The sequence below is a fragment of the Streptomyces sp. NPDC003016 genome (assembly GCF_053591455.1).
The window spans coordinates 1-56,831 of the sequence record NZ_JBSFTV010000016.1 but is presented as its reverse complement, the minus strand read 5'-3'; the positions used below and the strand labels follow the sequence as shown (position 1 = coordinate 56,831).

Genomic DNA, 56,831 nt, shown 5'->3' with positions numbered 1-56,831 from the left:
CCACCGGCCAGGCCGCCAACACGCCGGAGGCGAACGGCACCGGCGCCGCGCAGCCGGTCACCGCTGCCGGCGAGAACCTGGCCGAGACCGGTGGCGACGGCACCACCCCGTACATCGCGATCGGCGGCGCCGCCGCGCTCGCCGTCGGTGCCGCGGTGATGTTCGGCGCCGTCCGCCGCAAGACCACCCGCCGCTGACCCGGCCCCGGCTCCGGCCCCCGCCCCGGCTCCGGCTCGGCCGGCCTCTATGACTGCTGCCGCCCCCGCCTCGTTTCCCGGGCGGGGGCGGCAGCCCTGTGGCAGCCGTCGGCCGGCAGCGCCGTAGTTTCAGCCGATCGGCCCAGCCCCGCCTGCGCGAACGCCGGGTGCCCCCGAGCGTGGGGGCATGACTTTCGTCGACGAGGTGAAGACCGCCGTCACGCCACGGGCCGCACTGCTCGTCATAGGCGTGCTCGCCCTGCAACTGCTCTTCATCACGTCCTACGTGGGAGCACTGCACAGCCCGAAGCCCCGGAACGTTCCCTTCGGCGTCGTCGCACCCGAGCAGTCGGCCGCGCGCCTCGTCGACCGGCTCCAGGGCCTGCCCGGCGACCCCCTGGACCCGCGCACGGTCGCGGACGAGGCCACCGCCCGACGGCAGATCTTGAACCGTGAGATCGACGGCGCCCTGATCGTCTCCCCCGCCTCGAAGACCGACACCCTGCTGGTCGCCTCCGGCGGAGGCACCGTGCTCTCCTCGGCCCTGACCGCGCTCGCCACCCAGGTCGAGGCGTCCCAGCAGCGCACCGTGGAAACCGTGGACGTGGCCCCGGCCTCGGACCGGGACTTCGACGGCCTCTCCGCCTTCTACCTGGTCGTGGGGTGGTGCGTCGGGGGCTACCTCTGCGCCTCGATCCTGGCGATCAGCGCGGGCTCCCGGCCCGCCAACAGAGAGCGCGCGGTGATCAGACTCGGCGTCATGGCGCTCTACTCGATCGCGGGCGGGCTCGGCGGCGCGATCATCGTCGGCCCGGTTCTCGACGCTCTGCCCGGCAGCATCATGGCCCTGTGGGGTCTCGGTTCCCTGGTCGTCTTCTCCGTCGGCGCGATCACGCTCGCCCTCCAGGCGCTCACCGGCGTCGTGGGGATCGGTCTGGCCGTCCTGCTCGTCGTGATCGCGGGCAATCCGAGCGCGGGCGGGGCGTTCCCGCTGCCGATGCTGCCGCCCTTCTGGGAGACGATCGGCCCCGCCCTGCCGCCGGGTGCGGGCACCTGGGCGGCGCGCTCGATCGCGTACTTCCAGGGCAACGCGGTCTCCGGACCGCTTCAGGTCCTCAGCATCTGGGCGATCGCGGGCAGCGTCATCACCCTGATCATGGCCTCGCTGCGCAGACCGGACACGGTCGACTCCCCGCCGCCCGGCACTTGAGGACCACCGGATCCGGGGCGGCGCCCCGTCCGGTACGCAAGCGCACCGGACGGGGCTCCGGCCGGCCGGGCCAGTACCGGAACCAGGACCCGGGGTTCAGCCGATCTCCGCCTCCAGCGCCTTCAGCGCCGCCGGCACCGGCTGGAAGAACGTCTCGCCGCCCGCCGTGCAGTTGCCGCTGCCGCCCGAGGTGAGGCCGATCGCCGTGTCGCCCGTGAAGAGCGAGCCGCCGCTGTCGCCGGGCTCGGCGCAGACCGTGGTCTGGATCAGCCCGTTGACGACGTCTCCGTTGCCGTAGTTCACGGTGGCGTCCAGCGCGGTGACCTTGCCGTCGTGCACCTCGGTGGTGGAGCCGCTGCGCTGCACCGCCATGCCGACGATCGCCTCGCCCGCCCGGGTGATCGGCTGCGTACTGCCGTTGTAGAGGTTGACCTCGCTCGGGTGCTCCACCCCGTCGCCGTACTTGACGAGCGCGAAGTCGTTGCCGGGGAAGGTCGAGACGGCCATCGTGCCGAGCGCGCCGCCCTTGGAGTCCGCCCACTGGCTGCCGGCCTTGCCGCAGTGGCCCGCCGTGATGAAGTGGGGCGCGCCGCCCTTGACCACGTTGAAGCCGAGCGAACAGCGTGCGCTGCCGCTGAGGATCGCGTCGCCGCCCGCGATGAGCGGCTTGAACTCTCCGGCGGACTTCTTCAGCAGGGCCTTCTGGCCGAACGCGCGGACGGCCTTCTCCAGCTTCGCCCACGCGTCGCCCTCGACCGTACGGTCGGCCGTCACCACCACCTTGTTGGTGACCGGGTCGGTGGTCCAGGCGGTGCCGGGGACGGTGGCCTTGCCGGTGAGCGCGGACCGTACGGCGCTCAGCTCGGCCAGGGTGTTCTTGACGATTCTGGGCTTGCCGCCCGCTTTCCGTACGCTCTGGGCCGCCGTCTCGTTCATGACGTTGACCACGAGTTCCTCGGACTCGCTGTCGTAGTACGCCCCGGCCGCGTTGTCGCCCAGGGTCGACTGGAGGTCGGAGGCGAGCTTTTCGGCCCCCGTCGCGGTCAGCTTCTTGACGGTGTGTCGAGGGGTTTCGTCACTGGCGTTCGCAGTCTGGAAGGTGACTCCGGCTGTCATCAGCGCCGCGACTCCGGCTCCCGCCATCGCCACGCGCCGCTTGAATGTGCGTCGGTGCTTCACGTAATGACCTCCTGTGGGGGGTTCGGCCCTGCGAGGTGGGGGGCAGGGCCGTGGTGCGCCCACCATTCCGAGGCTGATCGGTGGCACACAGAACCGACTTCAGGACGCGCACACGACGACCTCCGCGCGCCCGCCATGTCTTTACTCTCCGAGTTCTGCCCAGTCGGTCGCGTTCGCGAACACTGGATGCGACCATCTGGGCGGCAACGCGTGAGAAGCGCCCCTGTCCGGTATTCGTCCACTCGACGGCGAGTCCCCGCCCGGTCGGCCGGGCGGGGACTCGTCTGCTGCCGGTCGCGGCCGGCCTTCCGGAGTGATTTCTTCTCAGTAGACGCTGACGCCGTACGCGTTCAGGGCTTCGGTGACCGGCTGGAAGAAGGTCGTACCGCCGGAGGAGCAGTTGCCGCTGCCGCCCGAGGTCAGACCGATGGCACGGGTGCCGGAGTAGAGCGGGCCGCCGCTGTCGCCGGGCTCGGCGCAGACGTTGGTGCGGATCATGCCGTAGACGATGTCGCCGCCGCCGTAGTTCACCGTGGCGTTGAGGCCGGTGACGGTACCGCTGTGGGTGCCGGTGGTGGAACCGCGGCGGGTGACGGACATGCCGACGGTGGCGTTGGCCGCGCTGGTGATGTCCTGGTTGCCGACGGTGCCGGGGTGCGGGACCGAGGTGTTGGCGTACCGCACGAGGCCGTAGTCGTTGCCGGGGAAGCTGGAGCCGGCCGTCGGGCCGATGCTCGTGGTGCGGGCGGAGTCGGTGTACCAGGGCGGGTTGCCGTCGGTGCAGTGACCGGCGGTCACGAAGAAGTAGGTGCCCGCGGTGTTGCGGACGTTGAAGCCGGCGGAGCAGCGCCAGCTGGTGGCGTAGATCGCGTCGCCGCCGGAGATGAGCTTGGAGAACTTGCCGGGGGTCCGCTCGACGCGGAGGGCACCCGCGTTCGTCCCGGCTTCCCGCTTGATCTCGGCGATCTCGGCGCCGGAGACGGTGCTGTCGGCCGTGACGACCAGGGTGTCGGTCGCCTTGTCGATGTGCCAGGCGGTGCCGGCGACATCGGCCTCCAGGACCGCCTCACTCGCGGAGGAGAGCTGGTCGGCGCTGTACGTACGGGCCGTGTCGGCGCTGGCGTTCGGTACGGCGAGCGCGGCGGTGGCGACGAGTCCTGCGGCGATGGCGGTCAGGCGGGATCGTCTCGCCACGCCGTTGCGGGGGGTGGTGCGCCTGTTCCTCACTTTTCGTCCTCCCGAGGGAAGTAGGGGGCCCGCCCGTGAAGTGATACGGGCCCGTGAGGCGCAGTCAGTGAACCCGTCATTCGGATTCCGGACAAGGTGTGCCCCTGACAAGCGCTGTTCGGGAGTATTCGGGGCGCCAACCTGCCCGCGCAAGGGCGCCTTTCGGCCGACCGGAGACCACGACAGGCGGCCCCGGCAGCGCTGGGGCCGACGGGGCTGCGCGGTGTCCGGCGCGGCGTTCCGCGTGATGCCGCGCCGGGCGACGCCGTTCCGTGCGATGTCGTTCCGTGCGGCGCCGCTCCGTACGCGCCGCTCCGGTCCTGGGACGGGTCAGCGGTCGATCCGGTTCCTCTCCCCCGCCGGGACCGGCACCGGCAAGGTGTTGCCCGGCGGCGGGAACGGGCAGATGAAGTGGTCGGCGAACGCGCACGGCGGCAGCAGCGCCCGGTTGAAGTCGACGGTCACCGTGGAGTCGGCCGCGGGCGCCGGCGGCCGCAGGAAGCGGAAGCGGTACGTACTGTCCCCGCTGGTCGCGTCGGCGAAGACCGCCCAGAGCGAGCCGTCGTCCTCGACCGCGATCTGGAGCGTGTACTCGACGCCGTCGATCGCGAAGGCGATCTCCCCGGCGAGACCCAGCCCGCGCTCGCGCCCGTCCGCGTTCTCGACCTGGAGGGTGGTACGCCCTTCCCCGTACGGACGGAAGCGGCCCTGAAGCACCCACTTCGCGTCGTACGGCGTCACTTCCAGGCCCGCGAAGGCGCGCCGCGCCGGCGACCGGGGATCGAAGACACGGACCGCCCACAGCCCTTCGCGGCGCAGCACGACCAGCCGCCGCCCGCCGGCCGCGACGCGGGACTCCGGGATCGGCCCGGTGTCCGCGGTCAGCCTGGCCCCACCGGTGAGCGGCTGTCCGTCGACGGTGATCCCGTCCTCGGGCGCGGCGGTCAGGACCACCTCGTCGCCGTCGGCCGTCCACCTCCCCGGTACGGCCGAAATCCGACCTTCCGGGTAGTCGGAGAGCCAGTGGGTGCCGGTGAGCGAGAGCGGACCGTACGGCCCGGAGACCGTCTCGACGCGCTGCTCGTGCCAGTGCTGCCAGTCCTGCCAGTCCTGCTGGGGGTCTGTGCTCATGCGCCCGACTTTTCCACACGGGCGCCGCGGGCACGGGGAGCCCGGGACGCCGCCGACGTCATCAGTCGCAGCAGTCGCAGTTGCAGTGGCAGGTCCAGTTCTCGCACTCGCACGTGTGGCAGCAGCCCTCACGCTTCTTCCTGGACCAGGGCCCTTCGTACTCCGAAGCGCAACACCACTTGCAGGTGCAGCACAGCCCGACCGCGACCGCGCAGCCGGCCCAGAAGCCCCGCCTGCCGGGCCTGCGCGGCTCACCCGTGAAACCGGGCGGCATTCCGCCGGGGCCACCAGGACCGCCGTGGCCCCCAGGACCACCGGGGCCGCCGCCGGGCATCCCGGGACCGCCGCCGTAGGGATTGTTCGAGCCGTACGGTCCCCCGCCGCCGTTCCCGGACATGGGCGGCGGCGTTCCGTACGCCTGTGCCTGTCCCTGATGGCCGCAGGCCGTCGTCCCGAAAACCCGGTCCACCGACCGCTCCAGCTCGTGCGCCAGCAGGACGTGCGCCAGCTCGGCGTCCGTGAACTGCGTGTCGCGCAGCGCCAGCCGTACGCCGTGCACCGCGTCGTCGCACAGCCGGCGCGCCTCGGCGAGCCCGGTGCCGGTCGCGGTGAGCGGGTTCCACGCACCCGACGCAGCGTCAGCCCGCTGGTCCTCCACGGCGTCCAGCAGATGCGCGAGCCGCCCGAAGAGGCGCCCCGCCTCCGCGAGCGGCGCCGCGTTCTGCGGTTTCCCGGCGAGTACGGCGGTGTGCGCGAAGGCCGCCGCGGTCGCCGTCTCGGCCGGTTCGGTGACCGCGAGGACGGAGGTGCCGGGGCCCGCCAGCGCCTCGATGCCGGCCTGGCGGTCGACCGCGTCGACGAGCAACGCGGTGTCGAAGCCCAGTGAGGCGCCCGTACGCGCGCCCGCCCGGTCCCAGCCGGCGGCGACCCGGCGCGCGGCCGCGGCCACCGGCCTGCGCGCCAACACCCCGTCCCGGTCGGCGACGTGGTCCCGTACCTTCGCGGAAGCCAGGACCAGCGAGACGGCCGCCGCGAGCCTGGCCCCTTCGCCCCGGGCGACGGGCGCGGTCCGCATCGCGCGCAGCGGGCAGGGGCCGGCGGTGCGCCGCCACCCCGTGATGCGTTCGGACTGAGCCTCCGTCAGGACCGAGACAATGAGCCCGTCGTAGTTGGTGACGACCCTGGCGAGCTGCCCGTGGTCACCGCGAAGTGCCAGGCAGAGCCCGCAGAGATGGGCCATCCACTCGGTCCTGAGTCCCGCCGGGAGCCGGTGGCTGCAGGGCCTGACGATTCCGAACACGGCGTTTCCCCAGGTGTCGTTCGACGGTGCGCCCCGCATCGTATCGAGGTGGTTCGAGGGCGCCGGAGCGGGCATCTGTTCACCCGTCCGTCCCCCTCGTCACCCATGTGGCCCGACGGTCCTATTTTTCACCCTGTCAGCAGCCTTACGCAGTGGGAACCTTGACGAATCGCCACAAGTTCTGCACCAGTACCGTCACGAATCACCTGCGCGGCGACTATCCACTTGGCGCGTAATCCGCATGATGGACGACCATAGGGGGAGCGGAACACAGACACGACCGCGGTGAAAGGAGGCGTCCCATGGGATCGGTGCGCAAGGCCAGTGCCTGGCTCGGACTCGTCGAGGACAGCGACGATGACCGCTACTACGACGACGAGTACGCCGAGGGAAACAACGAGACAGCCGAGCCCTGGGTCACGGACCCGCGGGTCCGGGCGGCCTCCGAACCGGCCGGGGACAAGGGCCCCAGGATCGCCACGGTCACCCCGGACGGCTTCCGGGACGCGCGTGCCATCGGCGAGCTCTTCCGGGACGGCGTCCCGGTCATCATGAACCTCACGTCCATGGAGCCCTCCGACGCCAAGCGCATCGTGGACTTCGCCGCCGGTCTCACCTTCGGTCTGCGCGGTTCGATCGAGCGCGTCGCGACCCGGGTCTTCCTGCTGAGCCCCGCCGACACCGAGGTCGTCAGCGGCGAGGCGGCGGGCCGCGACACGCACGGTTTCTTCAACCAGAGCTAATGGGCGGGGCCGCTCACCGGAAGGCGTCCAGGCCGGTGAGCGCCTTGCCCAGTACGAGCTGATGCATCTCGACGGTGCCCTCATAGGTGAGCACCGATTCGAGGTTCGTCGCGTGCCGCATCACCGGGTACTCCAGCGAGATGCCGTTGGCCCCGAGGATCGTCCTGCTCGTACGGCAGATCTCGATCGCTTCGCGCACGTTGTTGAGCTTGCCGAAGCTGACCTGTTCGGGCCGCAGGCGCCCCGCGTCCATGCGCCGCCCCAGGTGGTGGGCGAGCAGGATGCCCTTGTGGAGTTCGACCGCCATGTCGGCGAGCTTGGCCTGGGTGAGCTGGAACCCGCCGATCGGCTTTCCGAACTGCTCGCGGGTCTTCGCGTAGTCGAGCGCGGCCTCGAAGCTGGCGCGGGCCGCTCCCATCGCGCCCCACACGATTCCGTACCGCGCGTGGCTCAGACAGCTCAGCGGCCCCTTGAGACCGGTGACGCCCGGGAGTACGGCGTCGGCGGGCAGCCGCACCTCGTCCAGGACCAGCTCGCTGGTGACCGAGGCGCGCAGGGACCACTTGTGCGTGATCTCGGGCGCCGAGAAGCCGGGAGCGTCGGTCGGCACGACGAAGCCGCGCATGCCGCCGTCGGTCTGCGCCCAGACGACGGCGACGCCCGCCACCGACCCGTTCGTGATCCACATCTTGCGGCCCGTCAGGACCCAGTCGCCGCCGTCCTTCTTGGCGTACGCCCGCATCCCCGCCGGGTCGGAACCGTGGTCGGGCTCGGTCAGCCCGAAGCAGCCGATGATCTCGCCCGAGGCCATGCCGGGCAGCCAGCGCTGCTTCTGCTCCTCGGAGCCGAAGCGGTGGATCGCGTACATGGCGAGCGAGCCCTGTACGGAGACCAGCGAGCGGATGCCGGAGTCGGCGGCCTCCAGCTCCAGGCAGGCCAGGCCGTACTGGACGGCGGACGCGCCCGCGCAGCCGTAACCCTCCAGGGACATGCCGAGGGCTCCGATCGAGCCGAGCTCGCGGGCCAGTTCGCGGATGCCGGGGAGCTCGCCGCGCTCGTACCAGTCGGCGATGTGCGGCAGGACGCGGTCGGCGGCCCAGGACCGTACGGTCTCGCGGATCGCGAGGTCCTCGGGTGCCAGCAGATCGTCGATGCCGATCGGGTCGGTGGGGTCGAACGACGGAAGCTGCTGAAGCTTCGAAGTGACGGACATTCCTGGCCCTCCGGCGGCTGCTCGGCTCACGGTGCTGCGTAAAACTAGCAGTGTTAGTTACTGTTCGCCGCCGACGTTACGGGGTCAGCGCGCGGCCCGTCCAGACCCGGCCCGTTCCCGGGGCTCCCGGCGCGCCGGGACCTTCACCCGGGGTCCGGCTTCCTGGTGAGCGGACTGCCGGTGGCCGGGGTGCTGCGGGCCGGGCACCCGGGCGTCCGGCGCCGGGCGGTCCGTCCCCTTCTCCGGTCCGCACGCCCCGCAGTCCATCAGCCGCGGCAGTCTCAGCGCGGCCAGCGCCCCGAGCAGCAGCAGGCCCGCGCTGACGAAGAGCGTCACGTGCAGACCGTGGACGAAGGCGTGCCGCGCCGTGGAACGCACCGCGTCACCGGCGGCTCCGCCGAGCCGGGACGCGACCGTGTACGCCTCGCCGAGCGAGTTCGCCGCGCCCGCGCTGTCCGCCGGGGAGACCCCGGGGATCGCGGTGACCCCGGGCGCGTAGGCGGCGTTCATGACGCTGCCGAGCAGCGCGATGCCCATGCCGGCGCCGAGCTGGTAGGAGGTCTCGCCGATGGCGGCGGCGCCGCCCGCGTGCTCGGCCGGGGCCTCGCTGAGCATCGACTCGTACGCGCCGAAGAGCGTGGTCTGGAGCCCGAAGCCGAGCAGCACGAAGCCGGCGGCCAGGAGTGCGGGCCGGTCGTGCTGTCCCATCGGGGTCAGCACGAGAACGGCCGCGGCGGTCAGCGCGAAGCCGAACGACACCATGGCGCGCGGGCCGAGCCGCCGGAGGGTGTACGAACCGGTGACGCCGGCCGCCATCGCGGCGAAGGTCAGCGGCAGCAGCCGCAGCCCGGTCTCCAGCGGACTCAGTCCGAGCACCAGCTGGAGGTACTGGACGGCTATCAGCTCCAGGCCGACCAGCGCCAGCATCGCCAGGACGATGCATCCGACGGAGGTGGAGAAGGCGGGCCTGGCGAACATCGTCACGTCGATGAGCGGATGCGCCCGCGTCTTCTGCCGCCGTACGAAGAGGACGAGCAGTACGGAGCCGACGAGCAGCGGCAGCAGCGTCCCGGCGTCGGCGATCCCCTCGCCGCCGCCCGCCCGCTTCACGCCGAGGACCATGCCCAGCACACCGGCCGCCGCCATCAGCGCGCCGAGCACGTCCCAGGCCCCCTGGCCGCTCCCCCGGGATTCGGGCAGCAGCCAGCGGCCGGCCGGCAGGATCAGCGCCATCAGCGGGATGTTGACGAGGAAGACCGAACCCCACCAGAAGTGCTGGATGAGGAAGCCGCCGAGCACCGGTCCGGTGGCGGCGCCGATGGCCGCGACCGCGGTCCAGATGCCGATGGCGGCGGCGCGTTCGCGCCGGTCGGGGAAGGTGTGACGGAGTATCGAGAGCGTGGCGGGCATGATCATCGCGCCGCCGACGCCGAGCAGGGCGCGGGCCGCGACGAGGACGTGCGGGGTGTCGGCGGAGGCGGCGAGCGCGGACGCGGCGCCGAAGAGTCCGTAACCCAGCAGCAGGACGCGACGACGGCCGACGCGGTCGCCGAGCGTGCCGAAGAGGATCAACAGCGAGGCGCAGACCAGCGGATAGGCGTCGACGATCCAGAGCAGTTCCATCGCGCCGGGGCGCAGGTCCTCGGAGACGGCCGGGACGGCGATGTGCAGGATCGTCGCGTCGAGGGCGACCAGCAGGAGACTGGCGCACAGGACGACCAGTACGGCCCAGCGGTTGCCGGCGACGGCTGTCAGGTCCGGCCGATGCCGGGGGGCGTCCGCAGACCGCTGTGCTCCGGCCGTGGTCGTCCCTGACATGTACGTACCTCCCAGTGGAATCCCTCGCGCTCGGCGGACCGGCGGGGACGGCGTGTCCAACGCCTCCGCGGGGCCCGGCATCGACGGGCGAGCGAGCCGTCAGAGTACGCGAGTTCACCCATGTGCCACGTGGTGCACCTCTCATCGGGGCGGCGGACGCGGTGTGGTGTGCGCCACGCGGCAGGGCCTGTTTTTGATCTTGATTCCTTCATGAGCGGGCGGCAAATTCCGCGTTGAGTTCCGGTGAACCGAATTCGTCGGCGCACATTCACTCTTACGCGCGACCCTCCGAATCAATAGGACACAAGGCCGCTCCGCTTTCCTGGGACGGCCGGGATAAACTCCCCGATGAGACGCACCCCACATCACATCGTCATCACAAAGATGCCGGATGGGCCGGGCTTGTCACTCACCCGCTGTAACGTCGATTCAGTGCGTACCGACCGAATCTTTGCCCGGCTGGACCGGGAACCGGAGCCGCCGAAGATAGAGATCCCCGGGATGAGCCGTACCCGTACGGTCCTCTTCGGTTCGACGCTGGCGTTCTACATCGCCATCGTCTGGGCCGTGCTGATCACGTCCTGGCTCGTGGCCCTCGACTGGAAGGTGATGCTGTTCCGGCCGTACGAGCAGTGGCCGGAACTCCATCCCTTCCTCGACTACTTCGTGGTGCTCGGCCAGCGCGGGCCCACCGCCGTGATGGTGGCCGCCTGGCTCGGCTGGCGCTCCTGGCGCCAGCACACGCTGCGCCCGCTGCTGGCCCTGGGAGCCGCGCTCCTCCTGCTGAACGTCACGGTGGGCGCCGTCAAGCTGGGCCTCGGCCGCCTCGGACCGCACTACGCGACGGAGATCGGCTCGGCCGAGATGTTCGCGGGCGGCGATATATTTCCTTCCGGCCACACCGCGAACGCCGTGGTGACCTGGGGCATCCTGGCCTACCTGGCCACCACCCCGCGGGCCCGGCGCCATCTGTCGGTGCTCTCCGCCGTGGTCGCGCTGGGCGTCGGCGCGACCACCGTCTACCTGGGCACCCACTGGCTGAGCGATGTGCTCCTCGGCTGGGCCGCGGGGCTGCTGATCCTGCTGAGCCTGCCCTGGTTCGAGCCGCTGATCGGCCGCACCGAGGCCTGGATCTTCGCGGTGCGCGCGGCCTGGCGCGGACGTCGCAGGCTCGGCGCCGCACAACCCGCTCCGGCCGGCGGCCGCCTGGCGCCGGCGCCCTTCGCGGACCGCCATCCCGCCGCCCCGGACGAGAAGCCGGCCCGCGAGCCGGTGGGGGCGGGCAGCGGGAGCGGCAACCGCGCCACGGGCGCCAGGACCACCGGTCACCTCACGCCGCGGCCGCACACGGCCCGTTCGGAGCGGACCCCGGTCACACCGGCCGGCAGCCGCCGCCCGCCGCACGCCGACCGTGCGGGCGCGGCCCGCCCCGGGACGTCGCCCCGGCCGGTGGCCGGCGGCTGACCCACCGCAGGACCCGCGGGGACGGTACGCACAGCCTCCCCCGCGCGTGAAGGCCCCGGCCGGCTCCTCTGGAGCCGGCCGGGGCCTTCACCGTGTCCGGGCCTTCACCGTGCCCGGTGCCTTCGCGTGTCCGGGTCTTCGCGTGTCTGCGGTCAGCCCTGCCAGCAGCGGATGACGGCGCCCTTCTCGACCTCGAAGTTGAGGCGCCCCGTCACGTACTCCATGGTGATGATCGAGCCGGGCGGCAACGCCCGGACGGTGCTCCAGCCCCGGTCTCGGGCCAGCCGCTCCGCGTCGGCCGCGTCGAGGCCGACGTAGGACTCGGGAGCGTCGTCGGGCTGTGCGGAAGGGGTCGGTACGGATGCCATGGGACTCACCGTAGGCCGCCTGGAGCGGGGAAGGAAGCCCGCGGCCCGAGCCGTGTGTCACCGTCCCTGATACCTCAGCGGTCACACTTGTGTCACAGGATCAGGACAGGCGTTTGGCATGAACTCCTTCACCCGAAAGGAGCGTGCCGCGCGTCGGGATGCGAATTACGCTCCTCGCGAATGATCACCCGATAACAGGTTCAGAATTCATTCCCGGAACCTCGTGGGCGCTTCCCCGCAATTGCCCCCACGAGCCCGCCGGGAAAGCTCACTGTCCGTAGCGAATTCACGGTTCCCGCACAGAATCCGCACCGCGCGGTTCGGGACGGAGACGGACGCCGCCGAGCCGGTCACCCCGGTGCGTCCGGCCCCAGAGCGCGCGCCAGGAGGTCACGGGCCGACCTGATCCGCTCGGTGAGTTCCGGCGGCTCGACCACCTCGAAGTCGAAGCCCGTCAACATGATGTGAATGACCAGCACGTCCAGGCTCGCCGCCCCGGTCCGCAGCAGACAGCTGTGCGCGTCGACGGCTTCCAGAGCGCCGGCGCTGGGCGAGACCACTTGGGCCGCCTCCTCCAGCGGCACCCGCAGCCGGACCACCGCCGTAGCGGCGTACGCCCCGGTGGACACGCCCTTCGAGACGTATGCCGCCAGGTCCCCGGCCGGGGGGTCGCGCGGCACGAAGCGCGGGCCGTGCGGCGGCGCAGGGGTGATCCGGTCCGCCCGGAACGTACGCCAGTCCGAGCGGTCCAGGTCCCAGGCGACGAGGTACCAGCGGTGCTCGGTGCACACCAGCCGGTGCGGCTCCACCGTCCTGCGCGACGAGGTCCCGCCGTGGTCGCGGTACTCGAAGCGCAGCCGCTCGCTGTCCCGGCAGGCGTTGGCCAGTTCCGTCAGCACCGAGGCGTCGACGGTGGACGCCTGCGGGCCGCGCAGCATGGGGACGGTGAAGGCGTTGAGCGCGCCGACGCGGCGGCGCAGCCGTCCGGGCAGCACCTGCTCGAGCTTGGCCAGGGCCCGTACGGATGTCTCGCCGATGCCATCGATGCCCTGTCCCGCGGCGGTGCGCAGACCGACCGCGACGGCCACGGCCTCCTCGTCGTCGAGCAGCAGCGGCGGCAGTTCGGCGCCGGCGCCGAGCCGGTAGCCGCCGCCCGTGCCGGGGCTGGCGTCGACGGGGTAGCCCAGCTCGCGCAGCCGGCCGACGTCGCGGCGCACGGTGCGCGGGGTGACGCCGAGCCGTTCGGCCAGGCCGGGCCCCGTCCATTCCCGGTGGGCCTGGAGCAGCGAGAGCAGGCGCAGCAGGCGTGCCGAAGTCTCCAACATGAGGGCGAGTCTGCCCGTGCTTGAGGACAGCGACCGTCCTCAAGCACCGACCGCTCTGCTCCCGCTTCCTCTTACCGCTTCCCGGTGTGCTTGGCGGTGTCGAGGCGCACGCTGAGGTCGTTGTCGGCGGTGTAGTACGGGTAGGCCGTGGTCGGCCGGGTCACCCGGGGGCCCTCGACCGGCAGCACCGGGTAGCGGAAGACGGTCTTCTTGTCCCAGATGTCGTCCAGGATGCGTCCGATCCGCATCCCCGGCGAGCCGTCGGCCGGGCACAGCCACAGGTCCCACAGCCGCTGCTCGTCGTCACGCCCCTCGGCCAGCGTCTCGTACGCCAGCGTGAAGGTGAACATGCCGTCCTCCCGGCCGCTCACCGGCGCCCGGCGCACCTCCTTCTCCGCGCCGCGCAGCCTGGCCTCGACGGCCGCGCCCTCGCCGAGCCCGGTCCCGTACAGCCGTCCTTCCACCGTCATCGCGCCGGGCGCGAAGGTGACGGTCCCCGCCTCGGCATGCGGCGCGCGCAGCCAGCTGCGCACCGCGAGCTTGCCGTCGAGGGCCGGGTAGGGGATGCGTACGGCGACCTGGGCGCGCCCGGGGTCGGGGACACGGTCGACGAGCGAGCGCAGGTCCCTGCGGCCGGGCTCGATGCGCTGCTCGCCGGTCTCGTCCCCCTGGGTGGTGAAGGCGTCCCAGCGGCCCTCGGCCAGCTCGACCGTGCTGGGCAGCACGGCGCGCAGCCGGCCCTCCCCGGCGGGGGTGAGCGGCAGCCGCATCACGTCCGCGGCCGTCTTCCCGCCGCGTCGCCGCAGTACGAGCACCGCGCCCGGCGACGCGTCGCCCACGATGTCGAAGGTGACGCCGCCCGCGGAGTCCGCGATGCAGTGGGCGCGCGGCGGCTCGGTACGGGTGGAGGTGCTGGTCATGCGGTCTGCCCTTTCCGGAGCGCGGAGGCGGCCTTGTGGCGGAGGGAGTACGCCCTGTCGAGTACCGCCCCCCGGGAGAGGTACAGCGCTTCGCGGACCCGGCTGCGCGAGGGGCCGTGGGCGCCGCGCGAGACCAGTTCGGTGAACAGCGCCTCGTGGCGCCCGGCGACGGATCCCGGGTCGAAGCGGGCCGAGTTCTCGAGCGCGGCCGCCCCCATGGCGCGTCGCAGCTCGTCGTCTTCGATGAGGCCGAGGAGCGCGTCGGCGATCGCGCCGGCGTCACCGACCGGCACCAGCCGTCCGTCGGTCCCGTCGGCGATGATCTCGCGGGGTCCGTGCGGGCAGTCGGTGGAGACGACCGGCAGGCCGGAGCGCATCGCTTCGACGATGGTCATGCCGAAGGACTCGTGGCTGGAAGTGACCGCGGCGATCGAGCCCTTGACCCATTCGGGTTCTATGGGGTTGGCGGCTCCCATCAGGAAGACGTGGTTGTAGAGCCCGAGTTCGTTGATGAGGGCGCGCAGCTTGTCCTTCTCGTTGCCGCTCGCGTCGCCGCCGCCGTAGATGCGCAGCCGCCAGTCGGGGCGGGCGGCGACGACCTTCACGAAGGCCCTGATCAGCAGGTCGTACCGCTTGACCTTGGTGAGCCGGCCGGCCGCGACGACCCACTTGGCACTGGCGTCGGCCGGGGCGACGGTGGGCGCGGGCACGCTGTTGGGCACGGCCTCGATGCGTACGCCGGGCAGCTTGAGACGGGTGCGGTAGGCGTGGGCGTCGGCTTCGGTGACGGTGGTGACGGCGTCCAGCAGGCCGTAGCGGTGGCTCAGTTCGCGGCGCAGCCGGTGGCTGTGGCCGTCGAGGGTGAGGTGCTCCTGGCCGACCCGCACGGGACCGCGCCTGGCCTGCCGGGTGATGTGCACGTTGAGTCCGGGGCGGGTGCCGACGACGACGTCCGCCTCCAGGGACTTCAGGTACGCGGCGAGCCGGACGTCGGTGAGGCGGCTGTACTGCTTGTAGCGGCCGTCGCTCTCCGGGAAGACCTTGGCGGGGAGTGCGAACCGCTCGTCGTGGCCGTCGTATCCCGGGCTCTTCTTCCGGTGGTCCACCAGGTAGTCCAGCCGTACGCCGGCGGGGGCGCCCAGCGCCGGCTCGTCGCGGTGGCGGAAGACCGAGACGATCTCGACATCGTGCTGCTCGGCAAGCGCCTGGGCGAGGTTGAACGTCGTACGGATCGTGCCGCCGATGCCGTACGCGTTGTGGAGTAGGAAAGAGATGTGCATACGCCGACGTGGCTCCCCGTTTTCCCGCGGACTGTGCTGTGGTCTGTGATCAGCATCGTTCAGAAAGCGACTGTAACTGGGCAAAACAGGATTGGTCTGGTCCGGGCCAAATCGTTCCAATACGGTTGCGACATCGATAGCGCGAACGAGGCAACCAAACTGCCGTTCCCTGCGTCAGGGCCGGTGGGGAATCCGGGCCACGGCCGCGCCGAACTCCGCCCCGGCACAGCCGTGTTCAGCGCGGAGGCGTCCGGGCCGCGGCGCGCTCCGCCCCGTCCTTCGCCTGCGGAACGACCAGCGGGACCCCGGTCCTGAGCCGGTCCGGGGCGGGGCCGGCCGCCTTCGCGCCGGCCGGCCGGCGATCGCCCGGGCACCGACGCGTTCGAGCCGTCCGCCCGGCACTCGTTCCCCGCTCCGCACCGGTTGGTTCGATTCTGTTCGCCTGTTCGCGTGACTCCGGCCACGACTCGCCCGTTGTCTTCCTTGACGAGCCGGGAATCGCCCGGCACCCGCACCGAGCCCGAGGAGTCCCCCGTGCCGCGCATGCTCGACGTCAGCGACGACGTACGCGCCGAGATCGGCGACGAAGAAGCCGACCGGCTGCTCGCCGGCGAGAACGCCCCGGGCAGCTACGACTGCACCTCCTGCCGTACCCAGGGCGACTCCGAACTGGAACGCACCAGCACCGTGCTGTTCGTCGGGGACGAGACCGCCGTCCTCGCGTTCGCCCACGCCACCTGCATCCCCTCGCAGGTCGTCCAGGTGGCCGAGGAACAGCTCCAGGGCGCCGTACGCAGCATCACGGGCGGCGGCCCCGACCTCCCCGGCGCCCAGCACGCCGACGCGCCCGACCAGGCCGTGCTCGGGGTCACCAGCGGCCTCGTACTGATCGGCGGCCAGCTGCATCCGGCCCTGGTGGTCGAGCCGACCGGTCCCGTCGCCCGTCCGGGCTCCGACGGCAGCACCGACGAGTTCCTCCCGCTCGTCACCGAGCAGGGGTTCCAGCCGGTCGCCGACCTGAGCGCGGTGCCCGCCGCGCTGCCCGGCTGGTCCGTCCTGCTCGCCATGGGCCAGCTGCACGCCGTACTCCAGCCCGGGACCGGCGGTGGCAACCAGGTCTCCTGGTGGCAGGCCCACCAGCCGCTCCAGGTCACCGACGGATGGCGGACGGCGGCCAACAAGTCGAGCACCGTCCTCGTCTTCGCCGCACCCGCCGGTTCCATCGGCCAGCAGCCGCGCGAAGACCTGCTGCGCAACGCGCTGGAGAAGGCCGCGGCCAACGGCGCGCTGGCCGCCGCGGCCATGCCGCTGGCCGGCACCTGACGGGCCGTACGGCCGGACGGCGCGCCCCGCGTACCCCCGCCGAGCAGGTGACCCCCTGCTCGGCCCGCATCCGACGGGCGCCGGGGTCGTTGGCACGTACGTGCACTCATACGACCCCCCACGCCCCCAGCCGTACCAGAGCCAGATTCCCGCGATGCGTCCCTCGCGGGAATCTCAGACCAACCACTCGCACACCCCGATCTACGACGCGCTCTACTCGGAGTACCGCAGGTCCTTCCGGGCCCTGCCCGGTGACCGCAGCGGCGAGGAGCATCTGGGGTTCACAGCCTTCACCACCGGGGTGCACCGCAACCCCGGTCCCACCGGTCGCACCGGCCAGGGAGCGCACAGCGGGCACAGCGGCTTCTGGCAGAGCGCCGGCAGCAGTCACCACGGCAACGGCGACGCCGCCGGCAACAACCCCCCTCACAGCAACGGGCGGCAGCACACCGGGAACCGCTTCCCGGCAGCGCTGCCGCCCGCTCCCCGTCGGGGGATCTGAACCTCTAGACCTGCTGGCAGGCCCTCCGCGTCACTTGTTGCGGCCGCGCTTCTCGCGCACCCGCACCGAGATGTGGATCGGGGTGCCGTCGAAGCCGAACTCCTCGCGCAGTCGGCGCTCGATGAAGCGCCGGTAGCCGGCCTCCAGGAAGCCGGAGGCGAAGAGGACGAACCGCGGCGGCTTGGTCCCCGCCTGCGTCCCGAAGAGGATGCGGGGCTGCTTGCCGCCGCGGACCGGGTGCGGGTGGGAGGCGACGATCTCGCCGAGGAAGGCGTTGAGCCTGCCCGTCGGGATCCGGGTCTCCCAGCCGGCCAGCGCCGTCTCGATCGCCGGGACCAGCTTCTCCATGTGACGGCCGGTCTGCGCCGACACGTTCACCCGGGGCGCCCACGCGACCTGGGCCAGCTCGGTCTCGATCTCGCGCTCGAGGTAGTAGCGGCGCTCCTCGTCGAGGGTGTCCCACTTGTTGTACGCGATGACCAGCGCGCGGCCCGCCTCGACGGCCATCGTGATGATCCGCTGGTCCTGCACACTGATGGACTCGCTGGCGTCGATCAGTACGACCGCGACCTCGGCCTTCTCGACGGCGGCGGCGGTACGCAGCGAGGCGTAGTAGTCCGCGCCCTCCTGGAGGTGGACGCGGCGGCGGATGCCGGCCGTGTCGATGAACTTCCAGGTGATGCCGCCGAGCTCGATCAGCTCGTCGACCGGGTCACGGGTGGTGCCCGCCATCTCGTTGACGACGACGCGGTCCTCGTTCGCCACCCGGTTCAGGAGCGAGGACTTGCCGACGTTCGGGCGGCCGATGAGCGCGATGCGGCGCGGACCGCCGACAGCCTGGCCGAAGGTCTGGGCCGGGGCCTCGGGCAGGGCTTCCAGTACGGCGTCCAGCATGTCGCCGGTGCCGCGGCCGTGCAGCGAGGAGACCGGGTGCGGCATGCCGAGGCCGAGCGACCACAGCGCGGTGGCGTCCGCCTCGCCGCTCTGGCCGTCGACCTTGTTGGCGCAGAGCACGACGGGCTTGCCCGCCCGGCGCAGCAGCTTGACGACGGCCTCGTCGGTGTCGGTGGCGCCGACCGTGGAGTCGACGACGAAGACGACGGCGTCGGCCGCCTCGATCGCGTACTCGGCCTGGGCGGCGACGGACGCGTCGATGCCGAGGACGTCCTGCTCCCAGCCGCCGGTGTCGACGACCTTGAAGCGGCGGCCCGCCCATTCGGCCTCGTAGGTGACCCGGTCGCGGGTGACACCGGGCTTGTCTTCCACGACGGCCTCGCGGCGGCCGATGATGCGGTTCACCAGGGTCGACTTGCCGACGTTGGGGCGGCCCACGACGGCGAGGACGGGCAGCGGGCCGTGACCGGCTTCGCCGATCGCGCCTTCGACCTCTTCGGCGTCGAAGCCCTCCAGCGCGGCGAGCTCCATGAACTCCGCGTACTCGGCGTCGCCAAGTGCTCCGTGCTCGTCGCCGGAGTGAATCTGGTCGTTCATGAAGTCCGTTCCTCGTTCATCATCATCGATGGACCACCGGTATTCCGCGCGGTCCACTACTCAAGTCTCACTCAGCGCCCGGTGAAACGCCGGGCACTTTCCAGGTGGGCGGTCAGCCGCTCCTGGATCCGTACGGTGGCCTCGTCCAGCGCCTTGCGCGTGCGCCGTCCGCTGCCGTCGCCGGCCTCGAAGGGATCGCCGAAGACGATGTCCACCCGGCCGCGCAGGGGTGGCAGGCCCGGTATCAGCCGTCCGCGGCGGTCCGTGGAGCCGAGCACCGCCACCGGGACGACCGGCGCCCCGCCGCGTACGGCGAAGTACGCGAGTCCGGCGCGCAGCGACGCGAAGTCGCCCTCGCCCCTGGTGCCCTCCGGGAAGATTCCCAGTACCCCGCCGTCCGCGAGGACGCCCAGCGCGTTCGAGATCGCCGTGCGGTCGGCGGTCGCCCGGTCCACCTTCAGCTGACCGATTCCGCGCAGGAACGGGTCGAGGGGGCCGACGAACGCCTCTTTCTTGATCAGGAAGTGCACCGGCCTGGGGGCCGTCCCCATCAGCATGGGCCCGTCGATCATGTGCGAGTGGTTCACCGCCAGGATCACCGGCCCGCTCACGGGGACCCGCCAGGCGCCGAGGACGCGGGGCTTGAACAGCCCGTACGCCAGGCCGATGCCGATGCCCCGTCCGACCGCCGCGCCACGCGGTGTGGGTGCCGTCACTTCGCGGCTCGCTTCCCCTCGACCAGGGTGACGACACACTCGATGACCTGGTCCAGCGTGAGGTCGCTGGTGTCGACCTCGACCGCGTCGTCCGCCTTGGCGAGCGGCGAGGTCTTGCGGCTGGAGTCGGCCGCGTCCCGCTTCAGCAGGGCCTCGCGGGTCGCGGACACGTCCGCGCCCTTCAGCTCGCCGCTGCGGCGGGCGGCGCGCGCCTCGGGAGAGGCGGTCAGGAAGATCTTGAGGTCCGCGTCCGGCAGCACGGTCGTACCGATGTCGCGTCCCTCGACGACGATGCCGAGTACGGCGCCCTTCGCGATGGACCGCTGCAGGTCGGTGATCAGGGTGCGCACCTCGGGCACGGCGCTGACGGCGCTCACCTTGGAGGTGACCTCCTGGGTGCGGATCGGCCCGGAGGCGTCGACGCCGTCCACCGTGATGGTCGGAGCGGAGGGGTCGGTGCCGGAGACGATCACGGGCTTGCCTGCGGCGTCCGCGATGGCGACGGGGTCCGTGACGTCGATGCCGTTGCTCAGCATCCACCAGGTGATCGCCCGGTACTGGGCGCCGGTGTCCAGGTAGCTGAGACCGAGCTTGGCGGCGACGGCCTTGGAGGTGCTGGACTTGCCCGTGCCGGAGGGGCCGTCGATGGCGACAATCACTGCTGCCGGGGCGGTCCGGGCGGCGGTTTCCACGGTGTAGGACACCTTCCTGGTACACGGGCTTGGACGGGCGGGGACCCGACGGGCCCCACCCAAGGTTACCGAGTCCCCGGCCCCACCCTCGACGCCCTTGCGATACCACCGCAAACCGGGCGCCGCACCGGTGCGCGAAGGCCGCTACTGGCGGATCGACCAGCCCCGCTCGCGCAGTGAGGCGGCCAGCCCGGGTGCGGCCGCCGGCTCCACCATCAGCTGCACCAGGCCCGCCTGCTGCCCGGTCGCGTGCTCGATGCGCACGTCCTCGATGTTGACGCCCGCACGCCCCGCGTCCGCGAAGATCCGGGCCAGCTCGCCGGGCCGGTCGCTGATGAGGACCGCGACGATCTCGTACGCCGCCGGGGCGGCCCCGTGCTTGCCCGGCACGCGCTCGCGGCCCGTGTTGCCGCGCCGCAGGACGTCCTCGATGCCCTCGGCGCCGCCCCTGCGCTTGTCGTCGTCGGCGGACTGGAGGGCCCGCAGCGCCTGGACGGTCTCCTCCAGGTCGGCCGCGACGCCGGTGAGCACGTCCGCGACGGGGCCCGGGTTCGCGGAGAGGATCTCGACCCACATCCGGGGGTCGGAGGCGGCGATGCGGGTGACGTCCCTGATGCCCTGGCCGCACAGCCGTACCGCCGTCTCGTCCGCGTCCGCCAGCCGCGCCGCGACCATCGACGAGACCAGCTGCGGGGTGTGCGAGACGAGCGCGACCGCGCGGTCGTGGGCGTCGGCGTCCATCACCACGGGCACGGCCCGGCACAGCGCGACCAGCTCCAGCGCGAGGTTGAGGACCTCGGTGTCGGTGTCGCGGGTGGGGGTGAGGACCCAGGGGCGGCCCTCGAAGAGGTCGGCGGTCGCGGCCAGCGGGCCCGAACGTTCCTTGCCGGACATCGGGTGCGTACCGATGTACGAGGTGAGGTCGCAGCCCAGCGCCTCCAGCTCGCGGCGCGGTCCGCCCTTGACGCTGGCGACGTCGATGTACGCGCGGGCGGTCCCGCGCCGCATGGCGTCGGCCAGCGTCGTGGCCACGTGCGCCGGCGGTACGGCGACGACGGCCAGGTCGACGGGGCCTTCGGGCGCCTCGTCGGTGCCGGCGCCGAGCGCGGCGGCGGTGCGGGCCTGCGCCGGGTCGTGGTCGGTGAGGTGGACGGTGACGCCGCGCCCGGCGAGGGCGAGGGCCGCCGAGGTGCCGATCAGGCCGGTTCCGACGACGAGGGCGGTTCTCACTGGGCGATGTCCTTGCGGAGGGCGCCGGCGGCGCCGAGGTAGACGTGGGAGACCGATGACTTGGGCAGGTCCGACTCGACGTGCGCGAGGATCCGCACGACGCGCGGCATGGCTCCCGTGATGTCCAGTTCCTGGGCGCAGATCAGCGGTACGTCGACGATGCCGATCTTGCGTGCCGCGGCGGCCGGGAAGTCGCTGTGGAGGTCCGGGGTGGCCGTGAACCAGATGCTGATGAGGTCGTCGGGGGTGAGCCCGTTGCGCTCCAGAACGGCCGAGAGCAACTCGCCGACCCGCTCGTCCATGTGCCCGGCCTCGTCCCGTTCCAGCTGGACGGCCCCGCGCACCGCTCGTACTGCCACGTCGTGCTCCTCGTTCCGTACCTCATGTGCCCTGCTTGATTCAGCGTAGTTGGGCAGGGCCCGGCGGGGGTCGGCGCGTTCCACGGGTGAGACGCGCGGGCCCGGCCGCGCCCGGCGCCGGCCACGGCCCGCCCGGATTGGGCTGTCGGACGTACAACGGCAGCGTGACGCGGCATTCGCGCCCCGGATGCTTCTTCTGCGGGGCGATGAGCGCGAAGATGCTGCCCTTCGCGCCGAACCTCCGGTGCGACGACAGGAGGAGCACGTGATGGGCAGGAGTACGAGCCGCCGGGCGGTCCTCGCGGCCGGAGCCGCGGCTGCGGGCACCGCGCTGGTGACCGGTTGCGGCAACGGCGGCGGGGGCGGGACCGGAGACGGCGTGAACGGCGGCGCCGAGGAGACCGAACCGGCCCCCTCGGGTTCGCCCGCCCCCTCCGGGAGCGCGTCGCCCACCGGAGAGGTTCCCGACGGCGGTGCGGCGCTCGCCGCAACCTCGGAGATCCCGGTGGGCGGCGGCAAGGTCTTCGAGGACGAGAAGGTGGTGGTGACCCAGCCGGAGCCGGGCACCTTCATGGCCTTCTCCGCGGTGTGCACGCACCAGGGCTGCACCGTCAGCAGCGTCGAGGACGGCGCCATCGTCTGCGCCTGCCACGGCAGCACGTTCCGGGTCGCGGACGCCTCGGTCGCGGGCGGCCCGGCCCGCAAGCCGCTCCCGCCGCGGCAGATCACCGTGGAAAGTGGTTCGATCCGGCTCGCCTGACGCGGCACAATCCCGAGCATGAACCCGTCCTCCGCCCCGCCGGCGCCCGAAGACCTCGTACGCCGCCACACGGTCTACTCCTGTGTGACGGGCTCGCGCGCCTTCGGCCTGGCCACGGACGGCAGCGACACGGACCGGCGCGGCGTCTTCGTCGCGCCGACGCCGCTGTACTGGGGTTTCGAGAAGCCCCCGACGCATGTCGAGGGCCCGATGGACGAGCAGTTCTCCTGGGAGCTGGAACGTTTCTGCGAGCTGGCCCTGCGCGCCGACCCCAACATCCTGGAGTGCCTGCACTCCCCGCTGGTCGAGCGCGTCGACGCCACCGGCCACGAGCTGATCGCCCTGCGGGACGCGTTCCTCTCCCGCCGGGCCCACCAGACCTTCGTCCGGTACGCGGTCGGCCGGCGCAGGAAGCTGGAGGCGGACGTACGGCAGCACGGCGCCCCGCGCTGGAAGCACGCCATGCACCTGCTGCGGCTGCTCGGCAGCTGCCGCGATCTGCTGCGCACGGGCGAGCTGGTGATCGATGTCGGCGAGGAGCGCGAGCGGCTGCTGGCGGTCAAGCGGGGCGAGGTGGCGTGGCCGGAGGTCGAGCGCCGGATGGAGCGCCTCCACGCGGAGGCGGACGCGGCCGGGGCGAAGAGCCCGCTCCCGCCGGAGCCGGACCGCCCCCGCGTGGAGGACTTCCTGTTCCGCGTACGCCGCGCTTCAGCCCGCTGAAAGACGCGGCCGGCGTGCCTCCCCGGCCCGGGGTGTCCTCCGTCGCGTCGTGGGTGGGCCCGGCCCGGACGGCGGAGCCGTTCAGCCGCTCGTACGCCGTCGCCTCGGCCGGAGGCCGTGACGCCGCCCGCGCCGCGTCGAGCACGGCGTGGAGGGCGCCGACGTCCGCACGCAGCAGGCCGCGGTCGCTGTTCCAGCACATCGCCGTCGCGCCGCAGCATCAGCCGTACGGACTTCCGCAGGTCGTGCGTGACCAGGCCCCTCCCCACACCGTCGCGCACCCCCGTGCGGCTCCGCGTCTCCTCCGGCTCCCCCGGGCCGCCGAGGGCCGGCACGGGCAGCAGGTGCGCGCCGCGCAGGTCCACGTCCGGGTCCCGGGACGGGAACCCGTAGAGGTGCGCCCCGGAAACCGGCGCGAACAGCAGCGGATCGGTCTCGTCCGCGAGAAGGGGCGCGAGGTCGGTGTCCGGCAGCCCGGCCTCGCGCAGACACTTCTCGTACGCCCTCATGGATCAGGCGTCCCAGAGCGCTCCGAGGGCCAGCAGTCCCCCCCTGTACTCGATGCGCTCCGCCCACCGCGCGGGCCACGCCTCCGCCCCCAGGTGCGCTCCGGCGAACGCTCCCGCCAGGCAGGCGATCGAGTCGGAGTCGCCCCGCGTGCACGCCGCCCGCCGCAGCGCGGTGACCGGCTCCCCGGGGAAGAGCAGGAAGCACAGCAGCGCGGTCGCCAGCGCCTCCTCCGCGATCCATCCGTCTCCCGTCGCCAGGCACGGGTCGGTCTCCGGCGACGGCGTGCGCAGCGCCGCGGCCAGCCGTTCCAGTACGGCCAGGCACTCGTCCCAGCCCCGCGCGACGAACGTCTCCGGCGAGGCGTCGTGGGCGTACGTCCACAGGTCCCCGAGCCAGCGCTCGTGGTAGCGGGTGCGGTTCTCGTACGCGTACGAACGGAGCTGCCCCACCAGCCCCGTCGGCTCCGCGCCCTGCGCCAGCAGGTACACCGCCCGGGCCGTCAGGTCGCTCGCCGCCAGCGCCGTGGGATGCCCGTGCGTGAGGGCGGACTGCAACTGCGCGGCCCCGGCGCGCTGTTCCTCGCTCAGCCCCGGTACGAGGCCGACGGGGGCGACCCGCATGTTGGCCCCGCACCCCTTGGAGCCGACCTGGCTGGCCCGCTGCCAGGGCAGGTCGCTGTCCAGCAGCCGGCAGGCGACGAGACAGGTGCGTCCGGGCGCCCGGTTGTTCTCGGGCGAGTGGTACCAGTCGACGAACTCCTCGCGCACCGGCCGCGCCAGCCTCGGCGGCCCGAGCACCCCGCGGTCCGTCGCGGTCCGTATCCCCCGCCCGAGCGCGAGCGTCATCTGGGTGTCGTCCGTGACGATCGCGGGCGTCGGCAGCTCCATCTCCCGCCACGGCCCGTACTTGGCGAGGATCGAGGGCACATCGTCGAACTCGGTGGGGAAGCCCAGCGCGTCCCCCAGCGCGAGTCCCACGAGGGCGCCGGTGGCTGCCTGCTTCGTCTTCATGCGGACCGTCCTTGGAGGCGTCGTTCGGATCGTCGTTCGGGGCGTGGTTCGGGACGTCGTCAGGAGCGTCGCTGCGGGCGCAGGAGGGGCGGGTGCAGCGTGGCGGCGGTCCCGGCCCGGTAGAGCGCGGCCGGTTTCCCCCGTCCTCCGGTACGCCGCGGCGCGCCCTCCACCGGTTCCACGAAGCCGGGCGTGGCCAGCACCTTGCGCCGGAAGTTGGGACGGTCGAGCTCCACGCCCCACACCGTCTCGTACACCTGCTGGAGCTCCCCCAGCGTGAACTCGTGGGGGCAGAAGGCCGTGGCCAGGCAGGTGTACTCGAACTTGGCGCCGATGCGGTCCCGCGCGTCGGCGATGATCCGCGCGTGGTCGAAGGCGAGCGCCGGGGCCCCGTCGGCGGGCATCCACTGCGCGTGCGCCGCGTCGCCGCCGCCGCGCGGCTCCGGCAGGCCGGGCACGAGCGCGGTGTACACGACGGAGACGACGCGCATCCGCGGATCGCGGTCGGGTTCGCTGTACGTACGGAGCTGTTCCAGGTGGAGCGCGGCGGCGGACTCCCGGGACAGGCCGGTCTCCTCGGCCAGTTCGCGCCGGGCGGCGGACTCGGCGGACTCCCGGGGCAGTACGAAGCCGCCGGGCAGCGCCCACGCCCCGGCGTACGGGTCCTGTCCACGTCGGATCAGCAGGACGTGCAGCCGCCCCTCCCGCACCGTGAAGACGGCGAGATCGACGGTGACGGCGAACGGCTCGAAGGCGTGCGGGTCGTACGTCGTCGCGTCGTTCATCTCGCTCCTGGCTTCTGCGCGGTGGTTCACTGACCGACTTCTTTATAGTCATCATGACTATAAAGAAGTCCGGTCCGCACCGCAAGACCGCACCACGCGCGCAGCGAAAAGCCCCCGGCCGGTTCCTGTACGTACAGGAACCGGCCGGGGGCCTCGGGGAAGGGGCGTCGGTTACAGACCGACTTCCTTCATCAGCATGCCGACCTCGGTGTTGGTGAGGCGGCGCAGCCAGCCGGACTTCTGGTCGCCCAGCGGGATCGGTCCGAAGGAGGTCCGCACGAGCCGCTCGACCGGGAAGCCGGCCTCGGCCAGCATGCGGCGCACGATGTGCTTGCGGCCCTCGTGGAGGGTCACCTCGACCAGGTAGTTCTTGCCGGTGTTCTCGACGACGCGGAAGTGGTCGGCGCGGGCGTACCCGTCCTCCAGCGCGATGCCGTCCTTGAGGCGCTTGCCCAGGTCGCGCGGGAGCGGGCCCTGGATCGCGGCGAGGTAGGTCTTCTTCACGCCGTACTTCGGGTGGGTGAGACGGTGGGCCAGCTCGCCGTGGTTGGTGAGCAGGATGATGCCCTCGGTCTCGGTGTCCAGCCGGCCCACGTGGAAGAGACGCGTCTCACGGTTGTTGACGTAGTCGTTGAGGTTCTGACGGCCGTCCGGGTCGCCCATGGTGGCGACGACGCCGGCCGGCTTGTTGAGCGCGAAGAAGAGGTGCGACTGGGTGGCGACCGTCAGGCCGTCGACCTTGACCTCGTCCTTGTGGACGTCGACACGCCTGCCCTGCTCGGTGACGATCTCGCCGTTGACCTCGACCCGGGCCTGCTCGATGAGCTCCTCGCAGGCACGCCGCGAGCCCATGCCGGCGCGGGCGAGGACCTTCTGCAGGCGCTCGCCCTCCTGCTCGGCTCCCGGGAACGTCTTGGGCGTCTTCACCTGAGGCTTGCTGTGCCGCTCGCGTACGCGCTCCTCGAGCTGGGCGTCGAGCTCGCGCGGGCGGGATTCGCGCTGGCCGTGCGGGCCACGGCGCGGCGCCGCGCCCCTGTTGCTCTGCGGGGCCTTGGGGCCGCCCTTGGCGCCACCGCGCGCGGACGCGCCACGGCCGCTGCCGGCGGTGCTGCCGCCGCGCCCGGCGCCGCCGGCGCTGCCACCGCGGCCGGCGCCCGCACCACTGCCACCACGTCCCGCACCGCCGGCGCTGCCACCACGGCCGGCGCCCGCACCACTGCCACCACGTCCCGCACCGCCGGCGCTGCCACCGCGCCCGGCGCCGCCACCGCTGCCGCCACGGGCACCGGGTGCGTCATGGCCGACGTCGTAACGGCGCTCCTCCGGGCGGGGACGGTCCGGGCGGTCCTGGCGGTCCGGGCGGTCGCTGCGCTTCTGCCTGTCGTCGCGCCCCTTGCCCGCGCCCCGCTGATTCCGGTCGTTGCCGCTTCCGCTGTTCCTGCCGCTGCTGCTTCGCATCAAAATTCCGTCTTGTCGTCTGCGTTTGTGTCCGAGGCGTACGGGGCGTCCGCATCGAACGACGGCACACCCTCTAGCGTCTCAGCCTCGATCGCGTCCGCCTCCGGGAGGAATGGCGCGAGCTCCGGGAGCTCGTCCAGGCCACGCAGGCCCATCCGCTCCAGAAAGTAGTTCGTCGTCCTGTACAGGATCGCACCTGTTTCGGGTTCCGTGCCCGCCTCCCCGACCAGACCGCGCTGGAGGAGGGTGCGCATCACGCCGTCGCAGTTCACGCCACGTACGGCCGAGACCCGTGACCGGCTCACGGGCTGCCGGTACGCGACGACCGCGAGGGTCTCCAGGGCGGCCTGGGTGAGGCGCGCCTGCCGGCCGTCCAGCAGGAAGCCCTCGACCGCCGCCGCGTACTGGGGCCGCGCGTAGAAGCGCCATCCCCCGGCGACCGCTCTGAGCTCGAATCCGCGCCCCTGTACGGCGTATTCGTCGGCCAGCTCCCGCAGGGCGTCCGCGACGGCTCCGCGGGGCCGCTCCAGGATCTTGGCGAGGTGCTCTTCGGCGGCGGGTTCGTCGACGACCATGAGGACCGCCTCCAGGGCGGGCTTGAGGCCGAGGTCCGCGACCGCGGGGGTCTCGCTCACTGTGTCTCCTCCACCACTTGATCGAAGTCGTCCGTGACGACGGGCTGCGCCGCCGCTGTGCCGGTCCACCGCACCATGAGCTCTCCCAGGGCCTCCTCCTGGTCCATGGCCACGGCCTTCTCCCGGTAGAGCTCCAGCAGCGCCAGGAACCGCGCGACAACGGTGAGCGTGTCCGGGGCGTCCTCCGTGAGCGTCCGGAAATCCGCCTCCCCCACCTCCCGCAGCCGCGCGACGACCACCTCGGCCTGCTCCTGCACGGACACGAGGGGCGCGTGGATGTGGTCGACGTACACCTGCGGCTCGGCCCTGGGCCGCATCGCCTTCACGGCGAGCTCGGCGAAGCCGTCGGGGCCGATGCTGATGACGACCTCGGGCAGCAGCGCCGCGTGGTGCGGTTCGAGACCGACCGTACGCGGGTACCGCCGGGACTCCGCGTCCAGCCGCTCGCTGAAGATGTCGGCGATCCGCTTGTACGCGCGGTACTGCAGCAGCCGCGCGAACAGCACGTCCCGCGACTCCAGCAGCGCGAGGTCCCCCTCGTCCTCCACCTCGGCGGCGGGCAGCAGCCGCACGGCCTTGAGGTCGAGCAGGGTGGCGGCCACGACGAGGAACTCGGTGGTCTGGTCGAGGTCGCCGTCGGGCCCCATGGCGCGGATGTGCGCCATGAACTCGTCGGTGACCTTCGAGAGGGCGACCTCGGTGATGTCGAGCTTGTGCTTCGAGATGAGCTGGAGCAGCAGGTCGAAGGGCCCCTCGAAATTCACCAGCCGGACGGTGAACCGCCCGTCCGCCACGACCGGCCCGTCCGCCACGACCACCGGCCCGTCGGGCGGGGGCGTGCTCTCCGGGCCGCCCGCCCCCGCCCCGGCCTCTGGCGTCTCTCCGGCCTCTGGAGGAGCCTCCGGAGCGTCTTCCGGGGCCGCCGGGCGCGCCGCCCCCGGCCCGCGCCCCAGGCTGCGGCGTGAGGCCCTGGCGGGCTGGGCGGGGACGTCGGTGGGCGGCATCGCGGGTCCAGGTGCGGAAAAAGAAACAGGGGCAGCGCAGGCTACCTCCGGTCCGGTCAGCGACCGCGCAGGCGCCGTACGAGAATGCTCGCGTCGCCGCGCGACTCCAGGTCCGCGAGGACGACGGCGACCGCCTCCCGCACGATCCGGCCGCGGTCGACGGCGAGCCCGTGCTCACCGCGCAGCACCAGCCGTGCGTGTTCCAGGTCCATCAGTTCCTCGGCCGAGACGTAGACCGTGATCTTCTCGTCGTGCCGTTCGCGGCCGCTGGGGCGACGGTTCGCCCCGCGCCCGCCCCTGCGCCGCGGCTGGGCGCCCGCGGCAGGGGCCGCAGAACGCTGCTGGGAGGGCGGCTGCGCGGACGGCTGGCTCTCCGGCGCGCGGCGGGCCCTGGCGGCGGCAGCGGCCGCCTGGTCGCCCTCCACGGCCCGGCTGCGATGCCCGCCGGCCTCCGCGTCGGCGGCGGTGTGCTCGGCCGCGTCACCGGAGCCGGCGGAGTTCCTGGGCGACGCGCCCTCGGACTGCTCGGCCGCCGTCGCGGGGTCGCTCTCCGCCGCGGGACCGGGCACGCGTGCCTCGCCGCCTGCGGGCGGGCGGCGCGGGGACGACGACTGCAGCGCCATCCCCCCGGTCGTGCGGAACAGTTCGTCGGCCCCCGGCAGACTCACTCGGCGTGACACCGGGCGAGCACCTCCCTGGCGAGCTGGCGATAAGCGGCCGCACCGACCGAGTTGGAGGCGTACGTCGTGATCGGCTCACCGGCGACCGTGGTCTCCGGGAAGCGGACCGTACGCCCGATCACCGTGTGGTAGACGTGCTCGTCGAATGCCTCGACGACCCGCGCCAGCACCTCACGGCTGTGCACCGTGCGGGAGTCGTACATCGTGGCGAGGATGCCGTCGAGCTCCAGGTCGGGGTTGAGCCGCTCCTGGACCTTCTCGATCGTCTCGGTCAGCAGGGCCACACCGCGCAGCGCGAAGAACTCGCACTCGAGGGGGACTATCACTTTGTGAGCCGCCGTCAGGGCGTTCACGGTGAGCAGACCGAGCGAGGGCTGACAGTCGATCACGATGTAGTCGTAGTCGGCCATCAGCGGCTTGAGCGCCCGCTGAAGTGTCGACTCGCGGGCCACCTCGCTGACCAGCTGGACCTCGGCCGCCGACAAGTCGATATTGCTCGGCAGCAGGTCCATGTTGGGCACCGCGGTCTTCAGGAGGACCTCGTCGGCCGACATGCCCCGCTCCATGAGCAGGTTGTAGACCGTGAGGTCGAGCTCCATCGGGTTCACGCCGAGGCCGACCGACAGGGCTCCCTGCGGGTCGAAGTCGACGAGCAGGACCCGTCGTCCGTACTCCGCGAGGGCCGCACCCAGATTGATGGTGGACGTCGTCTTGCCGACGCCGCCCTTCTGGTTGCACATGGCGATGATCTTCGCGGGGCCGTGGTCGGTCAGCGGGCCCGGGATCGGGAAGTACGGCAGCGGCCGTCCGGTCGGGCCGATCCGCTCGCGGCGCTGGCGGGCAGCGTCGGGGGCGAGGGTGGCCGCGTACTCGGGGTCGGGCTCGTACTCTGCGTCGGGATCGTAGAAGTGCCCCTCGGGCACCTCGTCGAAGTCGGCGAAGCGGGTGGTGGACTTGTCCCCACTCTGGTCGCCGGCCATGGCGTTCACGTGTAGGCCGTCCATGCTCTGGTGGGCTGTCGTCATGTGCTGATGGGTGGCGAAGGTGCGGACAGCGACGGAGCCGACAGCCTGGAGCCCCGATGGGTCCTGGCTCCGTGCATGCATCCCTGGTTGACCACCCCCGGGAGTAAATGTCGACTCATTCACAAGTCGTCTTACCTCCTTGGACGTGACCAGGAAACTTATCGATAGGTCAGCGTGGCACCATGCCGACGGTTGGCGACTCTATGGCGTGGCACCGGTCCGCAGCAACACAATCCGCCGTACCCGGCCCGATGTGTCGGCAACGGAACACCCCTGTGTCAAGGGTGTGCGGGCGGCAAACCGGGGCACGGGCCGCACGTTTCGCAGGGTCGCGAAACGGCTAAAGTGTTACGTTCGCGGCGAGTTGAACAGGCCCTCGAAAGCAGCCGGACACGCATCCGGCCGGACCTTGTCGACAAGGTCCGGCCGGATGCGTGAGGTTGACGACTTTTGTTGACGCGTCAGGCGAGAAGCGTGGCCAGCTCGACGTGCGGCAGCTCGTGGGCCTCGGCGACCTCGCGGTAAACGACCTGGCCGTCGTGGGTGTTGAGCCCCTTGGCGAGGGCCGCGTCCCGGCGCAGCGCCTCGACCCAGCCGCGGTTCGCGAGCTCCACGATGTACGGCAGCGTGGCGTTCGTCAGCGCGTACGTCGAGGTGTTCGGGACGGCGCCCGGCATGTTGGCGACGCAGTAGAAGACCGAGTTGTGGACGTTGAACGTCGGCTCGGCGTGCGTCGTCGGGTGCGAGTCCTCGAAGCAGCCGCCCTGGTCGATCGCAATGTCGACAAGAACACTTCCGGGCTTCATCTTGGCGACGAGCTCGTTGGTGACGAGCTTCGGGGCCTTCGCGCCGGGGATGAGCACGGCGCCGATGACGAGGTCGGCCTCGACGACGGCCTTCTCCAGCTCGAAGGAGTTGGAGACGATCGTCTTCACCTTGGTGCCGAAGACCTTGTCGGCCTCGCGCAGCTTGTTGATGTCACGGTCGAGCAGGGTCACGTGGAAGCCCATGCCGACGGCGATCTGCGTGGCGTTCCAGCCGGAGACGCCGCCACCGATGACGACGGCCTCGCCGGCCGCCGTACCCGGGACGCCGCCCGGCAGCACGCCGCGGCCGCCGACCGAGCGCATCAGGTGGTACGCGCCGACCTGCGGGGCCAGCCGGCCCGCGACCTCGGACATCGGGGCGAGCAGCGGCAGGGCGCGGTTCGCGGTCTCCACCGTCTCGTACGCGATCGCCGTGGTGCCGGACTCCAGCAGGGCGTCCGTGCACTCGCGGGAGGCGGCGAGGTGCAGGTAGGTGAAGAGCGTCTGGTCCTTGCGGAGGCGGTGGTACTCCTCGGCGATGGGCTCCTTGACCTTCAGCAGCAGGTCAGCGGTGGCCCAGACCTCGTCCGCGGTGGCCAGGATCTGCGCACCGGCGGCGACGTACTCGCCGTCCGTGATCGAGGATCCGGCGCCGGCGCTCTGCTCGACAAAGACCTGGTGGCCGTGGCGCACCAGCTCGTGCACGCCTGCGGGGGTGATGGCCACCCGGAACTCGTTGTTCTTGACCTCGCGGGGGATGCCGACCTTCACGTCGATCACGGTCCTTGGCTCAGGGGGAATAAAAGGGTCAATGCCATACATACCCAGGTACGCACGGCACACCCGGGGAACACCGCACTATGACGCGGCAGAGCCAGTCTAATGAAGGATTTCCAGCTGTCTAGCCTTACAAAGCATCAATCTCTCAGCGAAGCACTGCGGATTTCGTAGGTAGGACCCTCTTCTTCAAGCAGTCTTTCCGCAGTGGTCCGGTGCAGTCGCGCGGCCGCCGGATCCCCCAGCCGGCCGAGTGTGTCCGCGAGCCGCAGCTCCAGTGCCGCGTGCAGCCGTACGTCGCCGGCCCGGCGTGCCCACTCCACGGCCTCGCGGCACGTGCGCAGCGACTCCTCGGGACGGCCCGCGTACTCCTGCACCCGCGCGACTTCGCTCAACGCACGTGCGTGACCCGGCAGATCACCGACCCTGCGGTGCCCCGCCGCCGAAGCCCGCCAGTTGCGCAGTGCCTCGCCGTAACGGCCCGCATAGGTGTGTACGGTCCCGAGCCGCCCGTACAGCCGCGCCGCGTCGGCGTGCTCGCCGCGCGTCAGTCGCTGTTCGAGCGCCCGGCCGTACCAGTCGGAGGCGCGTGACCAGTCGCCCAATTCCTGATATGTCCCACCTACGGATTCCATCGCGCGGCCCGTCGCGTACGGGTCGCCGGCCGCCCGGCCCGCGTCCAGCGCCGCCCGGTAGCGCGTCAGCGCCTCCTGCGTGCGCCCGGTCCGCGCGTCCAGGTCGGCGAGGTTCAGCAGCGCGGCGGCCCGTTCGCGGTGCAGACCGCACCGCTCGGCCACGTCGAGTACGAGCCGGTGCAGCCCGTACAGCTCGGGAGCCGCGGCTTCGGGACCCCGGTGCGCCACCAGCGCCCGTACCAGCGCGGCCACCAGTCGGCGCGCCAGGGTGTCGAGTTCGCCGTCCTCCACCGCGATTCGGGCGGAGGCGAGCAGCGCGGGCTGGCGGACCCGCAGCCACTCGGCGGCGGCCGGAACGCTGGGGAAGCGCAGCGCGCGCGGCAGCCCCGACAGCTTCTTGCGGGCCGGAGAGCCGTCGGGCTCGGTGACCGCCCGGCAGGACTGGAGCCGGCGTACGGTCCGCTCCAGCATCCTGGCCCGGGCCAGCTGCACCTCGGCGGGCCGGTCCAGGTCCTCCATCAGCGCCTTCATCATGGGCGCGAGGCAGCCGGGCACCTCGTACTGCGGGCCGGTCTCCCCCTGCCGGTCCGTCCGCCTCCGCAGCAGACCGAGCGCGACGAAGTCGTCCAGTGCCGTCTGCGCCCCGGAGACCGAGCAGCCGGCCAGCGCGGAGGCGGTGTGCGCGTCCACGAGACCGGCGGGCGCCAGGGCGAGCAGGCGCAGCATCCGCGCCGTGGGCTGCGGCAGCGACTCGTACACGAACCGGAAGGCGCGGGCGAGCGGCCTGGCCCCGGTGGGCTGCGCGGGGTCGACCGGGATGTCGTGCAGCCGCTTGGTCACGTCGGAGACCGACGCCTTGGGGCTGGCCGCGAGCCAGCCGCCGATCAGCGCCAGCGCGGCGGGCTGTCCCCCGCACTCCTCGGCGAGCGTGTGGGCCGCCGTGGGGTCGACGGTGATCCTGACCGCCCCCGTGGAACGCGCCAGGAACTCGACGGCGGAGCCGGTGTCCAGGCCGCCGATCGTGCAGGGGCGGACCCCGGGGATGCCGGTGAGCGGGCCCCGGGCCGTGGCGACGACCAGGCAGTCCGGGTTGTCGGGCAGCAGCGGATCGACCTGCTCGGCGTCGGCGGCGTCGTCGAGGACCAGCAGGACGCGCCGTGCGGTGAGCGCCTCGCGCACCAGCTCGGACAGCTCGTCGTCCCCGGCCCCGGGCGGGGCGGCGACCTGGAGGTCGTCGAGCAGCGCGCGGGCCGTGCGCTCGGTGGGCACGCGCTCGCCGCCCGGGTCGGTCAGCCGGGCACGCAGCACGCCGTCGGGGTAGTCGCCGGCGAGGCTCGCGGTGAGTTCCCCGGCGAGGGCGGTGCGCCCGGAGCCCGGGCGACCCGCGATCAGCAGCACGCGCGCACTCGGCGCCTTGCGGCCGGCGAGGGTGTCGAGTCCGGCCCGCTCGATGTCGGCCCGCAGCTCCTTGAGCTCGCGCGCTCTGCCGAAGAACTCGCCCGTCGTCCGCCCTGCCGCGGAACCCGCCGCCGTGCCGCTGGTGTCCACCGCCTGATCCGTCACGGGCCACGCTCCCGTCCGCCTGCGCACAAGCCCGTCCGCGTCTGCGGCCGGGAACTTCGAGCGTAGTTCACTCTCTGCTACGGACCGTGCGGAGCGCGGCGGGGGCGTCCCCCGATCGGATCAGCAGATTTTCGCTTCCCACCCCCGATCGGGGGTGGGCGGGGGCGAGAAGGGAAAAGGACTCCGCGGGCCGGTCTAGGCGTCGAAGGGGCGCGCCGGCCACGGCGTACCGGCCGGGCGGAGCGCGTCGATCCCGTCACCGGCGAGCGCGGCCGTCAGCGCGAGGACGCCCGTCACCAGGCAGGTGTTGTGCAGGTCCCCGGCGAGCACGCCCCGCACGAGCTCCGGGAGCGGGACCCGGGCGTGCTCCATGTCCGCCTCTTCCTCCTCGACCAGGAAGCGCTCGCCCTCGGCCGCGGAGAGACCGCTGGCGAAGAAGATCCGTACGGCCTCGTCGCATCCTCCCGGCGTGGGGTAGATGTCGGCCAGCACCCGCCAGTCCTCGGCCTTGACGTGTGCCTCTTCGTAGAGCTCGCGCTGGGCGGCGCTCAGGGGATTCTCGCCGGGTACGTCGAGCAGGCCCGCCGGGATCTCCCAGAGCCGGTGGCGCACGGGGTGCCGGTACTGGCGGATGAGCAGGACACGGTCCTCGTCGTCGAGGGCCAGGACCGCCACGGAACCGGGGTGGACCTGGTAGTCGCGGCGCACCACGCTGCCGTCGGGCATGACCACGTCGTCGGTACGGACACTCGTCTTGTTGCCCGTGAAGGGGACCGCGGTCGCGGTGACCTGCCACTCCTCGGGGGTGTCCTTGATGGCCATGAAAGCGTCCTCCCAAAGCAGAAAGCAGAAAACCGGGGTACCGGCCCGAAAGGCCCGTACCCCGGCAACCGTATCTCTTGCGACTACTTGCCGGTCTTGCCGGTCTTGCGCTCCACGGCCGCCTTGACCAGGCCCGCGAAGAGCGGGTGCGGGCGGGTCGGGCGGGAGCGGAGCTCCGGGTGCGCCTGGGTGGCGACCAGGTAGGGGTGGACCTCGCGCGGGTACTCGACGTACTCGACGAGCTTGTTGTCCGGGGACGTGCCGGAGAAGACGATGCCCGTCTTCTTCTCCAGCTCCGCGCGGTAGGCGTTGTTCACCTCGTAGCGGTGGCGGTGACGCTCGTCGACGTACGGCTGGTCGCCGTAGACCTCACGGACGATCGAGCCCTCGGCGAGCTTCGCCGGGTACAGGCCCAGGCGCATGGTGCCGCCCAGGTCGCCCGCGCCCTCGACGTACGCGAGCTGCTCCTCCATGGTGGAGATCACCGGGTGGGCGGTCGCCGCGTCGAACTCGGTGGAGTTGGCGTCCGCGATGCCCGCGAGGTTGCGCGCGGCCTCGACGACGATGCACTGGAGGCCCAGGCAGAGGCCGAGCAGCGGGATCTTGTTCTCGCGGGCGTACTGGATGGCGCCGACCTTGCCGTTGACGCCGCGCTCGCCGAAACCGCCCGGGATGACGATCGCGTCGACGTCCCCGAGCTGCTTCTCGGCGGCCGCCTGCGTCTTGCAGTCGTCGGAGGTGACCCACTTGACCTTGACGCGGGCCTTGTTGGCGAAGCCGCCGGCGCGCATGGCCTCGGTCACCGACAGGTAGGCGTCGGGCAGGTCGATGTACTTGCCGACCAGCGCGACCGTGACCTCGTGGTCGGGGTTGTGGACGCGGTCCAGCAGGTCCTCCCACTGGGTCCAGTTCACATCGCGGAACGGCAGGTCCAGCTTGCGGACGACGTATGCGTCCAGGCCCTCGGTGTGCAGCACCTTGGGGATGTCGTAGATCGACTTGGCGTCGATCGCGGCGACCACCGCGCCCTCGTCGACGTCGCACATCAGCGAGATCTTGCGCTTGATGGACAGCGGCACCTCGCGGTCGGCGCGCAGCACGATGGCGTCCGGCTGGATACCGATGCTGCGCAGCGCCGAGACCGAGTGCTGGGTGGGCTTGGTCTTCAGCTCACCGGACGGGCCGATGTAGGGCAGCAGCGAGATGTGCACGACGAAGACGTTGTCGCGGCCGACCTCGTGGCGGACCTGGCGGACCGTCTCCAGGAACGGCAGCGACTCGATGTCGCCGACCGTGCCGCCGACCTCGGTGATGACGACGTCGACGTCGTCGGTCGCCATGCGCCGGATGCGGTGCTTGATCTCGTTGGTGATGTGCGGAATGACCTGCACGGTGTCGCCGAGGTACTCGCCGCGCCGCTCCTTGGCGATGACCTGCGAGTAGACCTGACCGGTGGTGACGTTGGCCGAGCCGTCGAGGTCGACGTCGAGGAAGCGCTCGTAGTGGCCGATGTCCAGGTCGGTCTCGGCGCCGTCGTTGGTGACGAACACCTCACCGTGCTGGAAGGGGTTCATCGTGCCGGGGTCGACGTTGAGGTAGGGGTCGAGCTTCTGCATCGTGACCCGCAGGCCCCGCGCCTTGAGCAGCGCACCCAGGCTGGAGGCCGTCAGGCCCTTACCGAGGGAGGAGGCGACACCCCCGGTGACGAAGATGTGCTTGGTCGTCATGGATTTGGGCGGCATCGCCAAGAGGGGGCTCCCGTGGTCGCGAGGTGAGGTGCGTACCGGCTTCCGCCCGGGGTGCGGGCGGTGCCGTCGCTGCGGTTTCGGGGCCCCTGAGTCTCACAGACTGGCCACCGGTCCACGGGGTACCAGGGTATCAGCGACGGGAGGAGGCCGCTTCCGGCCACGCGCCGGACCGCCCAGGACCGACGACTCACCCCCAGCTCGCCTGTTCGGCCGACTCGTGTTGCCGGTACCGTCGCGCAGAGCACTTGGGCGCGACGTATCCTGCTCTGATACATCGCTGCGAGCCGGCCGGCGAAGGCACCATCACCGCCCGCTCCCGGGACCAAGAGCTCGTCGGAAATCCCCTGACCGCAAGTGCCCCTTAGAGGGCGGACGTGGCCGTTCGACTGGAGATTGCAACGTGGCCGGGCGCATCGAGGACTACGCACTCATCGGAGACATGCAGACAGCGGCACTGGTCTGCAGGGACGGCACAGTCGACTGGCTGTGTCTCCCGCGCTTCGACTCACACGCCATTTTTGCCGGGATTCTCGGCACCGAGGAGCACGGGTTCTGGCGGATCGGCCCCACGCACGCGGCCGACGCCGGTCCGCCGGCGGCCGACCGCCGCCGCTACCGCGGGGACTCCCTGATCCTCGAATCGGAGTGGGACACCCCGCGCGGCACGGTCAGGGTGACCGATTTCATGCCGCCGCGCGACGGCGCGCCCCAGCTGATCCGGATCGTCGAGGGGGTCAGCGGCCGGGTGCGGATGCGCTCCGCGCTGCGGATGCGTTTCAGTTACGGCCGTGTGGTGCCCTGGGTCCACAAGGTCGGGGCGCGGACGGTCGCCGTCGCCGGACCCGACTCGGTGTGGCTCGACACCGACGCCGAAACGCACGGCGAGGACCTCACGACGTACTCCGACTTCACCGTCTCGCCCGGTGAACGGATCGCCTTCACCATCAGCTGGCAGCCCTCGCACAAGGGGGAGCCGCCGCTGTCGGAGCCCGAGGCCGCGCTGGAGGCGACCGCCGATTTCTGGCGCGACTGGGTCGAGCAGTGCACGTACCACGGGCCCTACCGCGAGGCCGTGGTCCGCTCGCTGATCACCCTGAAGGCGCTGACGTACGCCCCGACCGGCGGCATCGTCGCCGCGCCGACGACGTCGCTGCCGGAGGAGATCGGCGGCGTACGCAACTGGGACTACCGCTACACCTGGCTGCGGGACGCCGCGATCACGCTGTCGTCGCTGCTGCGCACCGGCTACCGCGAAGAGGCACGGGCGTGGCGCGAGTGGCTGCTGCGCGCGGTCGCGGGCGATCCGGAGAACCTGCAGATCATGTACGGGATCGCGGGCGAGCGCGAGCTGGGCGAGGCGGAGCTGGACTGGCTTCCCGGTTACGAGAACTCGACCCCCGTACGGGTCGGCAACGGCGCCGCGCACCAGTTGCAGCTCGATGTGTACGGAGAGGTCACGGAGGCGCTGCACCTGGCCCATATGACGGGTCTGGCGCGCAACGACTACGCCTCGCTGCTCCAGCTCAAGCTGATCCGCTACCTGGAGACCCACTGGGACCAGCCGGACGAGGGCATCTGGGAGGTGCGCGGCCCGCGCCGCCACTTCGTGCACTCCAAGGTGATGGCCTGGGTCGCCGTCGACCGGACCATCAAACTGATCGAGATGGGCGACGCGGACGGCCCGCTCGAGAGGTGGCGCGAACTGCGCGACGAGATCCACCGCGCGGTGTGCGAGAAGGGTTACGACCCGGAGCGCAACACCTTCACCCAGTCGTACGGCTCGAAGGAGCTGGACGCCTCCCTGCTGCTCATTCCGCAGGTGGGTTTCCTGCCGCCCGACGACAAGCGGGTCATCGGCACGATCGAGGCGATCCAGCGCGAGCTGTCCACGGAGGACGGTTTCGTACTGCGCTACCCGACCGCGGGCGAGGACGCGGGCGTGGACGGTCTCGCGGGCGACGAGGGCGCGTTCCTGGCGTGCTCGTTCTGGCTGGCCGACGACCTGGCGATGATCGGCCGGGTCGACGAGGCGCGCGATCTCTTCGAGAAGCTGCTGGGGCTCCGCAACGACCTGGGGCTGCTCGCCGAGGAGTGGGACTCCGGGCTGCAGCGCCAGGTCGGCAACTTCCCGCAGGCCTTCAGCCACGTGCCGCTGATCGACACGGCACTGCGGCTGACGGCCAGTGGGGCGTACGGCGGCTGACCGGGCCGGCCTGCCGCTCTAGAGCAGCTTGCCGATCACTTGACGGGCGGCGCGTTCCCCTTCGGTCGCGCCGCCCTCCATGAAGCCCTGGAAGTCGTAACTGCAGTGCTCGCCCCCGATGTGGATGTTCCCCTGAGCGGTGCCTTCGTAGCCGGCGTAGCGGTGCAGGTAGCCGACGGGCCAGTAGGAGTACGCGCCGAGGGTGTACGGGTCGCGGTGCCAGGCGGACAGCTGGGCCTTCCCGGACCACGTTCGCGACGTTCCCGGGAAGAACGCGTCCACTTCACGGGAACGGCGCGAGGCGAGGTCCCGTACGTACGGGTCCGACTCGGTGGCGAAGGGCGCCGCCGGGGTGAGGGCTTTCGCGAGCCGCCCGCTGCCGTACTGGATGAGGATGCCGCCGGTCCCCGGCTGGAGCTTGGTGGTGTCCCAGGTCTGCTGCACGTCGCTGTCCGTGAAGCAGTCGCCCGCCGACACGCCGGGCCAGGCGCCTTCGCCGCGCCACGGACGCGACGAGAACTGCATGTTGAGCTTGGTGCAGTTGCCCATGCGGGCATCACGCACCAGGTTCGTCATGAGCGGATCGAAGCCGGCGGCCGAGAGGTCGAGGCGCTGGAGCACGGGCAGCGGAACGCACAGGACCGTGTGGTCGGCGGTGACGGTGGTCGTGGTTCCCGCGTCGGTGAAGGTAAGGGTCTGGGTGCCATTGGCGTTGGCCCTTACCGCCGTGAGCTGCTTTCGCATCCGGATCGTGCCCGCCGGCAGGGATTTCGCGATGGCGCGCGGGAGCTGATCGTTGCCGCCGGTGATGTGGTAACGCTCGTTGGACAGACCCCAGACGTTGAAGTGACCGGGGTTCGGCTGGTAGCCCATCAGCAGCACCAGGGCGAGCGCCGACTGTTCGCTCGTCTCGGCGCCGTACTCGACGTTGTAGGCGACGTCCATGAAGCGGCCGAGCGGCGAGGAGTGCCCGCCGGGGACACGCGAGTCGATCCACTCGTGGATCGACATGTTGTCGAGGGCCGTGCCCGTCGGGGTGGACTGGTTCCACTTCACCTCGCCCGCTTCCTGGAGGTCGCGGTGGAGGGCCTGGAAGACGTCCTTGAAGTCCTCGTCGGCCTGCTCGCGCGGGTAGTACGCCCCGTCGAACCAGAGCACCTCCTCGGCGCCGTTGGGGCCGCCGCCCAGGAAGTCCTCCGTCGGCAGCCCGAAACGGCGGCACAGTTCGAGGATCTTCTTGTGGCTGGTGTCGATCAGCTCCCCGCCGATCTCGGAGCTCTGCCCGTGGGCCCAGTGGCTTCGCTGGGTCCACATGCGGCCGCCGACCCGGTCGGGGTTCGCCTCGTAGAGCGTGCAGCCGAGCCCCGCGTCCTGGAGGGTCAGTGCGGCGGTGAGGCCGGCTATGCCCGCGCCCACCACGGCGATTCTGGGCGCCCCCGCGCCCCGTACGGCCGCCTGGGCCGCCTGCGCCGGGACGGCCCGGCCGGCCAGGACCGTACCGAGGCCAAGAGCAGCGGCCCGGCCGAGCAGTTCCCTGCGGCTGGAGCCGCGGACCTCGGCGGCGGGCATGCGCAGCCTGCGGGCGGCGGCGTGCTGTGCGGCGAACTGTCGTAGTGCGTGCATCGCGTGCGTACGGGACATGGGAGGGCTCCTCAGACGGTCGCGGCTGGCTGACTGGTTTCGCTGTCGTCGGTGCGCTCGGCCGCGTCCTCCAGGACGATCCGGCCGATGATCTCGTAGCGGTCGGGCTGTTTGGCCTTGAGGTGGAAACCGAGTCCGAGGCCGCCGAAGAAGACGAGTCCGACGATCCACGGGATCAGCTCGAAGAAGAGGGAGTCGGCGGCGAGGCCGGCCGCGGTCTCCATGTTGATCACGAGCAGTACGACGACGGCGATCATGCCGATGCCGCCGAGCAGCGGGGCGGTGAAGGTCTTGAACCAGTGCCGGTCCTCCGGGTGGTTCTTGCGGAAGTAGCCGATCACCGCGAACGAGCAGAGCGTCTGGACGATGAGGATCGCCATCGTGCCGAGGATCGCCAGCAGTGTGTACAGGTGGATGTACGGGTCCTCGCCGGCCAGCCAGAAGGCCGCGACCAGGAGCGTGGCGATGCCGGACTGGACGTACGACGCGATGTACGGCGACCCGTGCGAGCGGTGTGTACGGCCGAGGGCCGGGTGCAGGAAGCCCTCGCGGCCGATCGCGTAGAGGTAGCGCGAGGCGCACTGGTGGAACGCCATGCCGCAGGCGAACGAACCCGTGAGCAGCAGCCACTGGAAGGCGTCGACGGCCCAGGCGCCGATGAACGCCTGCGTCGGGCCGAAGAAGAGGTCGAGCGGGGAGGAGGACGACGAGACCTCGACCGCGCCGTCGAGGCCGTTGCCGGCGATCGTCATCCAGGAGACGTAGATGTAGAAGAGGCCCACGCCGATCACCGAGACCAGGGTCGCGCGCGGGATGACGCGCTTCGGGTCTCGGGACTCCTCGCCGTACATCGCGGTCGACTCGAAGCCGACCCACGACCAGAAGGCGAAGAAGAGACCGAGTCCGGCCGAGGTGCCGGTGAAGGCGTTCACGGGGTTGATGGGTTCCACGGGGATGCCGTCCGGACCGCCGCCCGCGAGCAGGACGGCGGTGGCGACGGCGAAGAGCACGGCGATCTCGGCGACGAGCATGACACCGAGGGCCTTGGCGGTGATGTTGATGTCGAAGTACGCCAGGACGCCGGTCACGGCCAGCATTCCGGCGGCGTACACGATCCAGGGAAGGTCGGCACCGAGCTGGTCGGCGACGGTCGTCTGCCCGAAATAGGCGAAGATGCCGACGATCGAGGCCTCGAAGACGATGTACGCGAGGACGGCGAGCATCCCGGACGCCATGCCGGCGATGCGGCCGAGACCGTGCGAGATGTAGCCGTAGAAGGCGCCCGCGGCGGTGATGCGCTTGGCCATGGCGACGTATCCGACCGAGAAGACGGTCAGGACGAGGGTCGCGAAGAGGTAGCCGGCGGGGGCGCCCGTGCCGTTGCCGAAGCCCACGGCGATGGGGAGGTTTCCGGTCATCGCGGTGATCGGGGCGGCGGTGGCGACCGCCATGAAGACCACACCGACCAGCCCGACGGAATTCGCCTTGAGCCGCTGGACCTCACGTGCGGGTGTGTCAGACATGCCGCGCCCTCTCTCCTGAACCGTCTCGGTCCCGCTGGTACGGGCCGACAGTCTCTGCTCGCGTGACGCACGCCACAATCGACACGGGGTCACTCAAAAGCCGCCCGGAAGCGACGAGTTGTCGGGGCGCGGGGGTGCGGAACGTGTCCCGTAACCGCAGGGTGATGTTCCTGGAACGGGCACGCGGGTAGCGTCCACCGAATGCGGTGCCTTCCCGGGGCGCGGCAGGAACGACGTCACGAGGTACATCTCAGTGGAAACGCAGGGCGGAATCACCGTGCAGCGGGCGCTGGAGCTGCCGGGGCTCCGCGGCGGGCTTCCGGAGGTGGTCGCCGGCGCCGACCGGCTGAACCGCACGGTGCGCTGGGTGCACGCGGGCGAGGTGCCGAACATCGCTTCGCTGCTCAAGGGCGGGGAACTGCTCCTGACGACCGGCCTCGGCCTCGGTACGCGCCCCGCCGAGCAGCGTGCCTTCGTACGCCGCCTCGCGGACCGCGGTATCGCGGCGCTCGTGGTGGAGCTGGGCCCGCGCTTCAGCCGGCTGCCTTCGACGATCGTGGAGACCGCGCGGGCGGCCGGGCTGCCGCTCGTGCAGCTGCACCGCGAGGTGCCGTTCGTGTCCGTGACCGAAGAGGTCCACACCGAGATCGTCAACGGCCACTACACCCTTCTGCGGCGCGCCGAGGAGGTCCACCGGCGCTGTACGGAGGCGCTGCTCGGCGGGGGCGGCATCCCCCAGGTCCTCGGCATCCTCGCGGACTTCACCGCCAATCCGGTCTTCCTGGAGACCGCGGACGGGCAGCTGCTGTACGCGGCGGCGCCCGGGACCGGCGAGGCGTGCGCGGACCCCCTCCAGGTGTGGGAGGGCCTGCGCGGTCAGCGGGAGGCGCGCGAGGAGGGCCCGCCCGCGAACGGCGTGCTGGTGGACGTGCCGGGCGGCGGCCACGGCGCGGGGGCGGTGAGGGCCAGGATCGCCCTGCTCGCGGTCGCGTCGCCCCTCCTGCCCGTCCACCGGATCGCGGCCGAGCGGGCGGCCGGGATCCTCGCGGTCGTCCTGATGCAGGCACGCCAGGAGGAGGAGCTCGCCGCGCGCGGGCGCGGTGACTTCCTGACGGATCTGGCGGAGGGCCGCATCGCGGCCGAGGACGCGCCCGCGCAGGCCAGGGTGCTCGGCTTCAAACCGGGCGAGGGGCCGTTGCTGCCGGTGGTGATGCGGCTCGCGGCCGAGCTGGCCCCGGCCGGCAACTGGGCGGTGCTGGCGCGGGCCGTCCTGGAGGAGCTCTCGGCCGTCGGCGTGCCGGTCCTCCTCGGCGTACGCCCCGTGGAAGGCCGCGTACCGCTGCTGCTCGGCCTGCGCTCCGAATCGGAACGTACGGCGGTCGCCGACCGGGTGGCCGCCGCGCTGCGCGCCGGGGTGCAGCGGGCCGGCCTGGAGCGCGCGGGCGGCCACTCCCCGGTCGTGGTCGTCGGCGTCGCGGGCAGCTGGGCGGCGGCGTCCGCGGGCCTGCGGCACGCGGCGGAGACTGCCACGGCGGCCCAGGGGCTCTCCGACCGCCCCTGGTACGACGCCCGGCGTCTCGACATCGACCTGCTGCTGTGGCGCCTGCGTGACCATCCGGACCTGGCGGCCTTCGTGGACCGGGCGATCGGCCCGCTCCGCGACCACGACCGGACGTCCCGCCCGCCCCTGCTGCCCACACTGCAGACGTATCTCGCGCACGCGGGCCGCAAGGCGGAGACGGCGCGCGAGCTGCACCTGAACCGCCAGACCCTCTACAACCGCCTGGCCCGCATCTCCGAGCTCCTCGGCACGGACCTGGACGACCCCCAGACGGTCCTGGCCCTGAGCCTCGCCCTGCGCGCCCGCCGCCACACGTCCTAGGACGCCGGCCGGTCCAGGGCGCCGACCGGTCCAGGGCGCCGACCGGTCCAGGGCGCCGACCGGTCTAGGGCGCCAGCCCGCCCGGCCGGCCCTGGCCGGTCAACTCGTCGTACACGCTCAGCACTTGTGCCACGGTCTCGTCCTCGGTCGGCCAGGTCGCGGCCTGCGCCCTGCCCGCCTCGGCCAGCCACAGCCGTCGCGCGGGGTCGGCCAGCAGCCGGGTCACCGCTCCCGCGAGCGCCTCGCTGTCCCCGTACGGGACGAGTTCGGCGGCGTCGCCGACCAGCTCCGGCACCCCGCCGACCGCTGTGGCGACGAGCGGCACGCCGCAGCGCAGCGCTTCCTGGGCGAGCACGGAACGCGCCTCCCACCGGCTGGTGAGCACCGCGACATCGGCGGCGGCGAGAAGCTCGCCGATGTCGTCACGGCGGCCGATGAGCCTGACGGGCAGCGATTCCTCCTCGATACGCCGCTGAAGGGCGCCGCGCTCGCGCCCTTCGCCCGCGACGACCAGGAGGGGCGCGGGATCGAGGCCGCGCCAGGTCCGGGCGGCGTCGAGGAGGGCCTCGTACCCCCGGTTGCGCACAAGGCTTCCGACAGCCATGACCAACGGACGTTCCACGGCGCCGAGTTCCGCGCGCGCCTTGCTCTCGGGAACGTTCACGGGCGGACGCGGCGCGGGCACGGTGACCGGCGTGAGCCGCGCGTCACGCGCACCCCGGCTGCGGGCGCGGGCGACGAGGTCGGACGACGTGCCCAGCACGACCGCGGCCGCCCTGGCGGCCCTGCGCTCCAGCAGCCGCACCACAGGACCGCGCGGGCCGTCGGCGGCCGCCCGGGTGTGCCAGGTGACCACGAGAGGAATCCGTCGCCCCTTCAGCGCCAGCGCGCTGCGCACGGCGGCGTGCAGCCCATGGGCGTGCACGAGGTCCGCCCCGGCGCAGGCCGCCCGCAGCGCCGCCACGGCCAGGGGATCACTGCGCCGCGGCACGGGGACGAAAATCGCCCCCGAACCACCGAAGTCGTACGGGGCCTCGACCCCCGCGGGGGCGCAGACCGCCACCCGCAGGCCACGCGCGACGAGCCCCGCGGCCAGCGACCTGACGTGCGCGCTGCTGCCCGCGCTGTCGCCGCCGAGGACTTGGACCACGCTCAGCGGCGACTGGCCGTACGGCGGGACCGGGGTGCTGCTCACGTCGGTCGGAGCTCCTGAGTCGGCGTCGAACGGCGGGTGTGCTGCGAACGGGGGCGTGCTGCGCCAAGAATGCCAGCCCGTACGTGCGTTCCGGCGCCGCGAAAAGGTCGAACCCCTGGTCGCACTTCACCGGCATCACCCCCATGGGTGATCAACAGTCTCCCCGGAACACCGCCGCGCGCACGCCGCCGACGCCCTGCTCCAACGGCCCCGGCCCTCCCGGACCGGAGGCCGTACCTCAGCGGGGCCGGCGAAGTGAGCGGCGCGGGCAACCGCCCCGGCCACCGCGCTACCCGTCGCTCCGCGCCGCCGCCAGCAGTTCCTCGGCGTGCGCCCGGGCCGTCTGCGAGTCCTCCTGCCCGGCCAGCATCCGCGACAGTTCCCGCACCCGGTCCTCGCCCTCCAGCACCGTGACCCCGCTGCGGGTGACCGACCCGTCACTGGTCTTCTCCACCAGCAACTGCCGGTCGGCGAACGCCGCGACCTGCGGCAGGTGCGTCACCACGACGACCTGCGCCGACTTGGCGAGCTTCGCCAGCCGCCGTCCGACCTCGACCGCCGCCTTGCCGCCCACACCCGCGTCGACCTCGTCGAACAGATAGGTCGGCACCGGATCGGACCCGGCGAAGACCACCTCCACCGCCAGCATCACCCGGGAGAGCTCACCGCCCGAAGCGCCCTTGGCGATCGGCCGGGGCTGGGCGCCGGGGTGCGGCGCGAGCAGCAGCTCGACCTCGTCGACCCCGGACGGCCCGTACGCCACCAGCCGCCCGCCGACCTCGACCCCCTCGGGGTCCTCGGTCTGCCGTACGTCGATGGTGACCCGCGCGTGGGGCATGGCGAGCGACGCCAGTTCCTCGGTGACGGCGTCGGCGAACCTCTTCGCCGCCTCCGTACGCGCGTCGGTCAACGCCTGCGCCAGCCCGGCCAGTTCCTCCCGCAGCGCGTCCCGCTCGGCCGTCAGCTCGCCGATCCGGTCGTCGTCGCCCTCCAGCTCGGTCAGCCGTACGGAGCCGTCCTGGGCCCACGCGAGCACCGCCGTGATGTCCTCGCCGTACTTGCGCGTGAGCTGGGTGAGCGCGGCCCGCCGCTCCTCGACCGCGGAGAGCCGCAGCGGATCGGCGTCGAGGTTGTCGGCGTACCCGGCCAGTTCCCCGGCCACGTCCCCCAGCAGGATGCCGATCTCACCGATGCGTTCGGCCAGCGCGGCGAGCGCCGGGTCGTGGGCGCGTACGGCGTCCAGCGCCCGGTGCGCCCCGGCGACCAGCGTGGTCGCGTCGACGCTCTCCGGGTCCTCGGGGTTCCCGACGAGCGCGGCGTGCGCGACGGACGCCGCCGAAGCCAGCGCCTCGGCGTGCCCGAGCCGCTCGGCCTCGGCGGCGAGTTCCACGTCCTCGTCCGCCCGCGGCTCGACCGCCGCGATCTCGTCGAGTCCGAAGCGCAGCAGATCGGCCTCCTGCGCACGCTCACGCGCCCGGGTGGTCAGCTCGTCCAGCTCCGCCACGACGGACCGCAGCCGCCGGTACGCGGCCGCGTACTTCGCGTGGGGTACGGCGACGGCGTCGCCCGCGTACCGGTCGAGCGCCTGCCGCTGCCGGGCCGGCCGCAGCAGGCCCTGCTGATCGGTCTGCCCGTGTACGGCGACGAGGTCGTCGGCCAGCTCCGCGAGGAGCCCCACCGGAACCGCCCGCCCGCCCACGTGGGCGCGCGAACGTCCCTCGGCCGAGATGGTCCTGCTGACCAGCAGCGCCCCGTCGTCGAGTTCGGCGCCCGCCTCCTGAGCCCGTACGGCGGCGGGCGCGCCGGCGGGCACGGTGATCCGCCCTTCGACGACCGCCGCCCTGGCTCCGATCCGCACGAGGGCAGGGTCGGCGCGCCCGCCGAGCAGCAGCCCGAGACTGGTGACGACCATGGTCTTGCCCGCGCCGGTCTCACCGGTCACCGCGGTGAACCCCGGTGACAGCTCGACGACGGCATCGTCAATGACGCCCAGCGACCGTATCCGCATCTCCTCCAACACGGACACGACCTTACGAGGTCCTGGCCCCACTGTGCGACGGACCCCGTGCCGACACTCCCCCGCGCCGCCCCGCACTCCCGTGCGCTGCGGCCTCATCTCCTGCGGAAAACCCCGTCCCGGCCCGGATGATCACCCCAGGGCGCGGCACGCTCTCCTGCCCTCACCCTGAATTCACGAGTTCGAAAGGGGCAGGATCAGCCCTGCGCGGCCACCGCCCCTCCTTCGCCGCCACAGCCACGGCGGCGCTCTTCGCCGCGCCGGTGGCGAGCAGGGCGAGCGCGGTGGCCATGTCGATCCACATGTCGATTTCCGTGGCCGTATCCACCGGGGCGCGGCAGTGGCCCAGCAGCATCACGAGCTCGCCCCGGTACGCGCGCTCACCATGGCCGGCGCGACGGCGCAGACGAGCCGGAGCGACCGGTAGATCAGTGCGGCGCCCCGCGCCACCCCGACACGGGAAGGGCGAACTTGGCGACGAGCCGGTCGGTGAACGACGCATGGTGCAGCCGCGCCAGGCGCACGGGGACGGCGCCCCGCCGGACCTCCACCCGCGCGCCGGCGGGCAGTTCGACGGTCCTGCGCCCGTCGCACCACAGCACGCCGTGCGGCGTGTGCTGCTGCACCTCCACCGCGAGCACCGAAGTCGGCGACGTCACCAGGGGCTTGGCGAACAGCGCGTGCGCGCTGATCGGCACCATCAGCAGCGCCTCCACCTCGGGCCAGACCACCGGTCCGCCCGCCGAGAAGGCGTACGCCGTGGAGCCGGTCGGGGTGGCGCAGACGATGCCGTCGCAGCCGAAGCCGGTCACCGGCCGGCCGTCGATCTCCAGGACGACTTCGAGCATCCGCTCGGGCGAAACCTTCTGCACGGCGGCCTCGTTGAGCGCCCAGTCCTCGTGCACGACGTCACCGTTGTTGCGTACGGTGACGTCGAGGGTCATACGTTCCTCGACCTCGTACGCACGCGTGACGACCCGGTCGACCACCTTGTCCAGGTCGTCCCGCTCGGCCTCCGCGAGGAAGCCGACGCGGCCGAGGTTGACACCGAGCATCGGCACCCCGGAGGCGCGCGCGAACTCGGCGCCGCGCAGCAGCGTTCCGTCCCCGCCGAGGACGATCAGCAGTTCACACCCGTCGAGTACGGAGGGCGAGGCTTCCGCCACCAGCTCGACGGAGGGTGGCAGCGGCAGGTCGGCCGCCTCCGCCGCCAGCACGCGCACACCGATTCCGCTGCGCAGCAGCCCCTGTACGACCAGTTCCGCACTGCGGATCGCCGCCGGGCGTCCGGTGTGCGCGAGCAGGAATACGGTGCGTGCTCCAGCAGGTCTGTCTGTGGTCGTCGCTGTTGTGGTCGCTGTTGTGGTCGCTGTTGTGGTCGCTGTCGTCGCTGTCGTCGTTGTCAACTCGGCCCCTCCGCCACTGCACGGTCAACATCCGCCGGGTCGAGCTCGGGAGCTCCGGCCCGGAGCCACAGAAAGTACTCGACGTTCCCCGAAGGCCCGGGCAGCGGACTGGCGGTGACGCCCCGTACGCCCAGTCCGAGCTCCCACGCCTGCCGGGCCACCGCCCGTACCGTTTCGGCCCGGAGCTCGGCGCTGCGTACGACGCCGCCGCTGCCCAGCCGGTCCTTGCCCACCTCGAACTGGGGCTTCACCATCATCACGAGATCGGCGTCCGGCGCGGCGCACCGCACCAGCGCCGGCAGCACCAGCCCCAGCGGGATGAAGGACAGGTCGCCGACGATCAGGTCGACCGCCTCCCCGTCGATCGTCTCCAGGGTCATTTCCCGCACGTTGGTGCGGTCCTTGACGGTCACGCGTTCATCGGACTGGAGCGACCACGCGAGCTGGCCGTACCCGACGTCGACGGCGACGACCTCCCGGGCCCCGGCCCGCAGCAGCACATCGGTGAACCCACCGGTCGAAGCCCCGGCGTCCAGCGCCCGCCGCCCCTCGACCTCCAGCCCCAGCGGTACGAACGCCGCCAGCGCGCCGGCCAGCTTGTGCCCGCCCCGCGAGACGTAGTCGGGGTCGTTGTCGTCCTTGAGGACCACCACGGCGGCGCTGGTCTCGACCTGCGTGGCGGCCTTGGTCGCGACGGCGCCGCCCACCTTCACCCGCCCTGCGGCGATCAGCTGGCTCGCGTGCTCCCGTGAGCGTGCGAGGTTCCGGCGGACCAGCTCGGCGTCGAGGCGTCGGCGCGCGACTCCTGCCACGTTCGGTTCAGCTCCTGTGGTCGTACGAGGAAAGGGGCGCCGGAGGTCCCGGTCGTGCGTCCAGCGCGGTCAGCGCCTCACGCAGCCCCTGGTGTACATCCTCGTACACCGCGATGTGCCCGTCCGCCGGGAGGTCGTCCGCATCGCCCAGCCGCCCCAGCAGCGCGTCGACAGCGGCGTGCCCGGTGGGGGTGCGCCCGATCCCGAGCGGCGCCGGTGCGGCCGGGTCGTACACCGCGGCGGCGGCTGCCGCCTTCTCGTCCTCGTCGTTCATGCCCCGACGCTACCCCGAAGGGCTGGGGTACCGTCGGTCTCGATGGCAACGACGGAAGAGTGCCGCAGCGCACTCGGTGAACTCTCGGACAATCTGGCTCAGGCAGACGACGACGGCGTACGCGGCGCCGCCTCGCTCGACCGTTCCCTGAGCTGTCACATCACGGATCTGGACACCACGTTCACCGGCCGTCTCGCGGACGGCCGCATCGACGTACGGGACACCTACGACGGCCCCCCGCGCGAGCGCGCCGAGATCCGCCTGGCCATGACCGGCGACGACCTGGTCGCCATGGTCGGCGGCGAGCTGAACTTCGCGAAGGCCTGGACCTCGGGCCGGGTGCGGCTGGAGGCCGGTTTCCGCGACCTGATCCGTCTCAGGAAGCTGCTGTAGCCGCCGCTGCCGCCACCCGGCCGTCGCGCGCCTTCCGCGCCGCGGGCACCACCAGCGGCGTCCCGGTCTCCGGATCGTCGATGACCTGGCAGCGCAGTCCGAAGACCCGCTCCACGAGCTCCGCCGTGACCACCTCGGCCGGCGGCCCCTGCGCGATGATCTCGCCGCCCCGCATGGCGATCAGGTGCGTGGCGTAGCGCGCGGCGTGGTTCAGGTCGTGCAGTACGGCGACGAGGGTGCGCCCCTGTGTCTCGTGCAGCTCCGCGCACAGGTCGAGCACGTCGATCTGGTGCTGGATGTCGAGGAAGGTCGTCGGTTCGTCGAGCAGCAGCAGCGGCGTCTGCTGGGCGAGGGCCATCGCGATCCAGACGCGCTGGCGCTGCCCGCCGGACAGCTCGTCGACGTAACGGTCGGCCAGTTCGCCGACGCCCGTCGAGACCATCGACTCCTCGACGATCCGCTCGTCCTCGGGCGACCACTGCCGCAGCAGCCCCTGGTGCGGGTAGCGGCCGCGCGCCACCAGGTCCGCGACCGTGATCCCGTCCGGCGCGATGGACGACTGCGGCAGCAGCCCGAGGGTCCTGGCCACCTTCTTCGCGGGCATGGAGCCGATGGCGTTCCCGTCCAGCAGCACGCGCCCCTGCGCGGGCTTGAGCATCCGTGAGAGGGCGCGCAGCAGCGTCGACTTGCCGCAGGCGTTCGGCCCGACGATGACCGTGAAGGAGTTGTCGGGTATCTCGACGGACAGGTCCTCGGCGATGACCCGCTGGTCGTAGGCGAGGGTCACCGATTCCGCACTGAGGCGCTGACGCTGCACTGGCATGCTCCTGGGGTTCTTCTCGTTCACGTGCGAGATCACCGGATGCGAGTCCGGATGCGGATGCGGATGCGAGCCCGGGTGCGGGTCCGTGCGGCGACGGCTCATATCCGTCCCGCCTTGCGTTCGGTGACCAGCAGCCACAGCAGATAACAGCCGCCGAGCACCCCGGTCACCACACCCACCGGCAGCTGCTTGCCGCCGAATGCCTGCTGCGCGATCCAGTCGGCGACCACCAGCAGGACGGCTCCCATGCAGGCCGAGGCCCCGAGGTTGGCCCCCGGCGAGCGCGTCAGCCTGCGGGCGAGCTGCGGCGCGCTCAGCGCCACGAAGGCGATGGGGCCGGCGGCGGCCGTGGCCACCGCGATGAGCAGCACGGCGGACAGCATCAGCACCAGCCGGCCGCGTTCGACGCGGACTCCGAGGGCGTACGCCGCGTCGTCGCCCATCTCCATCATCCGCAGCGACCGCCCGTGCCCCAGCACCAGCGGAATGAGCAGGGCGCACACGCCGAGCAGCGGCCACGCCTGCTCCCAGCCCCGTCCGTCGAGCGAGCCCGTCATCCACACCGTGGCCCGGGTCGCGTCGACGATGCTGGCCTTGGTGATCAGGTAGTGGTTGAGCGCCGTGAGCATGGCGGCGGCGCCGACTCCGACGAGCACCAGACGGAAGCCGTGCACGCCCCTCTTCCACGCGAGGAAGTAGACGGCGGCTCCCGTCAGCAGGCAGCCGACGAGCGCGCCGCCCGTCACCGCGAGGGCATTGCCCTTGAACAGCACGATCACGACCAGTGCGCCGGCCGTCGCACCCTGCCCGAAGCCGATCATGTCGGGACTGCCGAGCGGATTGCGGGAGACGGACTGGAAGACCGCCCCGGACATCCCGAGCGCCGCACCGACGAGCAGCGCGACGACGACCCTCGGCAGGCGCAGCTCGGTGACGATGAACTCCTGCGACGAGGTGCCGTTTCCGAGGAGCGTACGGACGACGTCGCCCGGCGACATCGGGAAGTCGCCGCTGCCGATGAGCACGACCCCCATGGCCAGTGCGGCGGCGCTGAGCAGCAGTACGACGAGGAGCGCCCTCGGCTCGATCCTGAAGGAGAACCCGCCGCGGGTGCGTACCGCGCGGATCCCCCGGGCGGAACGGGGAGCGGGAGAGGTGACAGTCACAGTTGGGCCATCTTCCGGCGGCGTACGAGATAGATGAACACGGGCCCGCCGACCAGCGCGGTCACGATGCCGACCTGCAGCTCGGAGGGCCGGGCGACGACCCGTCCGATGACGTCCGAGCCCAGTAGCAGCACCGGCGAGAGCACCGTGGCGTACGGCAGGATCCAGCGCATGTCGGGACCCGTGAGGGTCCGGACGAGGTGCGGCACCATCAGCCCGATGAAGACGATGGGCCCGCAGGCGGCGGTCGCGGCGCCGCACAGCAGCGTCACGGCGACCATCGCGAGCACGCGGGTACGGGTCAGATGCGCGCCCAGGGCCCTCGCCGTGTCCTCACCCATCTCCATCGCGTTGAGCGGCCGCGCGATGAACAGCGCCAGCGCGACACCGACGGCGATGAACGGCCACACCTTGCCGATGATCTCCATGTCGGCGGAGGCCAGCGAGCCGACGGTCCAGAAACGGATCTGCTCCAGCGCCGCCGAGTCCATCAGCTGTACGGCGTTGACGTAGCCGTAGAGCGCGGCGGTCGCGGCGGTGCCGGCGAGCGCGAGCCGTATCGGTGTCGCGCCGCGGCTGCCGCCGAGGAAGTACACCAGCACGGAGACGACTCCCGCGCCGACGAAGGAGAACCACACATATCCGGTCAGCGAGGTGACGCCCAGGAAGCTGATCGCGGAGACGACGGCGGCAGCGGCCCCCGCGTTCACGCCCAGGATCCCCGGTTCCGCGAGCGGGTTGCGGGTGAGTCCCTGCATGACCGCTCCGGAGAGTCCGAGCGCCGCGCCGACGAGCACACCCAGCAGGGTGCGGGGCACCCGCACGTCCTGGACGATCACGTCGTTGCCGGTGCCCGAGGCATGGAACAGGCCGTGCCACACATCGCCCAGGGCAAGCGGTTTGGCGCCGATCGCGATACTCGCGACGACGACCAGCAGCAGCACGCCGAGGGAGAGGAACAACCCCACAGCACGTACGGCGTTGCGTTTCCGGGGCGCGGGGGCCTGCGGGGCCTGTATCGCGCTCTGTCTGGGAGGACTGTCGACCAACACGGAGTTAGGTTAGCCTACCCTGGCATTACGACAAACAGTCCTGCTCCTCCCGCCCCGGACGCCCGCCCGCAAGGCCGCTACCACAGCCGCAGCCACGGCCGTCACAGCGCGTACGTCACACCGTGTACGTCACACCGTGTACGTCAAAGACCCACCCGGGCCAGCGCCTTGCCCGCGTCCAGCCCGCACACCCCGTCCCCGGCGTGCGTCCAGGCCGCCGCGCACAGCGCCCGCAGCCCGTCCAGCGGCGGGCCCTCCCCGTCGATCACCAACGCCCCGCCCCGCACGGAAGCGGTCCACCCGCCGCACGCGAACCCGCCGTCGGCCCCGGCCTCTTCCGTCACTTCCGGCTGCCCGGTGAGCAACCCCCGCAGATCCGCGTCCACATACGTCGGCCGGTACTTCGGCGCGGCCGCCAGCAGCTGCGCGGCGTCCGTCACCCCGGTCAGTACGAGCAGCGAGTCCACGCCGCCCGCGTTCGCACCCTCGATGTCCGTGTCCAGCCGGTCCCCGACCACCAGCGGCCGCTCGGCGCCGGTCCGCAGAATCGTTTCCCGGTGCATCGGCGGCAGCGGCTTGCCCGCCACCTGCGGCTCGGCACCCGTGGCGATCCGTACGACCTCCACCGCCGCGCCGTTGCCCGGCGCGATCCCCCGCGGGCTGGGAATCGTCAGATCGGTGTTGGACGCGAACCACGGCAGCCCGCGCGCGACGGCGTACGAGGCTTCCGCGAGCCTCGCCCACGGCATGTCGGGCCCGCCGTACCCCTGCGCCACGGCCTCCGGGCCGTCGTCCGCCGACTCCACCGGTACCAGCCCGCGCTCACGCAGTGCGACCCGCAGCCCGTCCCCGCCCACCACCAGGACCCGCGCTCCCTGCGGAATCTGATCGGCGATCAGCCGGGCCACGGCCTGCGCCGACGTGATGACGTCTCCGGCCTCCGCCGGCACCCCGAGCTCCGTGAGGTGCCCGGCGACCGCATCGGGCGTCCGCAGCGCGTTGTTGGTCACGTAGGCGAGATGCATCCCGCCCTGCCGCGCCGCCCCGAGCGCGTCCACCGCGTGCGCGATGGCCTCGCCGCCCGCGTAGACGACACCGTCCAGGTCCAGCAGAGCCGTGTCGTACGCCTCCCTCAGCGCACGCGTGCTCGCGTCGGGCCGGGTCCTGGTCTGCTGGCTCATCGGGGCTCGCTCCTAGATAGCTGCTTGTCCCCCGATCATCGCTCATCGCGGGACCCCACTTACGATGCACCAATGAGTACACCTGGTCGGCCCGAGGAGAACCACGGCCTGCGCCTGGCCCCGTTCCGTGGACTGCGCTACGTCCCCGAGCGCGTGAGCAGTCTGGCCGCCGTGACGTCCCCGCCCTACGACGTCGTCGTACGCCCCGACGGCCTCCACCACCTGGAATCGGCCGACCCGTACAACATCGTCCGCCTGATCCTCCCGCAGGCCGCCACCCCCGCGACCCGCAACCAGCAGGCCGCCGACACCCTCCACCACTGGCTGTCGGAGGGCGTGCTCGCCCCGGACCCCGAGCCCGCCCTGTACGTGTACGAGCAGCGCAGCGGCGATCTCCTCCAGCGCGGCCTCATCGGCGCCCTCGCCCTCACCCCGCCCGCCGAGGGCATCGTCCTCCCCCACGAGGACGTCATGCCGCACGTCGTCGCCGACCGCGCGGCCCTGATGCGCGCCACCGCGGCCCACCTCGAACCGCTCCTGCTGACCTACCGCAGCCGCGGCGACGCCATCGGCGCGACCGCCGTCATCGAACGCGCCGTCCTCCGCTCCCCCCTCCTGGCCACCACCACCGAGGACGGTTTCAGCCACCGCCTGTGGTCCATCACGGACCCGGCCGAACTGGCCGAAGCCACGGCGGACCTGTCCCACCGCCAGGCGCTCATCGCGGACGGCCACCACCGCTGGGCCACGTACCTCCGCCTCAAGGCGGAACACCCGGACCGCGGCCCCTGGGACTCCGGTCTCGTCCTCCTCATCGACACGGCCCGCTACCCGCTCCAGGTCCGGGCCATCCACCGCCTCCTGCGCCGCCTCCCCGTCGCCGACGCCCTCGCCGCCGTCGTGGACACCTTCCGCGTCCGCGAAGTCCCGGGCCCGCTCCCCCACGCCCTGGACGCCCTCGCCGAAGCGGCCACCACCGGCAACGCGTTCCTCCTGGCCGGTGACGGCACCTTCCACCTCGTCGACCGCCCCGACAAGGCCCTGCTGTCCCGTACGGTCCCGGCCGGCCGGCCCGAAGCCTGGCGGACCCTGGACGCGACCGTCCTGCACGCCACGCTCCTGGACCACGTGTGGTCGATCCCCGACGCCCCCGAGGACATCACGTACATCCACGGCGCCGAGGCTGCCGTCACCCAGGCGGAACGCCACGGCGGCACAGCCGTCCTGATGCATCCGGTACGAGAAGAAGTCGTCCGGGACCTGGCACGCCAGGGCGTCACGATGCCCCGCAAGTCCACGTCGTTCGGTCCGAAGCCGGCGACGGGCCTGGTCCTGCGCAGCCTCGACCTGAGCTGAGCCGAACCACCCCCGAAACGCGAAAGGGCGGCACCCCACCGGGGTGCCGCCCTCACTCACACGGACTCAGTCCTTGTCGCCCTCGACAGGCTCCACGCCGCCCTCGTCCCGGCCCTGCTCCTGGTCCTCCACAGCAGACCCGGCCACAGGCTCACCGCGCTCCTCGCCGCTCTCCTCGTCGAGAGCGTCGACGAAGTCCACACCGTCGAGCTGGGCAAGCCGGTCGGAAGCGTCCGTCAAACCGTCCTTGTCGGCCTCGATCGCCTTGGCGAACCACTCTCGGGCCTCAGCCTCGCGCCCGGCCGTCAGCAGCGCGTCGGCGTACGCGTACCGCAGTCGCGCCGTCCACGGCTGCACCGAGTGCGACGCCAGCTCGGGCCCCTGAAGAGTCACGATGGCGGCATCGATCTGCCCCATGTCCCGGCGCGCCCCGGCCGCGACCAGACGCATCTCGACCTGGCCCGCCTTGTCGAGCTTCTGCACCTCGGGTTCACCGGCCATCGCCATCGCCCGCTCCGGCCGCCCGAGACCGCGCTCGCAGTCGGCCATGACGGGCCACAGCTCCACGCTCCCGGTCATACGGCGGGCCGCGCGGAACTCCGCGAGCGCCTCCGTGTACCGCTGAGTCGCGTACGCCGCAAAGCCAGCGGCCTCACGCACTGCGGCCACCCGCGAGGCGAGCCTCAGCGCGATGCGCGAGTAGGCGTACGCCTCCTCGGGATCGTCGTCGATGAGGTTCGCGACCATGACGAGGTTCTTGGCGACGTCCTCGGCAAGAGTCTTCGGCAGGCTCTGGAGCTCCTGACGAACGTCCTTGTCGATCTCGTGACCCGTGACGTCCTCGGGAATGGGAAGCCGCTTGATGGGCTCACGCTCCCGGTCGTCACGCTGCCCGCGGTAGGCGTCACGGCCACCGCGGTCGTCACGACGGGGCGCACGGTCGTCACGACCGCCACGGAACCCACCACGGTCGTCATCACGACGCTGGAACCCACCACCACCACCGGAGCGACCGCCACGGCTGTCATCGCGACCACCACGGTCATCGTCACGACGCGGCCCACTGCTCGGCCGGTCATCACGACGCTGATACCCACCACCAGCCGGACGGTCATCACGACGCTGGAAACCACCACCGCTGGGGCGGTCATCACGACGCTGATACCCACCACCGGCCGGACGGTCATCACGCTGCGGCCCACGGTCGTCACGACCACCGCGATAACCGCCACCACGCTCGTCATCACGACGCGGCCCACTGCTCGGCCGGTCATCACGACG

Annotated in this window: 51 protein-coding genes and 2 pseudogenes (1 of these 53 running past the window's edge); 13 read left to right on the top strand and 40 right to left on the bottom strand. The window is 72.0% G+C overall.

Annotated elements, in window-relative coordinates:
- Together ACWDZ4_RS15985 and ACWDZ4_RS15980 are read left to right on the top strand one after the other, a co-directional pair.
- On the top strand, positions 1-197 hold the end of the coding sequence (locus tag ACWDZ4_RS15985; RefSeq protein ID WP_451508995.1) for a lytic polysaccharide monooxygenase auxiliary activity family 9 protein. The gene continues 808 nt to the left of window position 1, outside the view; the window shows 197 of its 1,005 coding nt (coding positions 809-1,005); the start codon falls outside the window, past its left edge; its stop codon occupies positions 195-197.
- Between the two features lie 187 nt (positions 198-384).
- Positions 385-1,407: a DUF3533 domain-containing protein gene (locus ACWDZ4_RS15980; protein WP_451508994.1), complete on the top strand. Its 1,023-nt coding sequence runs from the start codon at positions 385-387 to the stop codon at positions 1,405-1,407.
- A 96-nt stretch (positions 1,408-1,503) separates the two neighbouring features.
- Here ACWDZ4_RS15980 and ACWDZ4_RS15975 read toward each other — a convergent pair whose 3' ends face one another.
- The 4 genes from ACWDZ4_RS15975 to ACWDZ4_RS15960 all read right to left on the bottom strand — a co-directional run bounded on the left by ACWDZ4_RS15975 (position 1,504) and on the right by ACWDZ4_RS15960 (position 6,244).
- Positions 1,504-2,586 (bottom strand): S1 family peptidase, encoded by a 1,083-nt coding sequence (locus tag ACWDZ4_RS15975; protein WP_451508993.1) that lies wholly within the window; start codon positions 2,584-2,586, stop codon positions 1,504-1,506.
- 324 nt (positions 2,587-2,910) lie between these two features.
- Entirely contained in the window at positions 2,911-3,813 is a 903-nt protein-coding gene (locus ACWDZ4_RS15970; RefSeq protein ID WP_451508992.1) for a S1 family peptidase, read from the bottom strand.
- A gap of 330 nt (positions 3,814-4,143) precedes the next feature.
- Positions 4,144-4,944: a DUF1684 domain-containing protein gene (locus ACWDZ4_RS15965; RefSeq protein WP_451508991.1), complete on the bottom strand. Its 801-nt coding sequence runs from the start codon at positions 4,942-4,944 to the stop codon at positions 4,144-4,146.
- Positions 4,945-5,005: 61 nt separating this feature from the next.
- Positions 5,006-6,244, bottom strand: coding sequence for a DUF5685 family protein (locus ACWDZ4_RS15960; protein ID WP_451508990.1), 1,239 nt, complete (start codon positions 6,242-6,244; stop codon positions 5,006-5,008).
- A gap of 302 nt (positions 6,245-6,546) precedes the next feature.
- Here ACWDZ4_RS15960 and ACWDZ4_RS15955 point away from each other — a divergent pair, with 302 nt between their 5' ends.
- The gene (locus tag ACWDZ4_RS15955; RefSeq protein WP_451508989.1) at positions 6,547-6,987 is read left to right on the top strand and encodes a cell division protein SepF; all 441 of its coding nucleotides are present in this window, start codon (positions 6,547-6,549) and stop codon (positions 6,985-6,987) included.
- Positions 6,988-7,000: 13 nt separating this feature from the next.
- Here ACWDZ4_RS15955 and ACWDZ4_RS15950 read toward each other — a convergent pair whose 3' ends face one another.
- Entirely contained in the window at positions 7,001-8,200 is a 1,200-nt protein-coding gene (locus ACWDZ4_RS15950; protein ID WP_451508988.1) for an acyl-CoA dehydrogenase family protein, read from the bottom strand.
- 84 nt (positions 8,201-8,284) lie between these two features.
- Positions 8,285-10,018, bottom strand: a complete 1,734-nt coding sequence (locus tag ACWDZ4_RS15945) for an MFS transporter (RefSeq protein ID WP_451508987.1) — start codon at positions 10,016-10,018, stop codon at positions 8,285-8,287.
- A gap of 432 nt (positions 10,019-10,450) precedes the next feature.
- Between ACWDZ4_RS15945 and ACWDZ4_RS15940 the strand changes: the two genes are divergently transcribed.
- A complete protein-coding gene (locus tag ACWDZ4_RS15940) occupies positions 10,451-11,482 on the top strand; it encodes a phosphatase PAP2 family protein (protein ID WP_451508986.1) in 1,032 nt (343 codons plus the stop codon).
- A 152-nt stretch (positions 11,483-11,634) separates the two neighbouring features.
- Here ACWDZ4_RS15940 and ACWDZ4_RS15935 read toward each other — a convergent pair whose 3' ends face one another.
- The 4 genes from ACWDZ4_RS15935 to ACWDZ4_RS15920 form a co-directional block, all read right to left on the bottom strand.
- Entirely contained in the window at positions 11,635-11,850 is a 216-nt protein-coding gene (locus ACWDZ4_RS15935) for an I78 family peptidase inhibitor (RefSeq protein WP_451508985.1), read from the bottom strand.
- 350 nt (positions 11,851-12,200) lie between these two features.
- Complete coding sequence (locus tag ACWDZ4_RS15930) at positions 12,201-13,175, bottom strand: helix-turn-helix transcriptional regulator (RefSeq protein ID WP_451508984.1); 975 nt, start codon at positions 13,173-13,175, stop codon at positions 12,201-12,203.
- A gap of 71 nt (positions 13,176-13,246) precedes the next feature.
- Positions 13,247-14,095 carry a hypothetical protein gene (locus tag ACWDZ4_RS15925; RefSeq protein WP_451508983.1) on the bottom strand — a complete coding sequence of 283 codons (849 nt, stop codon included), beginning with the start codon at positions 14,093-14,095 and terminating at the stop codon, positions 13,247-13,249.
- Positions 14,092-15,375: a glycosyltransferase family 4 protein gene (locus ACWDZ4_RS15920; protein ID WP_451508982.1), complete on the bottom strand. Its 1,284-nt coding sequence runs from the start codon at positions 15,373-15,375 to the stop codon at positions 14,092-14,094. The genes ACWDZ4_RS15925 and ACWDZ4_RS15920 overlap by 4 nt, the downstream gene beginning before the upstream one ends.
- 534 nt (positions 15,376-15,909) lie before the next feature.
- Between ACWDZ4_RS15920 and ACWDZ4_RS15915 the strand changes: the two genes are divergently transcribed.
- Together ACWDZ4_RS15915 and ACWDZ4_RS15910 are read left to right on the top strand one after the other, a co-directional pair.
- Entirely contained in the window at positions 15,910-16,698 is a 789-nt protein-coding gene (locus ACWDZ4_RS15915) for a hypothetical protein (protein WP_451509087.1), read from the top strand.
- A 154-nt stretch (positions 16,699-16,852) separates the two neighbouring features.
- The gene (locus tag ACWDZ4_RS15910; RefSeq protein ID WP_451508981.1) at positions 16,853-17,200 is read left to right on the top strand and encodes a hypothetical protein; all 348 of its coding nucleotides are present in this window, start codon (positions 16,853-16,855) and stop codon (positions 17,198-17,200) included.
- Positions 17,201-17,230: 30 nt separating this feature from the next.
- Here ACWDZ4_RS15910 and der read toward each other — a convergent pair whose 3' ends face one another.
- From der to aroH, 5 genes are all read right to left on the bottom strand, one after another.
- On the bottom strand, positions 17,231-18,691 hold the full coding sequence (der, locus tag ACWDZ4_RS15905; protein ID WP_451508980.1) for a ribosome biogenesis GTPase Der: 1,461 nt from the start codon (positions 18,689-18,691) through the stop codon (positions 17,231-17,233).
- A 71-nt stretch (positions 18,692-18,762) separates the two neighbouring features.
- Positions 18,763-19,446, bottom strand: coding sequence for a lysophospholipid acyltransferase family protein (locus tag ACWDZ4_RS15900; RefSeq protein ID WP_451508979.1), 684 nt, complete (start codon positions 19,444-19,446; stop codon positions 18,763-18,765).
- Positions 19,404-20,111, bottom strand: a complete 708-nt coding sequence (gene cmk, locus ACWDZ4_RS15895) for a (d)CMP kinase (RefSeq protein WP_451508978.1) — start codon at positions 20,109-20,111, stop codon at positions 19,404-19,406. Before cmk ends, ACWDZ4_RS15900 begins: the two co-directional genes overlap by 43 nt.
- A gap of 132 nt (positions 20,112-20,243) precedes the next feature.
- Positions 20,244-21,329 (bottom strand): prephenate dehydrogenase, encoded by a 1,086-nt coding sequence (locus ACWDZ4_RS15890; RefSeq protein ID WP_451508977.1) that lies wholly within the window; start codon positions 21,327-21,329, stop codon positions 20,244-20,246.
- Positions 21,326-21,688, bottom strand: a complete 363-nt coding sequence (aroH, locus tag ACWDZ4_RS15885; protein ID WP_344493427.1) for a chorismate mutase — start codon at positions 21,686-21,688, stop codon at positions 21,326-21,328. Before aroH ends, ACWDZ4_RS15890 begins: the two co-directional genes overlap by 4 nt.
- Positions 21,689-21,956: 268 nt before the next feature.
- Here aroH and ACWDZ4_RS15880 point away from each other — a divergent pair, with 268 nt between their 5' ends.
- Together ACWDZ4_RS15880 and ACWDZ4_RS15875 are read left to right on the top strand one after the other, a co-directional pair.
- Positions 21,957-22,448, top strand: a complete 492-nt coding sequence (locus ACWDZ4_RS15880; RefSeq protein WP_451508976.1) for a Rieske (2Fe-2S) protein — start codon at positions 21,957-21,959, stop codon at positions 22,446-22,448.
- An 18-nt stretch (positions 22,449-22,466) separates the two neighbouring features.
- A complete protein-coding gene (locus ACWDZ4_RS15875; protein WP_451508975.1) occupies positions 22,467-23,168 on the top strand; it encodes a nucleotidyltransferase domain-containing protein in 702 nt (233 codons plus the stop codon).
- 176 nt (positions 23,169-23,344) lie between these two features.
- Here ACWDZ4_RS15875 and ACWDZ4_RS15870 read toward each other — a convergent pair.
- The 12 genes and pseudogenes from ACWDZ4_RS15870 to ACWDZ4_RS15815 all read right to left on the bottom strand — a co-directional run.
- Positions 23,345-23,677 (bottom strand): annotated as a pseudogene (locus ACWDZ4_RS15870) (DNA polymerase beta superfamily protein); the annotation flags it as partial.
- A 3-nt stretch (positions 23,678-23,680) separates the two neighbouring features.
- Complete coding sequence (locus ACWDZ4_RS15865; protein ID WP_451508974.1) at positions 23,681-24,688, bottom strand: ADP-ribosylglycohydrolase family protein; 1,008 nt, start codon at positions 24,686-24,688, stop codon at positions 23,681-23,683.
- 59 nt (positions 24,689-24,747) lie between these two features.
- Positions 24,748-25,473: an NUDIX hydrolase gene (locus ACWDZ4_RS15860; protein ID WP_451509086.1), complete on the bottom strand. Its 726-nt coding sequence runs from the start codon at positions 25,471-25,473 to the stop codon at positions 24,748-24,750.
- 171 nt (positions 25,474-25,644) lie between these two features.
- On the bottom strand, positions 25,645-26,931 hold the full coding sequence (locus ACWDZ4_RS15855) for a pseudouridine synthase (RefSeq protein WP_451508973.1): 1,287 nt from the start codon (positions 26,929-26,931) through the stop codon (positions 25,645-25,647).
- A complete protein-coding gene (gene scpB / locus ACWDZ4_RS15850) occupies positions 26,931-27,566 on the bottom strand; it encodes an SMC-Scp complex subunit ScpB (RefSeq protein WP_451508972.1) in 636 nt (211 codons plus the stop codon). The genes ACWDZ4_RS15855 and scpB overlap by 1 nt, the downstream gene beginning before the upstream one ends.
- Positions 27,563-28,570 (bottom strand): segregation/condensation protein A, encoded by a 1,008-nt coding sequence (locus ACWDZ4_RS15845; RefSeq protein ID WP_451508971.1) that lies wholly within the window; start codon positions 28,568-28,570, stop codon positions 27,563-27,565. The genes scpB and ACWDZ4_RS15845 overlap by 4 nt, the downstream gene beginning before the upstream one ends.
- Before the next feature lie 56 nt (positions 28,571-28,626).
- Positions 28,627-29,250, bottom strand: a complete 624-nt coding sequence (locus ACWDZ4_RS15840; protein WP_451508970.1) for a hypothetical protein — start codon at positions 29,248-29,250, stop codon at positions 28,627-28,629.
- Positions 29,235-30,356 (bottom strand): ParA family protein, encoded by a 1,122-nt coding sequence (locus ACWDZ4_RS15835; RefSeq protein ID WP_451508969.1) that lies wholly within the window; start codon positions 30,354-30,356, stop codon positions 29,235-29,237. The genes ACWDZ4_RS15840 and ACWDZ4_RS15835 overlap by 16 nt, the downstream gene beginning before the upstream one ends.
- A gap of 380 nt (positions 30,357-30,736) precedes the next feature.
- Complete coding sequence (gene ald, locus ACWDZ4_RS15830; RefSeq protein WP_451509085.1) at positions 30,737-31,852, bottom strand: alanine dehydrogenase; 1,116 nt, start codon at positions 31,850-31,852, stop codon at positions 30,737-30,739.
- 146 nt (positions 31,853-31,998) lie between these two features.
- Complete coding sequence (locus ACWDZ4_RS15825) at positions 31,999-34,056, bottom strand: tetratricopeptide repeat protein (RefSeq protein ID WP_451508968.1); 2,058 nt, start codon at positions 34,054-34,056, stop codon at positions 31,999-32,001.
- 195 nt (positions 34,057-34,251) lie between these two features.
- Positions 34,252-34,878, bottom strand: coding sequence for an NUDIX domain-containing protein (locus tag ACWDZ4_RS15820; protein ID WP_451508967.1), 627 nt, complete (start codon positions 34,876-34,878; stop codon positions 34,252-34,254).
- 83 nt (positions 34,879-34,961) lie between these two features.
- Positions 34,962-36,620 carry a CTP synthase gene (locus ACWDZ4_RS15815; RefSeq protein ID WP_451508966.1) on the bottom strand — a complete coding sequence of 553 codons (1,659 nt, stop codon included), beginning with the start codon at positions 36,618-36,620 and terminating at the stop codon, positions 34,962-34,964.
- A 406-nt stretch (positions 36,621-37,026) separates the two neighbouring features.
- Between ACWDZ4_RS15815 and ACWDZ4_RS15810 the strand changes: the two genes are divergently transcribed.
- Complete coding sequence (locus ACWDZ4_RS15810) at positions 37,027-38,829, top strand: glycoside hydrolase family 15 protein (protein WP_451508965.1); 1,803 nt, start codon at positions 37,027-37,029, stop codon at positions 38,827-38,829.
- Positions 38,830-38,847: 18 nt separating this feature from the next.
- On the opposite strand, the gene ACWDZ4_RS15805 is transcribed toward ACWDZ4_RS15810, so the two are convergent.
- Together ACWDZ4_RS15805 and ACWDZ4_RS15800 are read right to left on the bottom strand one after the other, a co-directional pair.
- Positions 38,848-40,470 carry a flavin monoamine oxidase family protein gene (locus ACWDZ4_RS15805; protein ID WP_451508964.1) on the bottom strand — a complete coding sequence of 541 codons (1,623 nt, stop codon included), beginning with the start codon at positions 40,468-40,470 and terminating at the stop codon, positions 38,848-38,850.
- 11 nt (positions 40,471-40,481) lie between these two features.
- Complete coding sequence (locus ACWDZ4_RS15800; RefSeq protein ID WP_451508963.1) at positions 40,482-41,993, bottom strand: APC family permease; 1,512 nt, start codon at positions 41,991-41,993, stop codon at positions 40,482-40,484.
- A gap of 253 nt (positions 41,994-42,246) precedes the next feature.
- Between ACWDZ4_RS15800 and ACWDZ4_RS15795 the strand changes: the two genes are divergently transcribed.
- A complete protein-coding gene (locus ACWDZ4_RS15795; protein ID WP_451508962.1) occupies positions 42,247-43,875 on the top strand; it encodes a PucR family transcriptional regulator in 1,629 nt (542 codons plus the stop codon).
- Positions 43,876-43,939: 64 nt separating this feature from the next.
- Here ACWDZ4_RS15795 and ACWDZ4_RS15790 read toward each other — a convergent pair whose 3' ends face one another.
- The 6 genes from ACWDZ4_RS15790 to ACWDZ4_RS15765 all read right to left on the bottom strand — a co-directional run bounded on the left by ACWDZ4_RS15790 (position 43,940) and on the right by ACWDZ4_RS15765 (position 49,579).
- The gene (locus ACWDZ4_RS15790; protein ID WP_451508961.1) at positions 43,940-45,070 is read right to left on the bottom strand and encodes a glycosyltransferase family 4 protein; all 1,131 of its coding nucleotides are present in this window, start codon (positions 45,068-45,070) and stop codon (positions 43,940-43,942) included.
- A gap of 289 nt (positions 45,071-45,359) precedes the next feature.
- A complete protein-coding gene (gene recN / locus ACWDZ4_RS15785) occupies positions 45,360-47,078 on the bottom strand; it encodes a DNA repair protein RecN (RefSeq protein ID WP_451509084.1) in 1,719 nt (572 codons plus the stop codon).
- A 172-nt stretch (positions 47,079-47,250) separates the two neighbouring features.
- Positions 47,251-47,391 carry a hypothetical protein gene (locus ACWDZ4_RS15780; protein ID WP_451508960.1) on the bottom strand — a complete coding sequence of 47 codons (141 nt, stop codon included), beginning with the start codon at positions 47,389-47,391 and terminating at the stop codon, positions 47,251-47,253.
- A 124-nt stretch (positions 47,392-47,515) separates the two neighbouring features.
- Entirely contained in the window at positions 47,516-48,391 is an 876-nt protein-coding gene (locus tag ACWDZ4_RS15775; RefSeq protein ID WP_451509083.1) for an NAD kinase, read from the bottom strand.
- A gap of 98 nt (positions 48,392-48,489) precedes the next feature.
- Positions 48,490-49,305 carry a TlyA family RNA methyltransferase gene (locus ACWDZ4_RS15770; RefSeq protein ID WP_451508959.1) on the bottom strand — a complete coding sequence of 272 codons (816 nt, stop codon included), beginning with the start codon at positions 49,303-49,305 and terminating at the stop codon, positions 48,490-48,492.
- Between the two features lie 7 nt (positions 49,306-49,312).
- On the bottom strand, positions 49,313-49,579 hold the full coding sequence (locus tag ACWDZ4_RS15765; protein ID WP_451508958.1) for a hypothetical protein: 267 nt from the start codon (positions 49,577-49,579) through the stop codon (positions 49,313-49,315).
- A gap of 42 nt (positions 49,580-49,621) precedes the next feature.
- Here ACWDZ4_RS15765 and ACWDZ4_RS15760 point away from each other — a divergent pair, with 42 nt between their 5' ends.
- Positions 49,622-49,972, top strand: coding sequence for an SCP2 sterol-binding domain-containing protein (locus tag ACWDZ4_RS15760; protein ID WP_451508957.1), 351 nt, complete (start codon positions 49,622-49,624; stop codon positions 49,970-49,972).
- Here the strand turns inward: ACWDZ4_RS15760 and ACWDZ4_RS15755 are convergent.
- The 4 genes from ACWDZ4_RS15755 to ACWDZ4_RS15740 all read right to left on the bottom strand — a co-directional run bounded on the left by ACWDZ4_RS15755 (position 49,956) and on the right by ACWDZ4_RS15740 (position 54,194).
- Positions 49,956-50,795, bottom strand: coding sequence for an ABC transporter ATP-binding protein (locus ACWDZ4_RS15755; RefSeq protein WP_451508956.1), 840 nt, complete (start codon positions 50,793-50,795; stop codon positions 49,956-49,958). The two genes, ACWDZ4_RS15760 and ACWDZ4_RS15755, sit on opposite strands and share 17 nt — an antisense overlap.
- A gap of 98 nt (positions 50,796-50,893) precedes the next feature.
- Entirely contained in the window at positions 50,894-51,961 is a 1,068-nt protein-coding gene (locus ACWDZ4_RS15750) for a FecCD family ABC transporter permease (RefSeq protein WP_451508955.1), read from the bottom strand.
- Positions 51,958-53,010 (bottom strand): FecCD family ABC transporter permease, encoded by a 1,053-nt coding sequence (locus ACWDZ4_RS15745; protein WP_451509082.1) that lies wholly within the window; start codon positions 53,008-53,010, stop codon positions 51,958-51,960. Before ACWDZ4_RS15745 ends, ACWDZ4_RS15750 begins: the two co-directional genes overlap by 4 nt.
- A gap of 146 nt (positions 53,011-53,156) precedes the next feature.
- Entirely contained in the window at positions 53,157-54,194 is a 1,038-nt protein-coding gene (locus ACWDZ4_RS15740; protein WP_451508954.1) for an HAD hydrolase-like protein, read from the bottom strand.
- A gap of 72 nt (positions 54,195-54,266) precedes the next feature.
- On the opposite strand from ACWDZ4_RS15740, the gene ACWDZ4_RS15735 reads away from it, so the two are divergent.
- Complete coding sequence (locus ACWDZ4_RS15735; protein WP_451508953.1) at positions 54,267-55,550, top strand: DUF1015 family protein; 1,284 nt, start codon at positions 54,267-54,269, stop codon at positions 55,548-55,550.
- 66 nt (positions 55,551-55,616) lie between these two features.
- On the opposite strand, the gene ACWDZ4_RS15730 is transcribed toward ACWDZ4_RS15735, so the two are convergent.
- Entirely contained in the window at positions 55,617-56,414 is a 798-nt protein-coding gene (locus ACWDZ4_RS15730; RefSeq protein ID WP_451509081.1) for a hypothetical protein, read from the bottom strand.
- On the opposite strand from ACWDZ4_RS15730, the pseudogene ACWDZ4_RS15725 reads away from it, so the two are divergent.
- Positions 56,376-56,831: pseudogene (locus ACWDZ4_RS15725) on the top strand (hypothetical protein); the annotation flags it as partial. The gene ACWDZ4_RS15730 and the pseudogene ACWDZ4_RS15725 sit on opposite strands and share 39 nt — an antisense overlap.

Excerpts from the sequence above, each read along its gene's own strand:
- ACWDZ4_RS15980 (WP_451508994.1), top strand. The coding sequence starts at position 385 with ATGACTTTCGTCGACGAGGTGAAGACCGCCGTCACGCCACGGGCCGCA.
- ACWDZ4_RS15965 (WP_451508991.1), bottom strand. The coding sequence starts at position 4,944 with ATGAGCACAGACCCCCAGCAGGACTGGCAGGACTGGCAGCACTGGCAC.
- ACWDZ4_RS15955 (WP_451508989.1), top strand. The coding sequence starts at position 6,547 with ATGGGATCGGTGCGCAAGGCCAGTGCCTGGCTCGGACTCGTCGAGGAC.
- ACWDZ4_RS15950 (WP_451508988.1), bottom strand. The coding sequence starts at position 8,200 with ATGTCCGTCACTTCGAAGCTTCAGCAGCTTCCGTCGTTCGACCCCACC.
- ACWDZ4_RS15945 (WP_451508987.1), bottom strand. The coding sequence starts at position 10,018 with ATGTCAGGGACGACCACGGCCGGAGCACAGCGGTCTGCGGACGCCCCC.
- ACWDZ4_RS15935 (WP_451508985.1), bottom strand. The coding sequence starts at position 11,850 with ATGGCATCCGTACCGACCCCTTCCGCACAGCCCGACGACGCTCCCGAG.
- ACWDZ4_RS15930 (WP_451508984.1), bottom strand. The coding sequence starts at position 13,175 with ATGTTGGAGACTTCGGCACGCCTGCTGCGCCTGCTCTCGCTGCTCCAG.
- ACWDZ4_RS15925 (WP_451508983.1), bottom strand. The coding sequence starts at position 14,095 with ATGACCAGCACCTCCACCCGTACCGAGCCGCCGCGCGCCCACTGCATC.
- ACWDZ4_RS15920 (WP_451508982.1), bottom strand. The coding sequence starts at position 15,375 with ATGCACATCTCTTTCCTACTCCACAACGCGTACGGCATCGGCGGCACG.
- ACWDZ4_RS15910 (WP_451508981.1), top strand. The coding sequence starts at position 16,853 with ATGCGTCCCTCGCGGGAATCTCAGACCAACCACTCGCACACCCCGATC.
- der (WP_451508980.1), bottom strand. The coding sequence starts at position 18,691 with ATGAACGACCAGATTCACTCCGGCGACGAGCACGGAGCACTTGGCGAC.
- ACWDZ4_RS15880 (WP_451508976.1), top strand. The coding sequence starts at position 21,957 with ATGGGCAGGAGTACGAGCCGCCGGGCGGTCCTCGCGGCCGGAGCCGCG.
- ACWDZ4_RS15875 (WP_451508975.1), top strand. The coding sequence starts at position 22,467 with ATGAACCCGTCCTCCGCCCCGCCGGCGCCCGAAGACCTCGTACGCCGC.
- ACWDZ4_RS15865 (WP_451508974.1), bottom strand. The coding sequence starts at position 24,688 with ATGAAGACGAAGCAGGCAGCCACCGGCGCCCTCGTGGGACTCGCGCTG.
- ACWDZ4_RS15860 (WP_451509086.1), bottom strand. The coding sequence starts at position 25,473 with ATGAACGACGCGACGACGTACGACCCGCACGCCTTCGAGCCGTTCGCC.
- ACWDZ4_RS15855 (WP_451508973.1), bottom strand. The coding sequence starts at position 26,931 with ATGCGAAGCAGCAGCGGCAGGAACAGCGGAAGCGGCAACGACCGGAAT.
- ACWDZ4_RS15845 (WP_451508971.1), bottom strand. The coding sequence starts at position 28,570 with ATGCCGCCCACCGACGTCCCCGCCCAGCCCGCCAGGGCCTCACGCCGC.
- ACWDZ4_RS15835 (WP_451508969.1), bottom strand. The coding sequence starts at position 30,356 with ATGCATGCACGGAGCCAGGACCCATCGGGGCTCCAGGCTGTCGGCTCC.
- ACWDZ4_RS15820 (WP_451508967.1), bottom strand. The coding sequence starts at position 34,878 with ATGGCCATCAAGGACACCCCCGAGGAGTGGCAGGTCACCGCGACCGCG.
- ACWDZ4_RS15815 (WP_451508966.1), bottom strand. The coding sequence starts at position 36,620 with ATGCCGCCCAAATCCATGACGACCAAGCACATCTTCGTCACCGGGGGT.
- ACWDZ4_RS15805 (WP_451508964.1), bottom strand. The coding sequence starts at position 40,470 with ATGTCCCGTACGCACGCGATGCACGCACTACGACAGTTCGCCGCACAG.
- ACWDZ4_RS15800 (WP_451508963.1), bottom strand. The coding sequence starts at position 41,993 with ATGTCTGACACACCCGCACGTGAGGTCCAGCGGCTCAAGGCGAATTCC.
- recN (WP_451509084.1), bottom strand. The coding sequence starts at position 47,078 with ATGCGGATACGGTCGCTGGGCGTCATTGACGATGCCGTCGTCGAGCTG.
- ACWDZ4_RS15780 (WP_451508960.1), bottom strand. The coding sequence starts at position 47,391 with ATGTGGATCGACATGGCCACCGCGCTCGCCCTGCTCGCCACCGGCGCG.
- ACWDZ4_RS15765 (WP_451508958.1), bottom strand. The coding sequence starts at position 49,579 with ATGAACGACGAGGACGAGAAGGCGGCAGCCGCCGCCGCGGTGTACGAC.
- ACWDZ4_RS15760 (WP_451508957.1), top strand. The coding sequence starts at position 49,622 with ATGGCAACGACGGAAGAGTGCCGCAGCGCACTCGGTGAACTCTCGGAC.
- ACWDZ4_RS15755 (WP_451508956.1), bottom strand. The coding sequence starts at position 50,795 with ATGCCAGTGCAGCGTCAGCGCCTCAGTGCGGAATCGGTGACCCTCGCC.
- ACWDZ4_RS15740 (WP_451508954.1), bottom strand. The coding sequence starts at position 54,194 with ATGAGCCAGCAGACCAGGACCCGGCCCGACGCGAGCACGCGTGCGCTG.
- ACWDZ4_RS15735 (WP_451508953.1), top strand. The coding sequence starts at position 54,267 with ATGAGTACACCTGGTCGGCCCGAGGAGAACCACGGCCTGCGCCTGGCC.